We start from the raw sequence: 57,671 nt of genomic DNA, 5'->3' as shown, positions 1-57,671 counted from the left end.
ATTTAAAAATGGTTGAAGCCGGTGACGGTGGCCGTCATGAGCATTACCTTAAAGAAGGTCAGGTTGAAAATATCCATAATATTTTATTCGCTTTTAATGCCCCAACAGAAGGTGCCATCAACATTACATTAAAAGATGGTAATTATACCATAAAAACACCTTTTGAGGGTGACTTTATGCGAATGGCAGATCAGTTTAAAGGAACAGTATCTAAAGATGCAGATCAACCTTTAATGTTCCGTTCATTATACAATGTTGCCAATGCGCGTTTTGTATTCCCTGAAGCGGCTATAAAAGGCAAGGTTGACTATGTTTCTAATAATGATTATAAGACTAAAGAAGATGCGGCACTTACTGTTGTAGTAAAGGCGGAAGGGGAAGAACATGAGGTAACTTTATTAGGAGGTAAAGGAAAAATGGGTGTACCACAATCGTTCAAGTTGGGTAATTTAGAATATACCCTTATTTATGGAAGCAGACAATATGATTTGCCATTCTCAATAAAAGTAAATGATTTTATAGCTAAGAAGTATCCTGGAACAGAATCAAGCTATGAATCTTTTGAAAGCAAAGTGACTGTTGAGGATAAGGAAAAAAATAACAGTTTTGACGCACGTATTTTCATGAATAATGTACTTGACTATAGAGGCTACAGGTTCTTCCAGGCCTCATTTGATCAGGACGAGAAAGGAACTGTACTTTCTGTCAACCATGACTTTTATGGTACTTGGACTTCTTACATTGGTTATTTCCTTCTGTATATAGGTTTAATGGCTATATTATTTGACAAAAACACTCGTTTTGGTGATTTAAAACAAAAGGTTGAAAAAATAAAAGCTAAAAAGGCTACGCTTTCTGTCATAGTTTTATTCTTCTGTGTTCTTAATGGTTATTCTCAAAACCATTTGCATGAAAAGCCTACTGAAAAACAGATGGATTCACTTATTATGAAATATAAAGTAAGTGAAGAACATGCTGCTAAATTTGGGCGCCTTGTTGTACAGGATGCTGGAGGGAGAATGAAGCCGATCAATACTTTTTCATCTGAGCTACTTCGTAAAGTAAGCAAAAGCGATACTTATAAAGGACTTAATGCCGATCAGGTATTCCTTTCTATGGCAATGATGGATCAGATGTGGTTCAGTATGCCAATTATCAAACTTGAAAGAGGTAATGATAGTTTAAGAATTGTTGCAGGTGTTGAAAAACAAGCCGAATTTGCTGCATTAGCAGATTTCTTTGACGCACAGGGCAATTATAAACTTTCAAAAATTTTGGAGCGTGCGCATAGAGACAAAGAACCTACAAAGTTTGAAAAAGACTATATAAATATAGATAAAAGAATAAACCTCTTATATTCGGCATTGACAGGACAGATATTAAAAGTATATCCTATTCCCGGAGACAAAAACAATAAATGGGTATCGTACCTGGAGATACCTGAAGTAAACAATGCAGAACTTAATAAAATTAAGAACATACTGCCATTTTATATGCAGGCATTAGCCGAAGCAACTCAAACTAATGATTACAAAGTAGCTAATAGCCTTATCGAAGGGCTAACAAAATATCAACATAAATTTGGAAGCAAAATAATGCCTTCTGACGATAAAGTAGATGCTGAAATACTGTATAACAAATATGATATCTTTAAAAAACTATTCTCTTGGTATTGCTATGCGGGAGTAATAATGTTTTTATTTGTTATCATTAAAATATTCAATTCCCGTAAATGGGTAAACTACACCGTTAAAACTTTCCACGGAATTATAATTATTTTATTTATTCTTCATACACTTGGCTTGATTTACCGTTGGTATATTTCTGGTCACGCACCGTGGAGTAATGCTTACGAATCCGTTATTTATGTTGGCTGGGCAACAATGTTTTTTGGTCTTGCCTTTGGTCGTAAATCTTCATTGACAGTAGCGTCTACTGCTTTTGTAGCTTCGATGGTGTTGATGGTCGCACATTGGAACTGGACAGATCCGGAAATTGGTAATCTTGTTCCTGTATTAAATTCGTATTGGTTAATGATCCACGTTGCTGTTATCGTAGGTAGTTATGGTCCGTTTACACTTGGAATGGTATTAGGTGTTGTAGTAATGATACTTATGCTGCTTACCAATGAAAAAAACAAGAAAAAAATGGATCTCAACATCAAAGAACTTACATATATTAACGAAATGGCACTTACAGTTGGCCTTGTAATGCTTACTATAGGTAATTTCCTTGGAGGGCAGTGGGCCAATGAGAGTTGGGGTCGTTACTGGGGATGGGATCCAAAAGAAACATGGGCACTAGTGAGCATCATGGTTTATGCTTTTGTTATTCACATGCGTTTTGTACCGGCATTAAGAGGTAAATGGATTTTTAACTTCTTTAGTGTTTTAGCATTTGCATCTATCCTTATGACCTATTTTGGTGTTAACTTCTATCTTACCGGACTGCATTCGTATGCCAGCGGTGAAGTAAGAACTCCAATGTATTTCTTCTGGATGGCTTTAGGAGTTTTTATTTTAGGGGGGCTTTCGTATATACAATACAAGAAACACTTTAAGAAATAATTTTTCGTAATTTTATAGAAATAAATCATCACGATGAAAAAACTTGCAATAGCAATAATGGGGTTAGCACTTTTATTCAGTTGCCAAAATCAGGCGCAGACTAAAAAAAGTAAAACCAATAAAGAAACAACTAAGACAATGTCAGCATCAAACATTTATCAGTTTAAAGTAACTGATCTTTCGGGCAACGAATTTGATTTTGCATCTCTGAAAGGTAAAAAAGTAATGATTGTTAATACTGCTTCTAAATGCGGATTAACACCTCAGTATAAAGATCTTGAAGCTTTATACAAAGAATACAAGGATAAAGGTTTTGTAATAGTTGGCTTTCCTGCAAATAACTTTGCAGCTCAGGAGCCTGGGACAAGTAAAGAGATTGCCGAATTCTGTCAGCTTAATTATGGGGTAACTTTCCCTATGATGGATAAAATATCTGTAAAAGGAGCTGATATGGCTCCGATTTACCATTTCCTTACTGAAAAAAGCAAAAACGGACTTCAGGATAGCGAGGTGGAGTGGAACTTCCAAAAGTACCTTATCAATGAAAAAGGCGAGCTTGTAAAAGTTATCAGTCCCCGTACATTGCCAACAGATCCTGAAATCGTAAGCTGGATCAAATCCTAAACAAAAAAAATATAATCCCGGTCTTATCCGGGATTTTTAAATTCCAAAAAATGATCTATCCTAAAATACCTTTGGCACAAAGCATTATAGAAATATGCCGTGCAAAAGGAGTGACTGATATAATTATATCTCCCGGTTCACGTAATGCCCCTTTAACAATTGGATTTGCTAATAACCCAAATTTTACCTGCTATAGTATTGCTGATGAACGTTGCGCAGCTTTTTTTGCGACAGGAATGTCGCAACAGCTTAAAAAGCCAACTGCAATTGTTTGCACATCAGGCTCTGCCTTACTGAACTATTATCCTGCAGTTGCAGAGGCATTTTACAGCCAAATTCCGCTAATCATAATATCTGCCGACAGACCTCATGATAAAATAGATATTGGGGATGGCCAGACCATTCGTCAGGAAAATGTATATGCAAATCATATTCTTTTTAGTGCAAATCTATTGGAAGAAGCTTCTTCAGATAATGACAAACTGATAAATGAAGCAATAAATACAGCTATTTTAAAAAAAGGCCCTGTACATATAAATGCACCTTTTGAAGAACCATTATATGAAACGGTAGAGGAGTTATCTGTAGCGCCAAATGTAAACCATAGTAGTCCACGTCATCCGTTTAATGAAGATTTATCTGCTTATGCTGAGAAGTGGAATTCTGCCAGGAAGAAACTTATTTTAGTTGGAGTAAACGATCCAGAATCAATTGACAAAGCGATTATTGAGCAACTGGCTAATGATCCATCGGTAGTGGTTATGACTGAAACTACATCTAATCTTCATCACCCAACATTTATTAATAACATTGATACTATTATAACTCCATTCATTAATGAAGATTTTGAAAACTGGAGTCCGGATATATTACTTACTTTCGGAGGAATGATAGTTTCTAAACGTGTAAAAGCCTGGCTTAGAAAATATAGTCCTTCTCAACACTGGCATATCGATACACTTAGGGCTTACAACACTTTTGGAGCACTTACAAAACATTTTGAAACAGATGCTAGTACTTTTCTTAGAGCATTCATGCCTCAAACTGTAGCTGTTGAAAGTAATTATAGTCAAACGGCTCAGCAGTTAAAAGCTTTCAGAAAAGTAAAACACGATGAGTATTTAGTAAAAATTCCTTTTACTGATTTTAAGGCTTTTGAAATAATATTACCTGTATTGAAAGATAATTCACAACTACAGATAAGTAACAGTTCTGCAATACGTTACATTCAATTACTTGATGTAAAAAATTCCATTGAGGTATTCTGTAATCGTGGCACGAGTGGCATTGACGGAAGCAGTTCTACTGCAATTGGTGCAGCTGTAGCAAGCAAAAAAGAAACAGTTCTAATAACAGGAGATATCAGTTTCTTGTATGACAGTAATGCCCTTTGGAATAATTACATCCCAAAAGATTTTAAAATAATTATCATCAATAATGGTGGAGGAGGTATCTTCAGGATATTACCGGGACATCAGGAAACCCCCGTATTCAACACATACTTTGAAACCGAGCATCATTTAACAGCGGAACACTTAGCAAAAATGTTTGGTTTCAGTTATGGAAGTGCTACTGACGAGGCTGAGTTAAAAACTCAACTGAAAACATTTATGCAAAATGGTGAACAACCTAAAATTCTAGAAGTATTCACACCAATGCAGGAGAACGATAAAATCCTGTTACAATATTTTAAAGAGTTAATATAAAGAAAAGCCGGTTAATGCCGGCTTTGTTGTTTTCCAAGCTTTCCCTTTATATTGTTCAATTCTTTGTACCTTTACAGCTGAAATTTACCGTAATGATCGAAATAGGAAAATACAATACGCTTAAGATTGCAAGAGATACTCAAATAGGACTTTATCTTACTGATGGCAATCAGGATATATTATTACCCAATAAATATGTACCAAGAGAGTTTGAAATAGGAGAGGAGATTATTGTCTTTGTATATCTGGATCAGGAGGAACGCCCTGTTGCTACTACGCTTGAGCCTTATATTTACCTGAATGAGTTTGCCTTATTACGTGTAAATTTCATCAATAAATTTGGTGCTTTCCTGGATATGGGGCTTGAAAAAGATTTGTTTGTTCCTTTTAGGGAACAGGCCCGTGAAATGGAAAAGGGTAAGCGCTACCTTGTATTCATGTACCTTGACGAAAAATCAAACCGATTAGTCGGAACCAGCAAAATCAACCAATTCCTGAGTAACGATGAGATAACTGTAGAAAAAGGGGAGGAGGTTGATCTTATTATCTCCCATATTACCGATATGGGGATCAATGTTATCATTAATGAGCAACACAAAGGTTTACTTTACAAAGATGAAGTATACGAAGATGTTCGTACAGGTGACAGAATGAAAGGATATATCAAAAATATCCGTCCTGACAAAAAAATAGACGTTACACTCCAACAAACAGGATTTGCCGGTATAGAGCCTAATGCTGAAAAAGTACTTGATGAGCTTCGTGCGAGCCGTGGTTTTCTTCGTTTAAATGATGATAGCCACCCAGAGGACATCAAGACTGTACTTAAAATGAGTAAAAAGACTTTTAAAAAAGCAATAGGAACGCTTTACAAACAAAAACTTATCGAAATAAAAGAAGACGGAATTTATCTTGTCAAGGAATGATCTATTTGGTCTGTAAGACATACTTCTGATACCATTTACTTAACGAAAATACATTTTCGATTACAATAAGTAAGTATACGGTCATTAAAACCAATTCGGGGTATCCTTCACTATAAAATAAATAGGCTAACAGTATTGCAAGACGTGCGTATTCGAGGTAATATATCCATTTACGTTGTTCCAGCAATGCACCGCAATTTACAAGTGTGATAAGTATAAAGCTCAAATAGAATAGTTTGTCAACTATAGTTTGAGTATTATAAAAAAACGTAAACCAACTAAGAAGCGCAACCGATATAACTATTTGGAATGTGAGATAATTTTTGAATCTAAGTTCTCTCAAACGAAATCTTCTGTCCTGTAAAAAACGCTTTTCAAGCTCAGGGCGTATATCTTGATCCATAACTGCCGGGCTTCCGAAAACAGCATTGAATTTTCCTTTTAAAGTATTGGCACGTTTGTAAGATTCATATATTTCAAAATAATAATGAAAATGCATCCAAAGGAAACTATAACTTTTAAGCGGATGCGTTAGCCCATAGGTTGGCTGCTCTTCCTCTTCCTGAAATGTACCAAATATCTTATCCCAGAAAACAAACATATCTCCATAGTTCTTATCCAGATATTTTTCATCCGATGCATGGTGAACTCCGTGCAACGATGGAGTTATGAATACATATTCAAGCCATTTTACTCTTTTTAAAACCTGAGTGTGAGTAAAAAAGGAATATGCCCCATGAACAAGCAACATTGTTATAACCATAGTGGGGTGGAAGCCTATCAATGGCAATATGCACCAAAAAACTGTGCGTATCAGTGCCTGAATAGTTGTAATTCTCGCTGAGGCGGTTAAATTAAATTCTTCGCTTTGATGGTGTACAATATGCGCTGCCCAAAAAAGATTTACTTCATGCCCAAGCCTATGATACCAATACCATACAAAATCAGTTGCTAAAATTAATACTATCCATAATACCCAGTTATTAGGAATATCGAATATTGCATAGTTATTATATACCCAATAATAGACCTGATAGAAGCTGGCCGAAACGAAAAGGTTTATTAAACGTTCAGCTATACCAATACTTATATTAGAAACAGAACTTTCATATTTAAATAAGTGTCCTTTTTTTCTATACTGAGCAAGTTTATATTCCAGATACAAAAACAAAAAGAATGCTGGCATTGCAAACGCCAGATAATTTAGGTTTTCCATAATTGTGTCTTATTTTTGAACAAATATAACTATTAGTCTATAGGCTTAATAGACTATTTATTAACAGCTATGGTTAATAAATAACAAAACCCTTAAAATAAGGGCTTTGTATTATAATTCTAAATCTTCGTTTTTATCCGGTTTGATAGGGTATTTACCAAAAGCAGGGGATAATTTCCAAATTTTGTATGGTTTATACGAAAACTTATTTGAAAGACAAATAAGTGTAACTGTATCTTTTTTAAGAGTTATATAAGAAGATGTATTACCGTGCCACCAACCGTTATGATAAAATAATTTTTCTCCGGTTTCCCATTCATGCATACGAATACCAAGTCCATAGTTTTTAGTTCCTTTATGCTCGTAACTATAACCTTGAAATACTTCATTATACAGCTTAGGATTCAGGAATTTTTTTGAATAAGTTGCTAAATCAAATTTAAGCAAATCACGAGGAGTTGAATAAATATTTTTGTCTCCATAAACATCATCCAGAAAATCCCATCCATATAAAACATTGTTTCCTTTATATGATCTGCTGGCAGTTTCACGATCTTTTTGATAATCGAACACATAAGTATTCTTCATCCCAAGCGGATCAAAAAGTATCTTTTTCATTGCATCACGATAATTCATGTGCGTAACCTTTTCAATGATCAGTGCCAGCATTGCATAATTAGTATTACAATACCCAAATTTTTTATCGGACTTAAAGTATAGGTCAAATTTGTGTTGTGCGAAGAGGTCTAATATGTCCTTATTAGTTAACATACTTCTATCCCAGATGGCACGATCGTCCAGCACGTAAGCATAATTAGGCAGCCCACTTCTATGGTTAAGCAGCATTCTTACAGTTATGTCCTCATAAGGAAATTCAGGAAGCAGCGTATTTACTTTCGCATCAAGATCCAGTTTATTTCTGTCAATCAACTTTAAAACAACAGCAGCCGTTAATACTTTACTCACAGACGCTATATGAACAGGTGTATTCGCAGAAATTTCTTCTTTTTCACTCCTGTTAGCATAGCCTCCATATTTTTCAAAAAGTATTTTACCATTCTTGGCTACCAGAAATCCACCACTTAAATCATTTCTGCTCCATAATTTATGATAAAAATGCTCTATAGTGGCTGTTTTCGAATTTATAAAAGCTTTACTAGGTTTGGTTAATTTTGTATTTAAAGGAGTAATGTGCAATACTGTATCTACAGTCTCTTCGTTAGTATTTTCGGCAAGAGTAGATTTTTCTTTTAAACAAGAAATACAGGTAAATGCAATTATATAGGGAAATATTCTTAAAAACTTCATTTGATGATCACGTAAACGACAAATATAACTAAACAATAATTTTATAAAAGCATTTTAAACAAGGTTAACATTTAAAAAAATGTTTTTTTTAAAGCAATTTGGATAAAGTTTTGAATATAAATAATTTATGATTAAAACTTTTTTAATTGATTTTTCATATAATAAATACCTTGTTAGTTCAATATCTATTTTTATTGATGAATGCAAAAAATGCTTTATTTTTACAGTAAATATTAAATATAAGCATGAGTAATATAAACTGGAAAACCGTAAAAGAATTTGAAGATATTACATATAAAAAATGTGATGGAGTTGCACGTATCGCGTTTAACAGACCTGATGTAAGAAATGCTTTCAGGCCAAAAACTACGGCCGAACTTTTTGAAGCTTTTCTGGATGCCAGGGAAGATACTTCGATTGGGGTAGTGTTATTATCTGCTGAAGGTCCATCTTCTAAAGACGGAGTATATTCATTTTGCAGTGGTGGTGATCAAAAAGCAAGAGGCCATCAGGGGTATGTGGGAGATGATGGTATGCACCGTTTGAATATTCTTGAAGTGCAACGACTTATCCGCTTTATGCCAAAAGTTGTTATTGCTGTTGTTCCCGGTTGGGCAGTAGGAGGAGGGCATAGCCTTCATGTTGTATGTGATCTTACGTTAGCCAGTAAAGAACACGCAATATTCAAGCAAACGGATGCCGACGTAACCAGTTTTGATGGTGGTTATGGATCTGCATATCTTGCAAAAATGGTAGGTCAGAAACGTGCACGTGAAATTTTCTTTTTAGGCCGTAATTATTCAGCTCAGGATGCTTATGAAATGGGAATGGTAAATGCTGTTATACCTCATGCTGAACTTGAAGATACAGCGTATGAATGGGCACAGGAAATATTAGATAAATCACCTACATCAATCAAAATGCTGAAGTTTGCCTTTAATCTTACTGATGATGGAATGGTGGGTCAACAGGTATTTGCCGGTGAGGCAACCCGTCTTACATATATGACAGAAGAAGCTAAAGAAGGCCGTGATGCATTCCTTGAAAAAAGAAAGCCGAACTTCAGGGATATCAAATGGATACCTTAATCTTAAAGTATTCCAATGGAACAATTTACTAACGAAAAAATAGATACGATTTCCTTACCTAAGTTTGAAGATACCGTACTTTCACCACTTAATATAAATTATAAGAAGATTATTTACTTTAATCTGGGACTTACATTTTTAATTTTGGCTACGATTATAGGTGTAGTCCTGTATTTTATTGAGGAGTCAAGAGCATATGTAATTCCGGCAATCCTGGCTTACGTCGTATTGTTGTTGTTTAGCATAGCTATAAATCTTATCAGTTTCAGAAACAGAGGATTTGCTTTTAGGGATCATGATGTTATTTACAAGAGTGGAGCTATCGTTTTAGAAACCACTATAATTCCTTATAACAGAGTGCAGCATGTAACACTGCACGAAGGTTTTATTTCTAGAAAATTGGGATTGGCAACCATAGAGATATTTACTGCCGGAGGGATTAATAGTGATATTAAGGTTCCAGGAGTAGAAAAGGAGCATGCGGAAAAGATAAAACAATTACTAGTTGGTAAAATTCTTAAACAGAATACTATTAATGAATAATGATTTCAGCAGTCCGCAGCGACAATCTCTCATAGGTGTTTTAATAATGTTTGCCGACACTTTACAAAGTGCAATAAGGGCATTATTTCCTATTTTGATCGTATGGATCATCAAGATAGATCAGATGAATAAGATCTACCTTACCATAGGTATAGTTGCTGTCTTTCTGTTAGTTGCTGTAATTGCCTATTTAAAATACATAAACTTCACCTTTTACCTTGACGAGGAAAATGAGGAGTTTGTTATTAAAAGAGGTATTATTAATAAAAGCAGGTTAGGTATTCCTTTAGATAAGATTCAACAGGTAAATATAAATCAGTCATTTTTACAAAAGATAATTGGTGTTCATGCTCTGGAAGTTGATACAGCTGGTACGGCTCAGAAAGAAGTTACTATAAAAGCAATTACTCATGATCTTGCTCAATCACTAAAATCAAGATTACTTGAAGGAATCAAAACAACATCTGATAACTCTGAGGTTGAAACTGAATCACACAACACAGCAGTAAAACATGCTTTTATTCAAATAAGCCTGTTAAGCCTTTTTAAAACAGGCATTACGTCAAACTATGTAAGGAGCTTTGGTATATTACTTGCGTTTTTTATTACAATGTTTCAATACATTGAAGACTTTATAAAGTATGCGGAAATAGAAGATGACCCTTTAGATAATTACCTAAGGACCGATGTCATTCTGAAATTCATAATGTTCATTATCCTGGCTATTATGGCTATGGTAATAGTGGTTAATCTGGGACGCACAATTTTAAAGTTCTTCAATTTCAGGATAACAAAACAAAATGACTCATTGCTGCTTTCACATGGTTTGCTTAACACTAAGAATACTATTATAAAACCTGAAAAAGTACAGATTGTGACTGTTGGGCGTAACTATTTTCAGAAAAAACTGGATATACTTGATATAAAGATTCGCCAGGCTTCCAGTCAGGATGCTAATAATCATGAAAACAAAAAATCAGCTATTGAGATACCGGGATGCAATACTGTAGAGAAAGATATGTTATTAAAATTTCTGCTGCATGAAATTCCTCAGGAAGGCATTGTTCTTAAGCCTAATATCAGAAAAATATTGATGCAGTCTATTAAGTTCCTGATAACCCCTTTAGCAGCTTACTTTTTATTGGCTAATTATACCTTTACAGAATTAAAAGAATACATACTGTTTTTACCAGTTTATATACTCTTTATAAGTCTCATAATCTATTTTGGTTTTAGAAACAGCAGGCTTTTTGTGAGTAATGAGTTTATTATTAAACAGGGAGGAGCATGGGATGTAGATAAAGATTACATTGCGCCTCATAAAATACATGCTATCTCGGTTCACCAATATTTTTGGCATAAAGGTTCTGATATTGGAATTTTAAATCTTTACACTGCAGGTGGAAAAATATCATTTGGGCTGGCTGATTATACTAAACTTAAACAGTTTGTAAATTATTGGCTGTATCAGGTTGAAACTACTAACAAAAACTGGATGTAAGCATCTTAATATATTTTGAAATTTAATGGCAAACGCTAAAGCTTGGCTTCAGGCCGCACGATTAAGAACACTACCTCTATCTGTATCGGGTATACTTGTTGGATGTTTTTATGCATTTTCACAAGGGTTTACCAATTATTCAATCCTGGGTTTTGCACTACTTACAACCTTAGGATTACAGATACTTTCCAATTTTGCCAATGATTACGGCGATGGAGTAAAAGGTACGGATAACGAAAACAGAATTGGTCCTCAAAGAGCAATACAAAGTGGGGCCATTACCGTTACTGAAATGAAAAAAGGCATAATAATTACCTCTGTACTTACTCTTGCAGCAGCAATAATATTGATTTACCTTTCATTTGGTAAAGATAACTTTGGGTATTCAGTATTCTTTTTTTTCCTTGGTTTAGCAGCTATAGCAGCAGCGATAAAATATACTGTTGGTAATTCTGCCTATGGATATAGAGGTCTTGGAGATTTGTTCGTGTTCATTTTCTTTGGGCTTGTTAGTGTTATTGGTTGTTATTTCCTATTTGCCAAACAGATTGATACGCTTGTTCTTTTACCGGCAATAACAATTGGATTACTAAGTGTGGCGGTTCTAAACTTAAATAATATGCGTGATCAGGTTTCAGATGCTTTATCCGGTAAAAACACTATTGTAGTTAAAATGGGAGCAAAAAATGCTAAAATATATCATTACACAGTAATCATGACAGCATTAGCTCTCACTCTTATTTTTGCAATACTGTCAGACTTTAAAGTCATTCAGTATATATTTTTAATAGCTTATGTTCCATTTATATTGCACATAAAAACAGTTGCAAAAAATACTGAACCACGTGCATTAGATCCGGAACTTAAAAAAGTAGCCTTAGGTACTTTTTTCCTTTCAGTATTGCTTTGTATAGCATTACAGTTATAATTTTATAATTCCAATAATAAAAACATTCTTATGAAAATTACATTTTACGGCCATGCCAGCTTAGGAATAGAAGTAGGAGGCAAGCACATAATAGTTGACCCGTTTATCTCCGCTAATGAACTTGCAAAAGATATTGACATCATGCAGTTAAAAGCAGATTATATACTGCTAACGCATGCTCACGGCGACCATATTCTTGATGCTGATGCTATAGCTAACAATACTGGTGCAGTAATAGTTTCTAATGCTGAAATCACAGGCTATTTTGAAAAAAAAGGGCATAAGGTACATCCTATGAATCATGGAGGTAGCTGGAATTTTGACTTTGGTAAAGTTAAATACGTTGTAGGTCATCACTCAAGTTCTTTCCCTGACGGCTCTTATGGTGGTAATCCCGGAGGTTTTGTGATCGAAGGTGAACATAAAAATATTTATATCGCCGGAGATACAGCAGTGACATTTGATATGAAACTGATTCCAATGCGTACAAAACTTGACCTTGCGGTTTTACCGGTTGGAAATAACTTCACTATGGATATTGAAGACGCTATCATAGCATCCGATTTCCTTGAATGCGATAAAGTACTTGGTTATCACTTTGATACTTTTGGATACATTAAAATTGACCATGACGATGCGATAAAAAAATTCTTCAATAAAGGAAAAGACCTAATGTTACTTGAAATAGGAGAATCGTTAGAGCTTTAATAATGAAAGCATCTTATAAAAAATATATACTTGATTTTAAACGCCCCAGCGGAACATCGCGGGGCGTTCTTACTCAAAAAGAAACCTGGTTCCTTATCCTTGAAGATAATGGAAAAACCGGAATAGGGGAGTGTGGTATACTTCGAACCCTAAGCATTGACGACAGGCCGGATTATGAAGAAAAGCTAAAATGGGTTTGTGAAAACATTCATTTAGGTGAGGAATACCTTTGGAATTCCCTTAACGAATTTCCATCAATTCAATTTGGACTTGAAATGGCATTTCAATCTCTGAAATCAAATAACCCATATCTTTTATTTCCATCAGCTTTTACTGATGGAACGAAAGGTATTGATATCAATGGCCTTGTCTGGATGGGAGAGGAGAGCTACATGAAACAACAAATTGAAGAAAAATTAGAACAGGGTTTTGATTGTATTAAACTAAAAATCGGAGCCATTGATTTTGATAAGGAGCTCAATTTACTGCGTTTTATAAGGTCAAATTTTAGTGCAGAAGATATTGAAATTCGTGTAGATGCTAATGGTGCATTTTCTTCAACAGATGCATTATATAAATTAACACAACTTAATTCATTTCAGCTACATAGCATTGAACAACCTGTAAAACAAGGTCAGTTTGATCTTATGGCTGATCTTTGTCAAAAAACACCCTTTCCTATCGCTTTGGATGAAGAGCTTATCGGTGTATTTGGATATAAAAATAAAGAGGCCTTACTTCAAAAAATAAAGCCTCAGTATATAATTTTAAAACCAAGTCTCATAGGTGGTTTCCGTGGTTCCCGAGAGTGGATTGATATAGCAGAAAAAATGAATATTGGCTGGTGGATAACTTCTGCGCTTGAGAGCAATATTGGCCTCAATGCAATTGCACAATGGACATTTCTTCAAAACAACCCAATGCCACAGGGATTAGGCACCGGGGGACTATATACAAATAATTTTGACTCGCCGTTGGAGGTTGTCAATGGAAAATTAATTTATAATCCTGATATTATGTGGCAGGTTAATCTTTAAGCCTCTGCAGCTTTGTTGGTTACTATAGCACCAAGGCAACTTTCGGGTATATTAAATGCATCTGTAAGAGGAACTGCATCCTGCCTGATTTCCCAGCATAACTGACTTACAAGCTTGCGAACAGCTTTAGTTTTAACACCTTCCATGTAACCCTGTTCAAGATACCAGGCTTTATGTTCTTCAATTTTGTTTAATGCAAACAGATTATACAATCGTTCCATTACTTCCTTAATTCCTTCATCGGTAATAGTAGATAACTTATACTGAAACTGCTCCAGAAAAACACGGTCAAGATAACTGTCAGCAATCTGAATCATATGAGGATGCATTACATTTGCTGCATCAAAAGCATCTAAACCATTATCTACAAGCCTTTTAAATCTTTTTGCAGCTGAACTCACAATTTCATTCTCTCTATAGCGAAAAGCATGAATGTGAAACTCTTTGTCTTTAAGATGTTTCTCATCAGTATTCCTCGTCGCAAATGGGTTCTTTTCCGTAATTGACGTTTTTGCCTGATCTATAACATAGTTAAAAATACCTGAAACATTCATTTGGCCAAACTGTTTGCGGAATTCTCCTAAACGGTTTTTGGCTGTTAGCTGCATTAGTACAGTATTATCACCTTCAAAAGTGGTATATATTTCCGTATCGTTTTTAAGATCATCTATCCTGTTTTCTGAAAGATATCCTTTACCCCCACAAGCTTCACGGCATTCCTGAAGGGTATTCCTTGTATTCCATGTAGAATATGACTTCATACCAGCCGCCAAGGCTTCAATTTCCTGCATTTCTTCTTCTTTTCTATTTACAAAGCGCTTGGTTAGATATTGCAAACCAAAATGAATGGCATATGCATTTGCTAAATAAGGCATTAATCTCTTCTGATGCATTCTGTAATTAAGAATGGGAACTTCAAGGCCTCCATCGGGGCCAAACTGTCTGCGTTTATCACCATATTTTATAGCAATTGTCAATCCTGTCTTAGCAGCTGCCAAGGCTGAACGTGGAATTCCAATCCTTCCTCCAACAAGTGTTCCTAACATTGTAAAGAAACGTCTGTTATCACTCGGTATAGGGCTTTCAAATTCTCCGTTTTCATTAACCTGTGAAAAACGATCAAGCATATTATCATAAGGTATAATGACATTCTTAAAAGTCAAAATCCCATTATCAACCCCATTTAGCCCCATTTTATGTCCACAATCTTCAATAGTCACCCCTTCAAGCACGTTTTTATTCTTATCACGGATTGGAACTATAAAGGCATTAACACCATAATCTTTTTCATCAATAATCAGCTTAGCAAAAACAGTAACCATCTCACCGTGATTAGCTGTATTGCCAATATATTCTTTACGATCATATTTTTCAGGAGTATTAATTGTAAATGTCCTGTCTCTATGATTATATACAGCTGTAGTCTGTACACCTTTTACATTAGAACCGTGATGTGTTTCTGTCATGGCAAAACCTCCGGGCAACTCTAAGGTACCTACATCTTTCAGGTATTTTTTATAATGCTTTTCGGTTCCTAAAGAGAGAATACTCATTCCCCAAAGCCCAAACTGAACACCAAACTTGATCACAAGACTTAAATCATGATAGCTTAATGTTTCCATTATTGAAAAATAGCCTTCTATATCGGCTTTGCCTCCATATTCTTTGGGATAGGCATAATTCCCCATTCCCTCTTTAGCCAGTATTTTACACCAATCAAGTACTTTTTCACGATACTCGGCTGTATCTGAGATTGTTTCCAGTTTGAATTCAGGCGAAGAAATGATTTTTTTTACCTTATCAATATGAACTGACTGATCTCCATCAAGCAATTCCGTTAATTTGTTTACATCAAAGCTTTTAACAGTACCATATTTATTAGTTACAGTATCTGTTTTCGATTTAAATCCGGCAATAATTTCCTGTCCCATAATTCCCAGTTCAGATTCCATCTTTGCAAAAACAGGAGCAATTTTAAGGATATCATCCTCTGAGAGTGCAGGTCTTTCCGAATTAGCAATAAGAATGCCTAATTCTGTAAGATTAGCAGGATTGGATTTATTAATTAAAGTATCAATTTTTTCTTTCCATTTAAAGAATTCTGAACGGCTAGGAGGGGAGCTATAATCTATTTTTGTTTTAAGAAAGTCTTTTTCAGCTTTTGTGAGCCATTCCTGATTATTTATAAATCCTGCCAACGCTGAAAATTCTTGTTTAGTAAGGAAATCATCCTGCCATGCTACGTAAAAAACAGGAATTAATATACTAAGTTTAGGATTGTTATTGAATGTAATGTCCATACGAATGGTTTTTATTATAAAAATAAGCAATTACTTACAGTCGCTAATAAAAATAGTGTTAAACTAAATCATGAATTTTAGCATACTGAAGAAGCATTATTGTTTTAGCATCCTTAATTTCTCCGGTTTCTATCATCCTTAATGAATCATTAAAATCAAATTCAAGGACTTCAATATTTTCCTGCTCATTATCTAGTCCACCGCCAGTTCCGGTTTTCATATCATCTGAGTAAGCACCAACAAAAAAGTAGAGAATTTCTGTCACAGATCCCGGAGACATATACACTTCCATAATTTTTCTTATGTCAGATAAATTATAGCCGGTTTCTTCTTCAGTTTCTCTTTTAATACAATCTTCAGGATCCATTTCGTCAAGCATACCTGCACAGGCTTCGATCATTTGCCCGTCTGCATTTCCATTAAACCATGTAGGTAATCTAAACTGTCTGGTTAAAATAACAGTTCCTTTATTTTTGTTATATAGTAAAATTACAGCGCCATTGCCGCGATTATAAACTTCACGTTCCTGAGTTTGCCAAAATCCGTCTTTAAGCTGATATTTATATGTAACTTTATTAAGTTTTCCCCAGTTGTCAGATAACAGTACTGTGGATTCAATTTTTACTTTTTCAGACATTATGTTAAATATTGATTTAATGATTTACCATTACAAACGCTACAAGCGTTTGTATAGTACGATTTATTTCGTAGATAAAACTACACATTTATATAGAACTTAATTTTTAAAGGATTTATAAAAATTTTATATTTACTGAAAATAAAATCTAATAAACCAAAATGAAAAAACTATTAATCTGTTTACTGTTGGCTTTGGCCTTTAACATGAATGCCCAGGAAAAATCTGTGCCGTTATCTATTAAAAATTATGAGCTGTATTCAATTCTAAAAAAAGGAATTTCTTTTAAAGATTTCCCTGCGTTGCCGGAAACTGTAACAGAACATTATGTTGGTGGAGAACTTCAATATACAGTTGCAGAAACTGAAAAATTTACGCTTAAAATTATGGCCGACGGTGAATTCAGATTTAAAATGAAAAAACCGGCAACAACATTTGTTGAGCAATTATATTATATAAGATTTCCAAACAACACAGTATTTGGTTACGCCATGCAAACAAGAAAAGATGGTGTAGTACAAGTAACAGCTTATCAGGGTGATAAATTCGTTTATACCGGAGAAGTAAAAAAATAAAGACATTTTAGCGGGTATAGCCCGCTATTCTTACCACCCATATTGACTTATAATATATATTATGTAAAATAATAATTAGATATATTAAAATAAAAACGGCACTGAATACTCAATGCCGTTCTAAACTCTATAAACACTATTATTTAACAGACACCGGTATATCTATGTTTTCCCAACTTAACGTTATATTATTTTTGTTTATGGTATAAACAAGACTTTCATTCATTTTAGAAGATTTTTTTGTTTTTACCTGAACTCTTAAAGCATCTTTAGCTTCATCGTAGTTGTAAGCACTCATTTTAGGATCTTTTCCAAAAATTACTGTAGCCGATCCATTTTCAGGAATTACATAAATTGAATATTTTCCTGCAGCTAATTCTTTACCTTCAATTTTAAGGTTTTTATCAGTTTCAATTGTTGTTGGTGCATTAGCACCGGCACGCCAAACTTTTCCGTAAGGAACTAATTCTCCCCAAATTGTTCTTCCTTTTACAAACGGACTGCTGTATTCTATCGTAATATTGGCACCGCTAATATTACCTTTTGCTGTAGCAGCAGGACTTGCTGGCTTTTTATCCTGCGCGAATGCACCAATTGTAAAAAAGACAGAGAAAATCAGAATCGTAAACTTTGTAGTAAATTTCATTTTAAAAAATTGATTATAGTTATTTTGTAAATTTAAGCAGATTATCAACTAATTTAAAATTTTAACAAAGCTTTGAGATTTTTACTGTAGCTATTTTCTTTTATAGATTCGCAAAAAACATTACTTTTAAATCTCATTTGATCTATATATGAAAAACCCTGTCGCCCAAAGTATTGCTGATTTTCTGAAACACTTCCCTCCTTTCGAAATACTCGAAAATGCTGAACTTGTAAATATAGCTGAACAATCAAGAATTATTTATCTTGATAAGAATCAGATATTATTTAAAGGAGGAGATTCAGTTCACAATGATTTTTATATTATTAAAAATGGGGCTATTGGTCTTTCAATAACTTCTGATGCTGAAGAAACATTAATTGATAAATGTGATGAAGGTGATATATTAGGGTTAAGACCTTATTTTGCAAAAGAAGACTACTTAATGTCTGCAAAATCCAGAGAAGAGTCTATCATCATTGCAATCCCTATAGCTTTTTTTGAACCTTATATAGTCTCAAACCAAAACATTCTTTCTTTTTTCCTGGAGAGTTTCGCTTCTCAAACACGCAATCCATACGATAAAGAACGTAAAGGTAAGCTTATATCGGAAAATATGATTGTTAGCGATCAGGTTGCCGACTTACAATACTATCAGCCTATTAAATACACAAAAAATCCTATTACTGCCAATCCCGATGACGTTTTGAGATTTATTGCTAAAACAATGGCTAACAGTGCTATTGGAAGTGTAATTATAGAAGAAAACCAATTACCAATAGGTATAATTACAGACAGGGATTTGAGAGCAAAAATTGCAACTGGACAATATCCTATTGATATAGATGCCCGAACAATAATGAAAAGTCCTGTAATAACCGTACCGGAAAATATTTCTGTAGCGGAAGCGCAAATGGTAATGCTCAAACATGGCGTTGGTCATTTATGTGTAACAAAAGACGGTAGTAATAAATCTGTCATAACAGGTATAATTAGTGAACACGATGTTATTGCTGCCCAATCAAATACTCCCGGAGTGCTTTTAAAACAAACACGCCGGGCCGGTAATGCTAAAGAACTGAAATATGTCCGCGAAAAACTTACCGACCTTATCCAGAATTCAATCGATACTAATATTCCTATTTCACACATATCAAATATTGTAGCAGAAATAAATATTGAACTAACGCGAAGGGCAATAGAATTGTCAGTGGAAAAAATGGGAACCCCTCCTCCTGCTCTCTTTACCTGGGTAAATATTGGTAGCCAGGGTAGAAAAGAACAATTATTAAAAACGGATCAGGGTAACGCTTTAATTTTTGAAGATGTTGAGCCTGAAATCTATGATAATGTAAAATCATATTTTCTTGAATTGGCAGAAAGTGTAAATGAATTTCTTGAAAAGGTTGGCTACGAACCATCTCCAAAGGGATTACTTGCAAGCAATTCACTTTGGTGTAAATCTTTGTCAGGCTGGATAAAACAATACAACAGCTGGATTAATACCCCAGCTGAAAAAGGAGTTGAAGTTAGTACAGCTTTTTTTGATTTTGACTTTATTTATGGCGCTCCGGATATTGAAGATGCATTAATGGAAAATATCCGAAATAATATGGGGCATAATAAAAAGTTCTTCGGATTTCTTGCGGCTGATACTCTTCGAAATCCTCCTGCTCTGGGTTTTTTCAGACAGTTTTTACTTGAAGGTGATGGTGATCATAAAGACAAGTTTGATATTAAATCCCGTGCTCTCGAGCCCTTAATAGATTCTGCAAGAGCATTAGCATTAAGCCATAATTTACTTGAAGTAACAAATACTTATCATCGTTTTAAACAACTTGCGGAGCTTGAACCAAAAAACGCAGAGCTTTACGAAGAATGCGCTGAAGCCTTTAACACACTTATGCGCTTTAGGACCGAAGAAGGTTTGACTAATGATTCTGACGGCAGATACATCGATATAAATGAACTATCTAAAACCGATAAAGGAAAACTTAAAAATTTTATTGAGCCAATTAATGAAATTCAGGATATTATTAAAAACAGATTCTCTATAACTTATATCAATTAATCATGGCATTTGACTGGCTTACTGGAAATAATCTCCCGCAATTCTGGAAAAATTATGTTTCCCTTTTCGATAATGATGAAGGAAACATTGAAAAGCGTTATGTAGTTTTTGATATGGAAACAACCGGTCAGGACTGGAAAGAAGATGTAATATTATCTATTGGAGCAATTGGATTAAGTAATAATTCTATTGCTGTAGGTGATTTTTTTGAAGTTGTATTATTCCAGGAAAAATTCACTACACAACCTACCTCTCAAAAAACAGTAATAAAAGAAAGTGCAGAAAAAGTTGTAGAAGCAGAAGCAATGATTCGCTTTCTAAATTTTATAAAAGACTCTACATTGGTTGGACATAATATAAATCTTGATATTGAGATGCTTAATCTCGCCCTAAAACGTCTGGATTTAGGCAGGGTTAGGAATCAATTTATGGATACAAACGTTTTGTATCAAAGATGGAAGAATTTACCGGAAGATTCTCAATCAAGCCTTGATGAAGTTTGTGATATGCTTAAGGTTAAAAAAAATGAAATGCATACAGCATCCGGAAACGCATATATAACATCACTTATTTTTTTAAAACTAAGAAATAAATTGGGTATCAGAGACTAAATTTCCAATCTTTTATAAAAAATATAATCTGTCACTAAAGGCGTTATATCATTATTTTTAAAATCTGAAGCGATTTGTCCCCTGTGGTATGTGGAATGATTTATTACATGGAATAAAATATCCTGTATACTATTAATATAAGTTTGTCCTTTAGTATTAGTATATGTAATTTGTTTATCAAAATCTAAATTACCAATTATGGCAAGAGAATTATAATAATTCACTTCGTTAATTGCTTTCAAATCCTGAAGAGGGCTTATTCCCCAAACATCAACATTGTAATTTTTATCTTCAATCCTTGAATTCCATATCTCATGCGAGTTAACAATATGATTAATCAGTTTTACTGATTTTACAGGCGGGTTATTGATTTCAGTTAAAGCATCAATAACTTTATTATTGAAATGAAATGTGTATTCCAGGCCTTGTACAAAAAATAGTTTCATAATTTTGCGTTTAAAAAACAAAAAAGCAGCCATAAGACTGCTTTCTTTTATAATTTACCATTTTTAATTTCGTCTACAATTTCAGGATTAAGCAATGTTGTTGTATCCCCAAAATTAGAAAAATCACCCTCAGCTATTTTTCTAAGAATCCTTCTCATAATTTTACCAGAACGCGTTTTAGGCAAACCTGATACAAACTGAATTTTATCCAGTTTTGCAATTGGGCCAATATGGCTGGAAATATGCTCATTAATTTCTTTACTAAGATTTTCCCTGTCACGTCCGGCCCCGGATTCTTTCAGGATAATAAATCCATAAAGTGCATTCCCTTTCACATCATGTGGGAAGCCAACAATCGCCGACTCAGCTACTGCAGGATGCTCATTTATAGCGTCTTCAATTGGTGCTGTACCAAGATTATGTCCGGAAACTATTACCACATCATCTACACGTCCTGTTATTCTGTAATACCCTACTTCATCTCTTAATGCACCATCTCCTGTAAAATATTTACCCGGGAAAGTAGAAAAATAAGTTTCTTTAAAACGCTGATGATCTCCCCATATTGTTCTGGCCATTCCAGGCCAAGGGAATTTAATACATAAACTTCCAACTACCTGATTTCCCTCAATCTCATTTCTAAGCTCATCCATTAGAACAGGCTGGATACCAGGTAATGGTAATGTTGCATAAGTAGGTTTTGTAGGTGTTACAAACGGGATTGGTGATATCATTATCCCTCCGGTTTCTGTTTGCCACCATGTATCAACAATTGGTGATTTCTTTTTACCAACATGGTCATTATACCAGTGCCAAGCTTCTTCATTTATTGGTTCTCCTACTGAACCAATAACTTTTAGAGTGCTTAGATCATGCTTGTTAACCCATTCCCAGTTCTCTTTAGCAAGAGAACGGATTGCCGTAGGCGCAGTATAAAACTGTGTTACTTTATGTTTATCAATTACTTCCCAAAAACGACCGAAATCAGGATATGATGGAATGCCTTCAAAAAGTACCGTTGTAGCACCATTAAGCAATGGGCCATATAATATATATGAATGTCCTGTTATCCATCCAATGTCAGCAGTACACCAATAGACATCATTTTCCTCATAAGCAAAGATATTTTTAAAAGTATAAGCGGTATGGACCATATAGCCGGCTGTAGTATGTAGCATTCCTTTAGGCTTACCGGTAGATCCAGACGTATACAGAATAAAAAGAGGATCTTCAGCATCCATAATTTCCGCTACATTGTTCGGTATTGCAGCATCAATCAAAGGCTGAAGCCATTTATCACGGCCTTCCTGCATTTTTATATCAGAATTGGTTCTTTTTACGACCAATACATTCTCAACACACTGGCATTTTTGAAGAGCTTCATCAACAATACTTTTCAATTCGATTGTTTTACTGCCTCTATATCCACCGTCAGAAGTTATTACCATTTTACATCCCGAATCATTAATCCTGCTTGTAACAGCTGATGCAGAGAAACCAGCAAAAATAACAGAATGTATTGCACCTATTCTGGCGCAAGCTAATACAGAAATTGCAAGTTCCGGTATCATTGGAAGATAAATACAAACTCTGTCTCCCTTTTTTATTCCCTGATCTCTTAACACATTAGCCATCCTCGAAACACGATCATACAATTCATTGTATGTAATATGTTTTGCCTCTTCATTTGGGTTATTGGGTTCAAAAATAATTGCCGTCTTCCCTCCTCTTTTTGCCAAATGCCTGTCAATACAATTTTTAGTAATATTTACCTTTGCATTAACAAACCACTTTACATCGGCTTCCTGCATATCAAACTCAACTACTTTATCCCACTTTTGATACCATGTGAAATTTTCATCGGCTATTTTATCCCAAAACTTCCTAGGCTCTCGGATGGATTTATTATAATGCTTAAAATATTGCTCTAAGCTTTTTATCTGATAATAACTCATTATTGTATTAATGTTTAAATTGGAAAGAATCTATGTTTAGTAAATATACACATCTTAAAATTATTCCTTAATTCTTTTTAAGAAATATCGTACCCTCAGTCTATTTTCGAAATATTATCTGCAAATTTTATTTATTTCATCTTCTTTCATCGGGTAATTTCTCTCTTTAGCAAGCTTAAAATATTCACAAGCTTTTTCTAGATTATTCAACTTCATGTAACTGACTGCTGTATAGTACTCCGTATGACCATCATATAACCCGGGTTTCTTTAATGCATTCTGAAAATAATCAATTGCTTTTGCTATTTGTCCATTATTAAAATAATGAAAGCCAATGTTTTGAATCGCATATATATTTCCCGGATCTATCTGAAGTGCTTTTTTATAGCATGCTAACGATTTTTCAGGATTTCCGATAGAGGCATATTTCTGACCTTCCACAAGTTGGTCTGTTACCATGAAATCCTTTTGCTGTCGGATTAAAATGGAATCATTAGGCATTACTTTAAGTCCGCTATTTATGAATTTATGTAACCCATTTCGACTATATCCGGCACTTTGCAATGCCTGGCCTGTTTGTTTCCATGCTAAAGCAGAGTTAGTATATTTAGCAAACAAATCATGTTCTTTCAATATTTCAAGGGTATCTCTTTTTGATGCGGCAACATTAATTGATTTATTATAATAGCTGGCATTTTTTGGACGCCAATAAAAAGCTCTTTTTACACAATAATATGAACTGTCCGCATTTCCCTTTTCTTCAAAAACTAAATGTTTATAAAAATCGACTCTTCCCAGATAAGGATTTATTTTGTCGGCCTTATTTAAACACTCAATTGCCTTATCATATTTTTTTTCTCTGAAATAATAAATCCCTGCATATTCTAAAAATGATTCCGAAGATCCAAAAACATTAGGATATAGAGGCAGGCGCCTAATTACTTCATCCCCATTTAAAACACCACTTGCTTTTACATTAATGTCATCTGTTTTAATAAGATATTCGAGATTAGAAGCTTTAAAAACAATATATGCTGAGAAAGTACTTACTAAAGAAATTACTATGATAAGAGCTGAAGGATTTAAACTTTTAACACTTACTGAATTATCAGATAGCTGATGACTATTTATAACAGTAAATGCAAACAATAAACTCATAAAGATTTGCATAGTTGGTCTATACATTGGAAAGTTGAACATTGAATCAACACCATAGACTATAACTAAAAGTAAGGTTATTAAAGCTATTATTCTATTTAATTCATTTTTCGATTTTATGACTCTAGTAAGGTTTATAAAAAATATTGAGACAAAAAGCGATAAATATATAATACCATTAATCAACCCTGTTTCAGACAATATTTCCAGAAAATCATTATGGGCATGCAGACTAACTATGCTACTGTCTATGGACTTGCTTTCGTGAGGGATAGATTCAATACGGTAATTACCCAAACCTATTCCTAACACAGGACTGCTTTGCCATAATTTTAAAGCATCATCCCACATCGTTAGCCTCATTTTTGCAGAAGCATCATTAGTCTTTATCTGTTCTATTCTTTTAGTAACTGAGCTATATCTTTCACTCACATTTCTAGTTTTCGCAAAAACCAAATTTGAAACGACAATAGAAAAAACCAATGGCAAAAGCAATGTAGTTAGCTTCAAAAACACTGTTTTAGAAACCGGATTAGTTTTGAACAGATAAATAATATAAATAGAGAACACTAAAAAAAGATTTATCAAACCTGATCTTGCTCCGGTTAACAGTATAGTTAAAATAGCCAAAAATAAAGTTGCTGTTACAAACCATTTTTTATAACCTGAAAATTGAGTAATACCAAGCAATAAAAAAGGAATTTTTATGCTCATACTTGCGGCAAGTATGTTAATATTACCTGTTTTCCATTTTAATTGTCCAAGCCCTTCAATAACAGAGGTTTTATTGGCGTGTACAAATGCATCATAGAGTTCATTGAAAGATTGCAGAAATGTACTTACACAAATAACAAAAACTATTTTATAAAAAACATTGAGTTTGTCTTTTAATAAAATGCTGAGATTTACAAATAATACAAATACAATGAATATCTCAGTAAGATTGGTAAACACCAGAGAAACATTTTTAGCAGCAAAAACAGACACACCACACATGACTACAAAAACGAGATAAAAAAGAGCTAACCTACTTTTCTTTACTGCAGCGAAACTATTATTAATAATATCCTTTGGGCTAAAATAAAAATACAGTCCCATAAGTACATTTATAACAGAAAGATATAAAAATTGAGGATGTATTATTTCAATTGTTTTGAAGTAAGGCAAAAAATCAGTTGCCAAAATTAAGACAATGAAAAAAAGAACTGTAAAGTCAGAGATAACTAGGGGTTTCTTATCTGTTAATGACATAAAATTGTTTTGATTTTGCTTAAACAAATATAAATAGTTTTACAGATATTATTATCGTTTTGGTTAACATTCTAATCATAGTAACTAAACATTGTTCTTCAAGATAAGACCAATACATAACTAGTTAACATTAAAAATCTAAAACAGTACAAATACCCATAAATAATCAATAATTATATATTTATATTGAATTATTATTATTTTTCATATTCTTACAATACATCTGAAAATCAATTAGTATTTATATAAATTTTAAATATTAATTACGTAGACTATATTTTATAACAAAAATCTTTAAAATAAGACCACATATTTTCTTTTATTTGCAGTATTCATTTTTTTGATCATGAAAATAGATCCGGCACAAACTAGCCAAAAAGACGTTTACAAAATACTGACAGGTTCAGTTATACCACGCCCTATAGGATGGATCTCATCTATAAGTAAAGATGGTAATTTAAACCTGGCTCCCTTTTCTTTTTTTAATGCTGTAGGCGAAGATCCTCCACACGTAATGTTTTCTACTGTCCGAAGTGGCAACACTAACAAAGACACGCTAAACAATGTTTTAGAAACAAAGCAATTTGTGGTAAACATGGCGACAGAAGAATTAGTGGAAGCAATGAATGCAACGTCGGTAAACCTTCCTCCTGATGGTAATGAATTTGAATTTGCCGGACTTACACCAATAGCATCAGACCTGATAAACCCTCCAAGAGTAAAAGAAAGTCCAATATCATTTGAGTGTGAACTCGTACACCATTATAATCTTGAAGACCATAAAGATGGTGGTGCAACTATCATGATCGGACGCATTGTAATGTTTCATGTTGATGAATCAGTTTTATTACCGGACTACAAGATAAACATGGAAACTTATCGTCCTATAGCCCGCCTGGCAGGCTATAATTACGCTAAGCTGGGAGAAATTTTTGCAATTAAAAGACCTTTTATATAAAATGAAAATAACAGTTATAGGCGGTGGACCGGGCGGATTGTACTTTTCAATCCTGCTAAAGAAAGCAATGCCTGATTGTAGCATAGATATTTACGAGCGCAATAAAGCCGATGATTCTTTTGGCTTTGGCGTGGTTTTCTCAGATGAAACACTGAGTGAATTCCTTACACGTGACCCTCAATCATATGAACTAATACGCACTAAATTCGCATATTGGGATGAACTTGATGTTGCTCGTGATGGTGAAAAAGTCCGCATCACAGGAAATGGTTTTTGTGGTTGCTCACGAAAAACATTACTTCAATTGTTACAGCAGCGTTGCCGTGAAGAAGGTGTAAATCTTCATTTTGAGGCTAATGTTGATGATTTAAGCCAATTTGCAGATTCAGACATAATAGTTGCTGCAGATGGTATAAATAGCGGTGTACGTGAAAAATTTGCTTCTGATTTTGGAACTATAACCGAGATGAAAAATAATCGTTTCGTATGGATGGGTTCTACCCGACCACTTGATGCGTTTACCTATTTCTTCAGAACCACACCTTACGGCACTTTCGTAGCTCATACCTATCAATATGAGGAAGGAATGAGTACATGGATTTTTGAAACTACAGACGAAACCTGGCAAAAAGCCGGTTTTAGTGTTACAGATGAGGAAGACACTATTAAAAAGCTTTCAGAGCTATTTAAAGAAGAACTTGATGGGCATGGACTGATTTCCAACCGTTCGCACTGGAGACAATTCCCTGCCATTACTAATAAAAACTGGAGTAAAGACAATATTGTCCTATTGGGTGATGCCAAGGCTACCGCCCACTACTCTATCGGTTCCGGAACAAAGCTGGCAATGGAATGTGCTATAGCACTTGCAGATTCAGTCATAAAATTCAAAACTGACATCCCATCAGTATTTGCTAATTATGAAAAGTTACGCCGTAACCGTGTTGAAATGATTCAGCATGCTGCAAATGTATCTCTTGACTGGTTTGAACATATGGACAGGCATATCCAACATCCTTTCCAGCAATTTGCTTTTAGTGTAATGACAAGAGCCAAGAAAGTAACTTTTGAGAATCTTGCGCTGCGAGATCCTTCTTTTCCTCAGAAAGTACAAGCGGAATTTAATACCGCAATCAATACACCTGAAAATACCTCACCGGCATTCACTCCTTTCACATTACGTGGAATGACTGTAGAGAACCGTATTGTTATGAGTCCGATGGAACAATACTCTGCTAAAGACGGGCTTGTATCGGACTGGCACCTTATGCATTATGGATCAAGAGCCACAGGAGGTTTAGGGTTAATTCTTACTGAAGCAACAGCTATAGCAACTGATGGGAGAATAACTTTAGGTTGTCCGGGTATTTATTCTGAAGAACAAATAGTTGCATGGAAAAGAATAACTGATTTTATTCATAACAACAGTACTTCCAAAATAGGTATACAATTAGGACATTCTGGCCGTAAAGGAGCTGTACAGTTTCCTTGGGAAGATGCCGGAAGTCCTGTAGAAAATATGTGGGAACTAATATCTGCCTCTCCTATTCCATTTAATAGTAAAATGGCAACTCCACGAGAAATGACTATTGCTGATATGGATGCCATAAAAGCAGAATTTGTCAATGCCACTAAGAATGCTGAAAAAGCAGGATTTGATATGATTGAGCTACAGGCGCATCATGGATTCCTATTAGCTTCTTTCCTTTCTCCCCTAACCAACATCCGAACAGATGAATTTGGAGGAAACGTACATAACAGACTTAAATTCCCGATAAGAGTATTTAAGGCAATGCGCGAAGCATTTCCACAAAATAAACCAATGAGTGTTCGTATTTCGGCATCTGACTGGGCTGAAGGCGGAATAACAGAAGAAGACATTTTGATCATTGCACAGGCATTTAAAGATGCAGGAGCGGATATCATAAATGTATCAACAGGATTAACTGTTGAAAATCAAAAACCGGCTGTTGGAAGAATGTGGCAGACACCTTTCTCTGATATGGTGCGTAACGAAGTACATATACCAACAATTACTGCGGGGTATATTCAGGATATTGACCAGATAAACACCATATTGCTAAACGGGCGTGCTGATTTGGTAGCGCTTGGTAAAACACTATTGCTTGACACTTCTTTTGTACGAAATGCCCAGGCGTATGAGCATTACAGAGCTAATGACTTGCAATCAGTGGGTATACCAAAACAATATATGTCGGCAGCGTCGCACCACTATCCATATAAAGCTGGTGAACGTAAAGCTGTTGAAGGAATGAAAAAAGCACTTAAACCGGTAACTCATAAAAAGTAATAACACGCTATAGTGATGAAACATTACGAAGATAATTTTGCACACAACCATCTGCCTCATGCTTCTTTACAGGCAGAGTGCTTTACAGGTCATCCGGATTTTGAGTTTCCGGAAGATCTTAACTGTGTGGAAAAGCTTTTAGACAGACATATTACAGAGGGGAACGGCGACAGGATTGCTATTCGTACCTTTGATATAACATGGACATTTAACGACTTGTATGAAAAAGCAAATCAAATTGCCCATGTACTAACTGAAAACCTTGATTTTAAACCAGGCAATAGAGTACTGATACGTTCGGCAAATAATCCCATGTATGTTGCCTGTTGGTTTGGTATACTAAAAGCCGGAGGAATCGTGGTGGCCACTATGCCTTTACTACGTGAAAAAGAACTTACCGTAATGGTGGATAGTGCCGAAATATCACATGCTTTTTGTGATTACAGGCTTGAAGATGCTATGATGGAAGTAAAATCGCCATTCCTGAAACATGTAATAACATTTGATGGTTCAGGTGAAGGTTTTTCAAAACTTGAAACCCTGATGGGTAACAAACCAAAGGTGTTCAAAAATTATCCAACAAAATCAGATTCGCTTTCTATAATAGGTTTTACATCAGGAACGACAGGAAAACCTAAAATGACTTCGCATTATCATAAAGACATATTATTGATATGTGAAGCTTTCCCAAAATATTCACTTCAGCCTACACCTGATGATGTTTTTACAGGTAGTCCTCCGCTTGGGTTTACTTTTGGTCTTGGAGGCTTGGTATTGTTCCCTTTTTATTATGGAGCATCAACATTCCTGATAGAAAAACCTTCACCGGAACTGTTATTACAAGCTATACAAGATTTTAAGGTAACTATTTGCTTTACTGCACCTACCGCATGGAGAGTATTGACTACCAAAGTAAATGAATTTGATATTTCATCACTACGCAAATGTGTATCGGCAGGAGAAACTTTGCCACTAAAAGTATGGGAAGACTGGTACGAAGCTACAGGCCTGAAAATAATTGATGGTATTGGCTCAACTGAAATACTACATATCTTTATATCCTCTAATGAGGAAAATATGCGTAAAGGTGCAACAGGATTACCTGTGCGAGGTTATGAAGCCAGGATTGTTGACAAAAAAGGAAATGAGCTCCCTGTTGGCACACCGGGAAGACTTGCAGTTCGTGGTATTACAGGTTGTAAATACCTGAACAGCCCTGAAAAACAAAAGGAATATGTAGAAAACGGCTGGAATATTACCGGAGACATCTTCCGTCAGGACGAAGATGGTTACTTTTGGTTTGTAGCCCGTGGAGATGATATGATCATTTCATCAGGCTACAACATTGCAGCAATTGAGGTTGAAAGCGTACTGCTTACCCACGAAGATATCGCCGAATGTGCCGTTGTGGGACTTCCTGACGAAAACCGAGGTATGCTGGTATGCGCTTACATAGTATTAAAAGATAAAGAAAAAGCCTGCGATGCTTTAACCAAAACCATACAGGATTGGTTTAAGCAGGTTGCAGCACCCTATAAATACCCAAGAGAAATTCGCTATATGGATTCCCTGCCAAAAACGGAAACAGGAAAAATACAGCGATTTAAACTTAAAACAACATTACAATCCTAATGGAGAACGCATTTATAAAGAAAGAAAAAGTTCGCTTTCAGCATGTAGATTATGCAGGAATAGTATTCTATCCACGATTTCTGGAAATGCTGAACTGCCTTGTAGAAGATTTTTATGAGGAAGCATTAAATATGCCTTTCAAAAACATTCATAAAACCGGTGGAATACCTACGGTTGATCTAAAAGTACAGTTTAAAAAAGCAGCACGCTTAGGTGATGAGCTGACAAAATATTTTTGGATCAAAAATCTGGGGGGATCTTCAATGAACTGCGGGTTCAAATTTGAGCACGAAGACGGCTCTGTTTGCCTTGAAGGAGAGGTAACGCTTGTAAAAGTAGATTTCCTGAATGACAGAGGCGATATAAAATCGAGTCCTTTCACGGAAGAAATGAGAGCGATCCTTGAAAAATACAGAATTCAAAATTAAAAGCATGTTGAATTTATCAAAATTTAAAGCAGCTGCAGTACAGGCCTCCCCTGTTTTCTTAAACGTTGATGCTACTGTAGACAAGTCAATTTCGATTATTAAAGAAGCCGCCGGAAACGGTGCCTCTTTAGTTGCTTTTCCTGAAGTATTTGTTGCCGGTTATCCGTATTGGAACTGGATAATGACACCTGTTCAGGGCAGTAAATGGTACGAGCAGCTATATATAAACTCTATAGCGGTTCCTGGACCTGAAGTTGACCGTATTTGCGAAGCTGCTAAAGAGAATAATATTCATATAGTGATTGGTGTAAACGAACGCGGACAAAGTTTTGGCGAACTATACAACACCAACCTAATTATTGATAATAATGGAAATCTTGTAGGCAAACACCGTAAACTGGTTCCAACCTGGGCTGAAAAGCTCACGTGGACAGGTGGTGATGGTTCATCACTTAAAGTATACAATACTGAAATCGGGCCTATTGGTACATTAGCCTGTGGCGAGAACACCAATACACTGGCTCGTTTTACCCTACTGTCACAAGGAGAACTGATACACATTGCCAATTATATTTCGTTACCTGTAGCGCCACCGGATTATAACATGGCCGAGGCAATTAAGATCAGGGCAGCGGCACATTCATTTGAAGGAAAGCTATTTACCATAGTATCATGCTCAACAATCACTAAAGAGATTATTGATGCTATGAAAGATGATGTACCTAACGCTGAAGAACTGCTTACCCGTAAGAACAGCGCATTCTCAGGTGTTATTGGACCAAATGGTGCCGTTATCGGTGAACCACTTATTGATGAAGAAGGCATTGTGTATGCTGATATCGATTTATCTAAATGCATCCAGCCAAAGCAGATGCATGATATACTGGGGCATTACAACCGTTTTGACATCTTCGATCTTAGGGTAAATACTGCCCCAAGAAAAAATATTACTTTTACAGGAAATGAAGAAATATAACACATTAATTATCAACATATAATATATGCGATTATTACTGTTTTTCTTATTTTGCACGTTACATTCGATTGCTCAGGATCAGGAAGCTAAACTATTCTTTAAAGATGGCACCACAGTTATAGGCTATGGAGAAATTAAAACAAAAGGATTTTTAAACACAGAAGTAGAACCCAAAATCCTGTTTCGATTCTCTAAAGACGAAAAAGCAGATGAATGGGACTACGAAATGGTTGATAAAATTGAACTTCAGGGATTTGAAGGATACAAAACTTTTGCTTTTGTAAAAATTGGTAATGAGAACAATATCAAATATCGTTTGTTAGAACTTATTACTGAAGGAAAAGTAAATTTATATGTTGAAGAAAAAACAAATACAGCTTCTAATGTATTCGGACCCGGATCACAACAATGGGATACAACAATCTATATGGTAAAAAAAGAAAGTGAATCTAAATTAACTGTATTAGGAGCCAACAAGAAAAAAATTGCCGAATACTTTAAGATTGTTCAGGCATAAAAAAGAAACTGGACAGGAACGAATTCAGCATTAAGAATATTAAAGATATTGTCGAATACTATAATGATTATTGTTCAGACGGTAATTACATAGATACAGAAGAATAAAAACAAAACCATTTTGATATGGAAGAAAAATATGACGATAGCGTATTAGGCCGTGCCCGTGTTCAGGATACCCCTGAACTGGAAGCCTATTATAAAGAACTTGAAGGCCTTGGTGCGGGAGCACTCTGGACTGTAGCTAACGATATTGAGCCATGGGAACCACGTTCTTCATCAGTACCTATGCTTTGGAAGTATGAGAACCTACGAGAACTTGTTCTTAAATCATCCGAACTGGTTACTCCTGAACAGGCAGGACGCCGTGTTGTTTACCTTGTAAACGACAAACGTAAAGACGTTAGCGCTGCTGTAGGATGGTTATATACCGGAATTCAGGTTACACGCCCGGGTGAAAGCACATCTGCACACAGGCATAAAGCCTCAGCCCTACGTTTTATTATGGAAGGAGAAGGTGGTTACACTGTTGTTGATGGTAATAAGATCATGCTTGAGGTTAATGACTTTGTTATTACCCCAAACAGTACCTGGCATGAACATGGCGTAGAAGAAGGCGGTAAAACCTGTATTTGGCAGGATGGACTTGATATTCCACTTGTAAATGCGCTGGAAGCCAACGATTATGCTGTTTATGATGGTAAACAACCATTGGTTGCACCTGTAAATCATTTACCGATGACTTATGGTAGCAGTGCAGGTATAGTTCCGGCTGATATTGTCTGGAATAAACCCTACTCTCCTCTTTTTAAATATTCATGGAAAAAAGTATACCCTGCATTATTAGAGGCTGCAAAAGTAAATGATGGTTCTCCTTTTGACGGTATTCTAATGCATTATACCAATCCAGTAACCGGAGGTCATGTAATGCAGACCATGGGAGCATCTATACAACTGCTAAGAGCCGGTGAACATACCAAAGCCCATAAACATACCGGATCTTTTGTATACCAGTGCGCCAAAGGCCATGGTTACTCAATTATCAACGGTAAACGATTTGACTGGAAAGAACGTGATATTTTCTGCGTGCCTTCATGGGCATATCATGAGCACGTAAATCTTTCTGAAACTGAAGATGCCTGTCTTTTCTCTTTTAATGATCTGCCTGTTATTCAGTCGTTAGGATTATACCAGGAGAAGGAACATCCTGATGGTTACCAAAAAATAGATTAATACAGAATAAATACAACAAACGTAAATAATGAAATTAGTTACTTACAGAATAAACCATACCCCTGCCCGTTTAGGCTTTATTGAAGAGCAGATGATTATTGATGCGGAGAAATTAGGGCACATCAAACAAAGTTTGCTTCCTGACAATATGCTAGACTTTATCGACTTAGGTATTGATGGGATTAACCATGCCGTTCGCCTTATCAATACAGCGACAAAAGAAGAACTGGAAGAATGTTCTATCCCATTAGCCAACGCTACATTATTAGCACCAATACCAAGACCTCGTAAGAATATCTTCGGAATTGGGCTTAATTATACAGAACATGTTGCAGAATCAGCCCGTACGCTTGACACTTCAAAGGAATTACCACAGGAGCCTGTAATCTTCTCTAAGCCGACTACTGCGGTTACCGGACCTGAAACTAATATCATCCACAACCAAAAGATTACCAAACAACTTGACTGGGAAGTGGAGCTTGCAGTAATCATTGGTAAAGGCGGAAAAAATATTTCCAGAGAAAATGCGATGGATCACGTATATGGATACACAGTTATAAATGACATCAGTGCCCGTGACTGTCGTCGTGCAGGACAATGGATTGTTTCTAAAGGTCAGGATACCTTTGCACCTATGGGACCAATACTTGTTACACGTGATGAAATTGCAGATCCACACAACCTTAACCTTCGACTTACTGTAAATGGTGTTGAGAAACAAAATTCAAACACTAAATTCATGTTATTCAACATAAACGACCTTGTACATGATTTAAGCACAGTATTCACTCTTGATGCAGCCGATATCATTGCTACAGGTACTCCTGCCGGTGTTGGTGCAGGTCGCAGTCCACAGGAATTTATGTGGCCCGGCGACGTAGTTGAGGCTACTGTTGAAGGAATAGGAACATTAAGAAATACCGTTGTAGACTCTGAAGAGGTTTAATAAATAATAAAATGACTAAGAAAACATATAGAATCGGCCAGATAGTACCTAGTTCAAACGTTACTATGGAAACCGAAATACCTGCATTACTACGCTCGCGTGAAACCATTTCTCCTGAACGTTTTACATTCCATTCAAGCCGAATGAGGATGAAAAAAGTAACTAAGGAAGAATTAGAGGCGATGGATGCACAAAGCCTTAAATGTGCTCAGGAACTTTCCGATGCTCGTGTAGACGTTATGGGGTATGCCTGTCTTGTAGCTATTATGAGTATGGGACGTGGCTACCACTGTGTATCTGAAACCAATCTTTACGAAGAAACAGTAAAGAACGATGCCCCTGCTCCTATTGTTACCAGTGCCGGTGCCCTGATTAATGGGCTTAACGTGTTAGGAGCTAAAAAGGTAGCTGTTATTACACCATACATGAAACCACTCACTCAGCTTGTGGTTGATTATATAGAACATCAAGGATTTGAAGTAGTTGACTCAATAGCACTTGAAATTGCTGATAATCTTGAAGTTGCTGCTCAGAATCCAATGAACCTGCTTGATATCTACAAGCGTCTTAATCTTGAAGGTGTAGATGTACTTGTAGTTTCGGCCTGTGTACAAATGCCTTCACTTGAAGCAATCGACGCAATCGAAAAAGAAATAGGTATACCTGTTACATCCGCTGCAGTATGTACTACATATGAAATGCTAAAGAAACTAGGTCTTGATACTAAAGTTCCAATGGGTGGGGCACTCTTAAGCGGAAAATATTAATATCTCAATCCCCTCAAATGAGGGGATTTTTACTTCGCACATTTATAATTATCTGTAAATTCCCAGCGAAAAAATATATGAATCTATTACCTATAAAATATTTTTAAAAAAAAGCAGCTGCAATAAATGCAGCTGCAATAATCAAATATAATAATAGGTATTCGGGGGCGTGCCTAAACTATTTTAACAAATCAGTTATTGTAAAATTGTTATACAAACTTAGCCCTGAAAGCCTGAAAAACGAAATATTTAGCATAGACAAGTAATAGACAAAAACACAAAATGTTAATATTTTTCTTGATACAACCATGCAATGCCACTAAAATATCAACTCAAATAAAAAAATCCCCAATATAAATATATTGGGGATCTAAAAAATATATCATTAATAGCGTTCATTTGTCTCTTCAAAATCCTCATCATCACTTGATATGGATTTATTTTGATCTTCATCAAGATCTATATTGTCATCAAGCAAATAATCATCCTGGTTAAACGCTTCAGAATTTCTACTGTTGCCTCCGAGATCATTCCATTTTCTTTTTCTGCTTTCTGAAGTAAAATCCATCTGGTCTGAATTTATTGTGGGATCACCTTCATGAGTATAGGTTACTCCTTGTTGCTCCATAGCAAGATATTTGTCGGTTTCCTCAATTCCATCAACCGGATGATTTTTTTTAAGATCATTCCTTTCAGAACCTAATGATAAATTTCCAATCTCTTTTTTATTATCTCTATTTTCCTGATGATTTCCCATGATATTTCATTTAAAGTAATAATATAGTACTTATCTCATTGAACTTTAAGAGCATCAGATTGTTCCTTAAAAGGTTCGTAAGCAGTAAGCTACATGATACTTCCTGATTCTCTTCTTTTTCAGCCATAAATTGAGCAGCCGCTTTTTCATAAGAAAGCGCATTATATTCGTTTGCATTTTCAGTATGTATAATAATACGTTCCATATATATAATGTTTTAATGTGGTGTAGCTCTTTTGGATATTCTAAAGTTACTTACTAAAAATGTAATAACAGTATAAGATTGTATTAAATTAAAGCCAATTTCTTTATGCTGCAAGTTTTTTCGGCGAATCGGTATTTTACTGCTGTCAATAACAGATTTACGATAAAATTCACCTGAGGATAACTTTTTCCTTATTCATCAGAATGGTATTTATAAAACATACTGCCTATCATTACACCCAGCCTGTTTTTGTAATCTTCTATCAGCCACTCTCTGTAATTTTTTGTTGTCTTTGCTAATAGTTTGGCATATTGCTTCACACGGTATTCAATATCCGGGTCTAAAAGCCGGGCAAGTTTTCTGGCCTCAGGGACTGAATCAGCATTCTCAATACACATTACTGCATGTTGCTGTATCGATTTATCAATAACAGCCTTAGGTTTATGCCTTTGTTCAGCAGCAAGACGGAATTCTTCTTCAACATCAAAAGATATATCCGTGCTTTTGGCAAACTTTTCTCTTACTTCGTCAGGCATACTATACGTATGATAACTCTCTATCTCAGCATCTGTTCTTATGTTTTCAAGGAATTGTTCGGGATGCCTGAATATATATTGCCAGTCAACCGGATCACTCCATAAGCCAAAACGCTGCGCATTATTTCCAAGGTCAATTACCGTGAATATATCTTTATGAGGCAGTTTACGTGAACCGCGACCGATCATCTGAAAATACAGCGTTAAAGATCTGGTCGCCCTGTTTAATATAATTGCTTCTACTGTAGGCTCGTCAAATCCAGTAGTAAGGATTGAAACAGAAGTAAGAATGGCATCCGGAGTTTTTTTAAACCACGAAAGTATCTTTTTACGTTCCATTTCCGGTGTTTTATTATCAAGGTGTTTAATAGGTAAACCGGCAGCTCTGAAGGTTTCATAAACATAGAGCGAAGTGTTTATACCATTATTAAATATCAATGTCTTTTTTCCCTGGGCACGCGATACGTAAGATTGTAATAGCAAATCCTGCATAGCCGTACGCGAATACAGCTCATCAGAAGAACTAACTGTATAGTCTCCGTTTATTCCGAGCTTAAGCGAGGTAAGCTCAACATCATAACCAAACATTTGAGCATTAGCCAAAAATCCTTTGTTGATTAGTGACTGAATTGGCTCGCCAACAATTAATTCACTATACGTCTCATACATTGGAAGTTCTATATTAGAACTCAAAGGAGTAGCTGTTACCCCCAAAAAAAGTGAATTCTTAAAGTAAGTGAATAGTTTTCGAAATGAGTTATAATGCGCTTCGTCTACAATTACCAATCCCACATAATCCATGTGGAATTTTTTATCCTTAAGACGATTATTAAGGGTTTCAACCATCGCCACATAACAGGAATAATCATTGTTTTCGGGCAGGTCCTTTACATTACTATCAATAATGGTATTCTTAACCCCAAAGCTTTTAAGCATTTGTGAAGTTTGCTTACTTAACTCTATCCTGTGTGTAAGCACAAGCACCTTACGCTGGTATTTTTCAATATAGCGACGGGCGATTTCAGAAAATATGACGGTTTTGCCACCTCCCGTAGGAAGCTGGTATAAAAGGTGGAAGTTATTCGGTTTGCCCTCAAACTTCTCAAATATAGCATCTATATCGTCTTTCTGATAGTGGTACAGCTCTTTCCTGTCCTCAACATTTTCTTCTCTTTCCATGTAGGTATGATAATTCCCAAAAATATGGTATTTACACACATTTATCTGCATAGAAAATCATAATTCTGAGAACTTAAACAAAATTTAATGAAACATTATGAATAGCTATCACGAAATCAATGCTTTAATAAGTAAATTTGATTTGAAGGAAAATAATTATGTACAACTACGATTCCACTTCAATAACCGAAGCCACCGAGATACAGAATTACTTAAGAAACAAGGTTTCTTTGGTAACTGATATCGAAAATATCACAACGATAGCCGCTGGTGATATTTCTCATAATAAAGACACTGATATAGTTTATGCCGGCATTGTAGTTTTGAGTTACCCTGAAATGAAGTTACTGTCCTATTCGCTTGTTTTGGCTAAAACCACTTTCCCTTATGTACCGGGTTATCTTGGTTTTCGGGAAGTTCCAGCCCTATTACAGGCATGGGAACAATTGCCTGAAAAGCCTGACCTTATGATACTGGACGGACAGGGTGTTACACATCCAAGGCGTATAGGTATTGCTTCACACTTTGGGGTTTTAACCAATCATCCCGCGATTGGCTGTGCAAAAAATATGCTATATGGAAACTATAGCCCTTTGGGACTAGAGAAATTTAGCACCAGCCCTATTATTAGCCAAAATGAACATTTAGGCTATGCCGTACGCACAAAAGACAATGTAAAACCTGTTTATATTTCTCCCGGACATAAAGTATCCGTGGAAGACAGTTTAAAATTTATGAAACCCTGCATACTAAAACACAGAATACCAGAACCTACACGTCTCGCTCATGAAAAAGTAAACCTCTTCAGGGTTGGTAAACTAAAAGAGGGCTTTCATACAAATGATATACAGCCCGATTTATTTTCAGGGGTTTAATTATTCAAAGTTATCCCAGACTCTTTCAAACTCCTTACGATTTTCCCAACGTTGCCTGAAAACTTCATCCAGAATCTTTTTGATGCGACCTGTAAAATTATCGTTCATACCATTAGCTGCCACAAATTCAACAGCCTGCTTGTATGAATTAAACATACTCTTATAAAATGTGGAAGAACTGAATTCTTTCCTTTCAGAATATGTTTGCGCAATTTCGATATTGTAAAGCATTACATCGGCTACAACATAAGGGTCTACCCCTATTGTCAAAAAATGCTTTATATATTTTTGTGCTGTAGAGCGGCGTAACTTAGGGCGCTTTCCTTTTACCGGAAAGTATTCATTAGCAATCTTGACCTTAGCTTCCTGTTCGAGCTTATCTTCTTTAGGGTTGAATATAAAATCGTAATACGTTTTTACTTCACTAAACTTTTCATACAATGAAAGCATTTGATCTTCCAATTCTTCTTTTGGCAATGATGCCAGGTACTTTTTTAGGTCGCGTTTACTCATGGTTCTCAAAAATAAGCCTTAATTTTGCTACAAGCAATAAAATCTGAAAAAGAGTATTGAAAAACTAGATAAAGTAGTATTTTTGCAATCCTTTTAAACAAAGTCAAAACTAAATAACTTTTACTGTGGAAAATCCGAGTGCACAAAAACTGATCAACAAAATACAGTTGGACCTTTTTAAGAAAGGCTTCGATGCAGAAACATTAATTGCCGATCTGAAAAAATTACGCGAATATTCCCTTGAAGAGCAAAACCCGGTACTTACTAAGGCACTACGTCTTACTTATGAGCACCTTGAGGCTAACGGAGCTTTTCTTATCCCTATTCCTGATGATGAGCCTGTAGACGAGGAAACAGAATTGGTAACTGATGCTGTAAACGGCAACGAAAACAACCTTGAAAGCCTTGAATACCTTATCTCACTTTTCAGTGATTTGACTAAAAAGAATAATCTTCTGGATCTTAGAGAATACAACAAAGCGTTCCTTGCGTTTTAATCTCTATTAATCGGTTATATAATTTAAAGCTGTTTGTTTTCAAACAGCTTTTTTTTATGTTTTAACAATATTTCGCCTGTTATTTGTTTTTTTGACTAAAGTCTATATCCTACATTTGCACTTTTACTATTAATCTCCCAAGTATGACTCGCTTATTTAAAATCGTTGCCACCCTGGAGGGTGTTTCTCTTTTAGCCTTATTGTTTATTGCCATGCCATTAAAATATGTATGGGACATGCCCGAGTATGTTCGCGTTGTAGGTATGGCTCATGGACTTTTATTTATTGTATACATCATCATTGCCAGTATGCTTAAATCCGAGCTGAAGTGGCCTTTTTCAAAATATTTAATTATTTGCCTGGCTTCAGTTATACCCTTCGGAACATTTTATATTGAATATAAGTATTTCAAAAATATAGAGAACTAAAAATTCATATACAATAAATGGAGCTATTTAATTGGGCAAATAATTTATTGAAAAGTATAGGCTTAGGACATGTTACAGCCATATACATTAATCTGGTAGTTAATCTTATTATCATTGGCATTATAGCCTATGTTATCGACAAGATTGCCAAAAGAGTATTTATTCTTGGCTTTATTATTCTTGCCAGAAGTACAAAAACCTCTTTTGATGATTTTTTGGTACGTAATAAAACCTCAAAATTTATTGCCCACTTAATTCCATTATATTTTATTTATAAAACCGTTCCGGTTGCTTTAAAAGATTTTACCTACTGGGAATACATCTTCTCAAAGGGTATAACCACTTTCATTATTCTCATCAGCCTTTGGACTGCAAGGAGTATCTTCAATGCTTTTGGTGACTATCTTAAGCAGAAACCGGATTACAACGACAAACCTATTGATAGCTACGTACAGGTAGTAATGCTAATACTTTGGATTTTTGGTATAACATCAATCATCCTTATGCTTTTCGATATTAAAATGGAAAGCTTACTGGCTACCTTTGGAGCCATTTCAGCCATTGTTATTATCGTATTCAAAGATACCATCCTTGGAGTTGTAGCAAGTATTCAGGTTACAGTAAACGACATTGTGCGCATAGGTGATTGGATTACGATTGAAAAATTCGGAGCCGATGGCGACGTTATCGAAATCAACCTTGCAACGGTTAAGGTTAAGAACTTCGACAATACCACTACCACAATACCAACTTACAGCCTTATTTCCGATTCATTTAAAAACTGGAGAGGAATGCAAAGCTCGCCGGGAAGAAGGATTAAAAGACACATACTAATTAAGGCTAACAGCGTGCGCTTCCTGCATAAGGAAGAACTGGCCGACCTGAAGAAAATACACCTTGTATCTGCTTATATCGACCAGAGACAACATGATATTGACCGATATAACGAACAAAACGGTATCGATAAATCTCTTTCCATCAACGGACGTAACCTGACTAACCTTGGTATCTTCAGGAAATACATCAACAATTACATTGAAACACATCCCGGAGCTAATAAAGAGATGACCATTATGTGCCGTCACTTGCAGCCAACCGAGAAAGGCATTCCTATCGAAATTTACCTATTTACCTCTGATAAGCGCTGGATAAACCACGAATATATTATGGCCGATATTTTTGACCATATCATTGCTTCAGTGGCCTATTTCGACCTTGAGATATTCGAACTACCTTCAGGCAAAGGGTATATCGACGCCTAAGGTTTAGATATCCTATCCTTAACGTATTCTATTTTTGTTTTTCCGTGAGCAGAAGGACGTCCAAAACTATCCAGATTAACCATAGTGATATTATCAACGGTAATAATCTTTTCGTGTGTCATTTTGTTACGCACTTCTGATTTCAAAACCAGTGAAGTAGTACCAAAACGTACCACATCAATACCAATCTCTACAATATCACCCTGTTTGGCAGAACTCATAAAATTGATCTCCGACATATGTTTTGTTACCACACGCTGATTTTCAAGCTGTATGATAGAATATAGTGCTGCTTCTTCGTCAATCCAGGCCAGCAATTTACCTCCAAATAAAGTTCCGTTAGGGTTAAGATCTTCGGGTTTTACCCATTTTCTTGTGTGAAATCTCATAAGTGATGTTTTTCAAGAGCTAATTGTATGATATCTGCATGGTCAAACGCAAGTTCAGGTAAAGCTGAAACAGCAAACCATTCCGCCTCATCGGCATCATCAGCACCTACTGCCTGAGCATCTGCCTCTGCAAATCCTGAATAGGCTATAGAAACCGTATGACTTCTTGGATCACGCCCGGGTTTACCAAAGGCACCAAGCTGCTCAAGGCTACCCACAACAAGACCAGTTTCTTCAAGCAATTCACGTTTGGCTGCAACAGCCAAATCTTCTCCCTCATCAACAAAACCACCAGGTAAAGCCCATTTCCCTTTAAAAGGCTCATTCTTTCTTTTGATAAGAAGCAACTCGTTTCCTGCATTAGATTTCCTGAATACAACAGCATCAACCGTTACAAATATCTTTGATGTTCTCATACCCCAAAGTTAAGAAAAACCCGACCTCCTTTATGGCAATTTTTAAGTGATTTTATCTATGATTCCATAACAAAACACCCCACTTTTTTTTGCAAAGCAGGGTGTTATATAATTTTTATGGATTTTGTTAGTATGCCAATAGTTCTTGCAACGCCGTTTCAAAACGTTGCTTAGGCAGGTATTGGTCTTCCAGTGCCTTTGTAAACGGAATAGCACTCTCAAGGCTACCCACGCGTTTTACAGGCCCATCAAGGTATTCAAAACAATCTTCCATGATCATGGCTGAGATGTCGCTCGCCACACCACCAAATAAAGTATCTTCCTGAAGTACGATCACCTTACCTGTTTTCTTAACCGATTTGTATATCGTTTCGGTATCAAGTGGCTGAAGCGTTCTTAAATCAATAAGATCTGCTTTTATATGTGGATTCTTATCAAGCGTTTCAAGTGCCCAATGAACACCCGCACCAAAAGTTATAATAGTCACTTCCTCACCTTCTTTAAGCAATGCTGCCTGACCGAAAGGAATTGTGTAGTAATCTTTTGGAACATCCTGATAAATGCTTCTGTATAATGCTTTGTGCTCAAAGAACATTACCGGGTTCGGGTCATTGATAGCAGTAGCCAAAAGACCTTTTGCATCATAAGGGAATGCAGGATAAACCACTTTAAGTCCAGGGGTTTTGGTAAACCATGCCTCATTGGTCTGTGAGTGGAAAGGCCCTGCCTGTACTCCTGCCCCACAAGGCATACGCACTACTACATCGGCGTTTTCCTGCCAACGGTAGTGTACTTTAGCCAAATAATTTACAATCGGGTTAAAGCCAGTTGATACGAAATCGGCAAACTGCATCTCAATAACCGATTTATATCCGTTGATGGAAAGCCCCATACCGGCCGATACAACAGCCGATTCACAGATAGGTGTATTGCGCACACGGTCTTTGCCGAACTCAGCCACAAATCCATCTGTTATCTTAAAGGCACCTCCATATTCGGCAATATCCTGTCCCATTATCACAAGATTCTCATGACGCTCCATTGATTGTTTCAGTCCCTGCGAAATAGCATCAATCATACGAACGTTTTCCTTATCATCTTTTGAAGTAACTTCTTCAAATTGATAGGGTTTATATACATCATTTAATTCTTCACTTAAACTTGCTTCGATAGAAGGTTCGGCAGAAGCTTTTTGATAATTCTCGTCAATTTCTTTCTTCAGTTCCGCTCTTAAAGCTTCGTCATGTTCTTCGGTAAGTACACCTTCTTCTTTAAGATATTTTCTATAATTATCTACCGGATCTTTGATAGCCCACATATCCATCAATTCCTGAGGAACGTATTTGGTGCCACTCGCCTCTTCGTGACCACGCATCCTGAAGGTTTTGAACTCCAGTAATACCGGACGTGGATTTTCACGTAGTGAAGCTACAATATCAGTCAGTTTAGTAAATACTTCAAGAATATTGTTACCATCAATAATATGCGATTCCATTCCGAAACCTACCCCTTTATCGGCAATGTTTTCGCAACGGTATTGCTCGTTCGTAGGAGTCGAAAGTCCATAACCATTATTCTCAACGATAAACAATACCGGTAGCTCCCACACAGCTGCAATATTAAGCGCCTCATGGAAATCACCTTCAGAAGTAGCTCCTTCACCGGTAAATACGGCAGTAACTTTCTTCTCATCCCTTAGCTTATGCGCTAAAGCAATACCATCAGCCACACCCAATTGCGGACCAAGGTGCGATATCATACCAATAATCTTATATTCCTGCGTACCAAAGTGGAAAGAACGGTCACGGCCCTTGGTAAAACCATTAGCTTTACCCTGCCATTGCGAGAACAGTCTGTACAAGGGAATATCACGACCTGTAAACACACCAAGGTTACGGTGCATAGGCAGGATGTATTCGTCTTTATCCAGAACAGCGGTAACACCTACAGAGATAGCCTCCTGCCCGATACCGGAAAACCATTTGGATACTTTGCCCTGACGGATAAGAATGAGCATTTTCTCTTCGATCAGTCTTGGCTTTATTAATTTCTTATATAAATCGAGTAATTGTTCGTTGGTTAATTGTTTTCTATCGAAATTCATTGTGATTTTTGAATAATCATTAAACGCACCCAAATGTAATAAAATAACAGGATGTAAATAAAATGTTAGGAAAATTTATTTAAAAAGCCTTCTGAATAATTTAGTAAACCAAATAATAATTGTTAATAATTTTGTTAACAAAAAACATAAACAACTAATATTCAAAAAAATATCGTTCGTAATTTAGTGTTTCACCCCCATATAAATGTTATTTGACTTATGAAAGAGATTAAAAAGACTACTGTCAGACCTAAAAAAGTTCACGAAAATCCAAGATTTTCAGTAAATAAATTAGGTGAATACTTAACTGCTACACCTGCGAGGAGAAAAAGACTTATTGAAGATCAAAAGTATCCAAACACATTTATTACTTCTGTGTATAAAATAGCAAGAGAGGCTATAATTCGCTACATCATTAAAGATTATGATGAATCAATATTAGATAAGGCTGTAGCTGAAATTAAAGCTTCTGTTTCTATCACCGACCAGGATAGAGACAATTCTCTGTTAATTCTTAAACTAATTCGAAAGCATTCTTTACCTGATTTGAGTTCCTATAAAAAAACAAAATATCAGCTTAAAAATGGAAATCTAAGTATAAAAGGATTAAAAGTCAGTATTTCTCCTGATATAATCTTAAGAAAAGGAAACAAAGTCGGATGCATTAAGATACATATTATCAAAACGGAAAGCCAACGCTTAGATACTGAAGCTGGTTTAGCTGTAAGCACACTTCTTCATCAATATATAGGATCTAATATTATTGATGAAGATGAAAAAGTGGATCCAAAAACTTGTATTTCATTCGACTGCTTTAATAATTCGTATGAAACCGCTCCTTCTGCAATCAAGCGACGAATGGGAAATATTGAAGCAGCCTGTGAAGAAATTGTATTAAGATGGGATTCAGTGTAAGTCTTACTATCATGACAATCCTTACACAATGTTTGAAAATTATTCAGATCACACGCTCCACCTCCTAAATGAATTGGAAGTATGTGATCTGCTTCCCAGTTCTGTGTAAGTACACCGCAGATTCGACAATAACCTTGATCTCTTTCATACAGCAATTGTCTTATTGTAAAATTATCACCTTTAATAATCAAAAAAGTCCTCAAGGCATATTCCTGACAACTTACAGATGCCCACCTTTTTTTTCTTCCAGTTAAGACAACTTGACAACCACACGCACATAGACTATCTTTTCTTTCTGGAAAAAGATCTATAAGCCTAAGCCCTACTTGGTACCTTTTTTTGTTATTTATCTTACTCAAAACTTAATACTTTCATTGTAAAACTACAATACAATATGTAAACCACAAAATTCTTGATTCGCTAAGTTTTCAAAAATTAATATTGAGTTTTCCCTACCTTTGAATTTTGCAACAAAATTCAAAGTCATGAATATTGAGAACAAAACTCTTGAGGATTTCTATAAAGAGGCAGCCATTTTTACCGGAAGGGAAATTGACACACTGCTACCTCCGGGCATAACCAAAGAGATAGGCCACTTCAACATATTTGATATTGCAGACACCATTCGTGAAGTAAAGCGTAAGAACCAAATGCCGTATAACCGTAGGGCGTATTACAAGATAAGCCTTATCCGAGGCAGGAACCGTGCTGAATATGCCGATAAGGTAATTGATGTTCAAAAGAATGCATTATTATTTGCAACCCCTAAAGTCCCGTACCATTGGGTACCTCAGGACGATAATCAGTCGGGATCGTTTATTGTATTCACCGATGATTTCATGATAAAGAACAAAAGCGGCGTAATGCTGGATGAACTTCCTATCTTCAGATCGGGAGGCTATCCTGTATTTGAAATTTCCGATGAAGAAGCTGATGAGATTGAACTTACCTTCAAAAAAATGAAGAAAGAGATTGCTTCGGATTACGAATTCAAATATGACCTGCTACGCAATTACGTACTGGAACTCATTCATTACGGACAAAAACTACAACCGGCAACTACCATACAGTCAACACATAATGCCTCTCAACGTATTATAGCGTTGTTTATAGAATTACTCGAACGTCAGTTCCCTATTGAGTCTACTTCCCAAAAGCTGATACTGCGTTCGGCTAAAGAGTATGCCGACAGGTTGGCGGTACACGTTAACCACCTTAATAAGGTACTTAAAGAAAACACAGGCAAGACTACTACCGAGATCATAACAGGACGTATGATACAAGAAGCCAAGATATTACTCAAACAAACCGACTGGAATGTCTCTGAAATCGCCTATAGTCTGGGCTTTGACGAAGTAGCACATTTCTCTAACTTCTTTAAAAAACAGACAGAAATGGCTCCGTTAGCCTACCGGATATAATTGAGATTTGAATTTTGCAAATCAGGGATTGTAATTTGCAAACACCCGCCTCCCCTTCTTACCGAACTTTGTACCATCAATTAATAACAAGAATTATATAAAAATGGAAACAAGAAAAAATAAGATTGCATTAGTAACCGGCGGAAGCCGCGGACTAGGTAGGGATATGGCTATTTCCCTTGCTAAAAAAGGCCTTGACGTAATATTTACCTATAACAGCAACAAAGCTGCAGCTGACGAAGTGGTTGCCGAAATTCAGTCATTAGGGCAAAAAGCCATTGCTTATCAGCTTGACACTTCTAAACCTGCTGAATTTGACAGCTTTTTAAGCGAGGTTGGTTCACATCTTAAGGAACATACCGGAAGTTCAAACTTTGACTTCCTTATCAACAATGCAGGTACAGCGCTTTATGCTCCATTTGCCGAAACTACCGAAGAACAACTGGACGATATGATAAACATCCATTATAAAGGTGTTTACATGCTTACCCAAAAAGCATTAAACTATTTGAATGATGGCGGTGGTATAGTAAACATTTCTTCAGGTCTTGCTCGTTTCACACAACCGGGATCATCTGCCTATGGCGCAATGAAATCGGCCGTTGAATCACTTACCCGTTACCTTGCAAGAGAACTTGGCCCAAGAGGTATCAGGGCTAATGTAGTGGCTCCGGGACCTATCGCAACAGACTTTGGCGGTGGCCGTGTGAGAGACACAAAAGAAATCAACGACTTCCTGTCAAGCATCACTCCATTGGGCCGTGTTGGCCTTGCCGACGATATTGGAGGTGTAGTAGCCTTTTTATGTACTGATGACGCCAAATGGGTTAACGGACAACGTATTGAAGCATCAGGAGGTATTTTTATATAATCCCCCAACAAAAGGCTCTGAATACTCAGGGCCTTTTTTATAGCATTCAACATAACATTCTCTTAACCGCGAATAAAAATTAATGGCTACTTTTGCTGTCATAAAATGACCATTTATCCATGCAAAATATACCAAGCGTAGATTTACGCGATTTTCTGTCAGGAGACGAACAACGCAAACAAAAATTTGTAAATGAGATTGGTAAAGCCTATGAAGAAATTGGCTTTGTAGCACTAAAAGGCCACTTTCTTGATGATGCTCTTGTAGATTCGCTTTACAGCGAAGTACAGCAGTTTTTCAGCTTACCATCGGAAGTTAAAGACAAATACGAGATTCCGGGAATTGGCGGGCAACGTGGATATGTTTCTTTCGGTAAAGAAAAAGCAAAAGGACATACAGCAGGCGACCTAAAGGAGTTCTGGCATTTCGGGCAATACCTGTCTGAGGATTCAACCTATAACGGGCATCCGCATTACCATGATAATGTAGAGGTTACCGAACTCCCTAATTTCAACCCTACAGGGAAAGAAGCCTACAAAATGCTTGAAAAGACCGGTGTTTACGTATTAAGGGCTTTGGCAATATATCTTGGACTTGACGAATATTATTTTGATAACTATGTAGGAGAAGGCAATAGCATTCTTCGCCCTATCCATTACCCTCCTATCACTCAGGAACCAAAAGATGCTGTACGTGCAGCAGCTCATGGTGACATCAACCTTATTACATTACTAATGGGTGCTCAGGGACGTGGTTTACAGGTACAGAACCATGACGGAGAATGGATCGACGCTATCGCAGAACCTGATGAACTGGTTATTAATGTTGGCGATATGCTGTCACGTCATACCAACAATAAACTAAAATCGACAATCCACAGGGTTGTAAACCCACCAAGGGATCTATGGGGTACGTCACGCTACTCTATCCCGTTCTTTATGCACCCGGTAGCAGAAATGAAACTGAACTGCCTTGAAAACTGTATCAGCGAAGAGCAACCGAAGCTTTACGAAGATATTACCGCCGGTGATTTCCTTTACGAACGACTGGTAGAATTAGGGCTTATCAAAAAATAAAATAATTTGATCCATATTAAGAGCATCAGGCAATAGTCTGATGCTTTTTTATTTTTACTTTTGGGATATGAAAAAACTCCTTTTTGCGACAGTTTTACTATCAATACTTCTAACATCCTGCGGTACTGAAAAAGAATTTATCATAGACCGTTTTAAAGATTTTCCTGAAGAGATTGACGGTTGTGCCTGTTATTTTTCAGCCAACAAAGAGGATTTCATTAAAGGCGAATATATTTATGCAGATACTTATCACAACCATGCATACATCAGCATCAATGGAAAAATGATGCAGTTCAAGTTAAAAAGCTACACTGATGCTGCAGAAGGATATTGGGTAAAGATATATACTAACGACGATTATGAAGTGACAGTTGACAGTGAAGAAGTATTACAAAAGAACAATACATGGCTTCAAAAAGGACGAATAGCTGTTAAATCGAAGGGGAAAACAATAATTAAAGAAACAATTTACGGCGAATGCGGATGTTAATGCATTTGTTTACATAAATACTATTATGGCAAAGAAATTAAGCAGTTTAGACGATTTAGGTGGGTTTGTTTTTTCTACCAATAAAGACTTTGAATTCGAATCAAATGATGAGCAGCAGGAAAAAATTCCAAACAACCAGCAAAAACTCGAGGCTCATCTGGATAAAAAGAACCGAGGCGGAAAAGTAGCAACCATCATAAAAGGGTTTGAAGGTAATGACGACGACCTGAAAGCTTTAGCTAAACAACTAAAAACGCTTTGCGGCGTAGGTGGCGCAGCCAAAGATGGCGAAATCATAATTCAGGGGAATTTTCGAGATAAGATCATGGATTTCCTGACGAAAGAAGGCTACAAAGTAAAAAGAGTTGGCGGATAAGCTACTCCGATAATATATTACGCCCGTTGGCATACTCTGATGGGCGTTGTCCTAACATCTTATAAAAGATATTACTAAAGGTAGGTAAGCTATTATAGCCTACAGCCAAAGCCACCTCGCTTACCGGCATAGATTTATCCTGAAGTAGCTCTACAGCTCTCAGCATTCTCGAAATAGTAAAGAATTGCATAAAAGACATACCTAAATCCTTTACAAACAGACGATGCAGTGTACGGGTACTCAAACCAAATCTTTTCGCTAAATCCTCAAAAGAAATAGCATCGCCAATATGTGAAGCTATATAATCAGTTATTTTTATAAGCCTTGCATCTTTCGCCAAAGGCAACGAAAGTGAAAGGTTTTTACCCGAAATATCGGGCAGCAAAACCTTTAAAGCCTTTGCTACTATATAATTCCTGCTCCCTTTGTACAGATCTCCCTTCCAGCGATTAGTAAACAACAGAAGATTCAAGAGAAGATCATTAACCGGATAAATACCCTCTTCCTCATAAAAAGCAACATCCTTTTTTTCAACAGGAAAATATAAATTCCGCATCATTACATCCTCAGAATTGGGATGAATACTATGCTTTACCCCCGGCGGAATCCACATATAATGCCTGGCAGGAAGAAAATAGGTGCTTATATCTGTCTTTACATAAGCTATACCACCTTCAACATACAGAAACTGAGCCTTGTTATGATAGTGCTGCGGAATGAGAAGCTCACCCATCAAATCATGATGACAATAAATACTATCTGAATGCTTATCAACCTCCGTTAAGTAATATCTGTCCGTAGCCATACACCCTAATGTCTTAAATGAATAAACAATTGTCTTTTACAAATATACAGCCATTAAAACCTTTTTGTAACATTGCCTTGACAATTTGCAAAAATTAAATTATAGATATATTTTTTTAAACTATAATCAATTTTTTCAGTAAAAATAATGAATTATGGAAATTGAAAGAATAAAATTTGAAGGCTATAAAAATAGTATAATAACAGCAGATGAGGCCGCTTTATTATTTGAAAACGGCATGACTGTTGGTTCTAGCGGATTCACTAAGGCCGGTGACAGTAAAGCGGTTTTACCAGCTTTTGCAGCCCGGGCAGCAAATGAAGAAATAGCCATCACCTTAATAACAGGAGCTTCTTTAGGCCATACTACCGACAGTGATCTTGCCGATGCAAATGCACTATATAAAAGAATGCCATTTCAGGTAGACCCTGTATTGAGAAAAAAAATAAATGACGGGTCAATCTTATTTATTGACCAACACCTAAGTGAAACCGCTGAGCTCTTAAATAATAAGCATCTTCCTAAAATAGATCTTGCAATTATTGAAGCTTCATCCATAGACGAAAATGGCAATATCATCCCCACTACTTCAATTGGAAACTCAGCTACATTTGCAAAACTTGCCGGCAAAGTAATAATAGAGATAAACACTTCTATTCCTAATAATTTCAATGGGATACACGATATATTTATTCCTGAAAATTATCCAGAAAGAGACATTATCCCGATTACCAAACCAGATTCAAGAATTGGTAAAGGATATATAGAGGTCGATCCGGAAAAGGTAGTTGGAATTGTATTTACAGAACTTCCTGACAGTCCAGCTCAGGTTACTTCAATAGATGAAAAAACCGCCGCTATAGCAAATCATCTTATTCACTTTTTTGAAGTAGAAGTAGCTTCAGGACGTCTGACAGACTCACTTCTACCGCTTCAGGCAGGTATAGGAAAAGTAGCCAATGCTGTTTTGTCCGGTTTTTCAAAAGGCAACTTTAAGAACCTTACAATGTACTCCGAAGTACTACAGGATAGCACATTTGAACTTATAGACTCAGGAAAAATGGATTTTGCTTCAGCATCATCAATTACAGTATCAAAAGCATGTTATGAACATTTGATGCAAAACTTTGAGAACTATAAAGACAAAATCATTCTCCGCCCTCAAAACATCAGTAATGCCCCTGAAGTTATCCGAAGATTAGGAATTATAGCTATCAATACAGCCATAGAATTTGATATCTACGGTAACGTAAACTCTACGCACATTAGTGGCTCAAAAATGATGAATGGCATTGGAGGGTCGGGTGATTTTGCAAGAAATGCCTATTTGAGCATATTTGTTACCCCTTCTGTTTCAAAAGAAAACAATGCCATTTCGCACATCCTGCCTATGGTTTCACATGTTGATCATACAGAACACGATGTGGATATACTGGTTACAGAAAACGGCCTTGCCGATTTAAGAGGACTTGCCCCAAGAGAAAGAGCAATTCAGATAATTCAGAATTGCGTTCATCCTGACTACAAAGAACAGCTTCAAAGTTATTATGAGCGGGCTCGCCTAAGAGGCGGACACACTCCTCATTTACTTGAAGAGGCTTTTTCATGGCATATAAACTACAGCAATAGCGGAACAATGAAAAATCCTGTTTCTGTAGAACACCGATAAGTTTCCCCATTTGTATTGTTGCAAAGATCCCTAAGCTGTTACTATAGTTTAGGGATTTTTTATGATGGTAAAAGTTTTGAGGCGACTAATTCTATTATTACCTTTATCCCTTAAAGCTTTGACAAATGACAAAACTCAAAATAGCCGGTGTTCCTGAACATTTTAACCTACCCTGGCATCTATCTATAGAAAATGGTGATTTCTCTAAAAAAGGTATTGATTTGCAGTGGACAGATGTACCTGAGGGGACAGGCAAACTTTGCCAGATGCTTCGGGATGGCAGTACTGATATTGCAGTCATTCTTACAGAAGGCATAATAAAAGATATTACTGCCGGTAACGACTCCAAAATCGTGCAGGTTTTTGTTGATTCTCCATTGATATGGGGAATTCACGTAGCATCAGGCTCAAAACATGAAAAACTTTCCGATGTTGAACACGGAAAAGTAGCTATTAGCCGTTTGGGATCGGGATCACATTTAATGGCTATTGTAAATGCTAAAAATGAAGGCTGGGACACAAAAAGTTTGCAATATGAAATCATAAACACGCTTAATGGTGCCATCGAAGGTCTTACTGAAGGACGTGCCGACTATTTTATGTGGGAACATTTCATGACCAAACCCATCGTAGACAAAGGTATCTTCAGAAGAATTGGCGACTGTCCTACTCCATGGCCATGCTTTGTAATTGCCGTACGCAATGAGGTCCTGAATAATAATCCGGAAGCCATTGTGCAGTTATTACAGGTAATAAACAATAAAACTACTAGCTTTAAAGAGATTCCAAATATTGACCAGACGCTTGCTGAGCGCTATCATCAAAAAATTGAAGATATCAGGGAGTGGCTAAAAATAACTGAATGGTCTCAAAAGAAACTTGAAGAAAATACGTTTGACAAAGTACAAAACCAACTTTTTGAACTAGACATCATAAACAACAAAATTGCATTTGAAACCGCTGTACAATAAAGCTTTATGTTTTATTTACCATAAATGATAAAACTGGATCCCGCCAAGATAAAAGATATAAAATCCAGGCTTCAAATTAAGGAGCCCTGGGCATCTATTATCATTTTTGCGCTAAACATCCTTATTGCAATACCTTTGTTTATAATAATCCATCAGAATCTTAAAGATCCTGAATGGCCTTTTCATATAGACCGAATTCTTATTGGCATAGTACTTTTGGTGAGTATCCAGCTGGTCTTAAGGCTAATGAAAAACATCCTGATCGTGTCGATCATTTTTTACTTCATAGCTTTAATTTACGGTTCATTATTTGGAGGATATGGCTTCAATGCCGTTTTTGAAGACTATCGTTCAATGGTTTATACTATGGCAGATGATGCTAACCCGCAAGACATCATTATATCTAAACTATTACCATTCCCTAATAAGTCAAAGATTATTGATGCTGTAGACTACACTAATCCTAAAGTAAGGAATTTTGCCCTTATGGCTACAACCAAGTATTTTCGGGATGTGAAAGGATACAGGAAACAAAGACGTATGATACAGTGTTTTGCTGTATTTAAAGAGATTCGAAACAGATGGAACTATGTAGACGATCCGAAAGGAAAGGAATACATTGCTTTTGCTTCAGAATCTATCCAGCACTTTTCCGGAGATTGTGACGATCATGCTATATTAATGTCAGCAGCTATCAGAGCTGTAGGCGGAACACCGCGAATAATTCATACAGGAGGGCATTTATATCCCGAAATGCTTATTGGCAACAAGGCCGACCTTGAAACAGCCAACTATCTGATAAAAGAGGTTCTTTTTGTTGAAGAAAGCCGCGGCAAAGAGATACATTACCACATTGATGAACGAGGCCAAATATGGCTAAATCTTGATTATACAGCTACTTATCCGGGTGGTAGATTTATGAGTGAGGAAATTTTAGGAGCACTAACTTTTAACTAATTACCAAACTATTTCCTGCTTCCCTTTTTGAGACAAAAACTCATTAGCTTTACTAAAATGTTTATTCCAAAACCAATGCCCTTTGTTAGCACTTAAGGGTGATGGGTGACCTGTCTCCAACACTAAATGCTTTAGTTTATCTACACGTGCTCCTTTTTTCTTAGCAAAACCTCCCCATAGCATAAATACTACATCACTTTTTTCATCAGAAACTTTTTGAATCACAGCGTCCGTAAACGCTTCCCAGCCTTTTCCCTGATGACTATTTGCTTCACCCTGACGTACCGTAAGTACAGCATTAAGTAATAACACACCTTGGTCAGCCCAACGCTCCAAATTGCCGGTAGCAGGAAAAGGCTTTCCTAAATCATCTTGGATTTCCCTAAAGATATTTTGCAATGAAGGGGGAAATGGGATTCCATCACTTACAGAAAAACACAATCCATTAGCCTGTCCGGGGCCATGATACGGATCTTGCCCGATAATAACAACTTTAACCTTACCAAAAGGACAATGATCGAATGCAGAAAATATCTTTTTCCCGGGAGGATAACATGTATTTTGTGAATACTCGTTCTTTACAAAATCAGTCAGATTCTTAAAATATGGTTTTTCAAATTCATCTTTTAAAACTGCATTCCAGGAAGGCTCAATATTTACCTGCATATATATTATTTTTAGCAAATATAGTCAATGCTAACTAAAGGTATAGTTACAATATTAAACTTTAAAAGACATATACAACCCTGACGAATATGTAGTATTTTTGTATAAATTACGTCTACATCAATAATGATCAGCATAAACGAAAAAACTTTAAAAGATTTAGAATTTCATACTGTATTAGAAGCTGTTGCTTCAGGTTGCACGACAGAACCCGGTCATGAAAAAGCGCTGTTAATTTCTCCTTTCAAAAATAAAGAAGAATTAATGGATTCGCTTTTAGAGACTTCTGAATACGTATCATCATTCGACAACAATAATGCGCTTCCAAATCACGGTTTTGAACCCATAACCAACGAAGTGAAATTTCTTGCCATAGAAGACAGCTATCTGGAAGCGACAGCATTTAGAAAGATTGCAGTAGTTTCTGAAACGGTAAATACGCTTATAAAATTCCTTGAAAAATTCGAAGACTACTACCCTACGCTTAATAAAAAAGCCATAAGTATCGAATACACTAAAGAAATACTTAAGAACATCGAAAAAGTAGTTGATAAATATGGTGAAGTTAAAGATGATGCCTCGCCTGAATTACAAAACATCAGAAGAGAAATAAACCAGGTTAAAACCAAAATTAACCAAAGCTTTGCTTCTGCCCTGACACAATACAACGGCCAGGGGTATCTTGATGATATTAAAGAAAGCGTGGTAGAGAACCGTAGAGTTCTTGCAGTACTTGCCATGTACAGACGAAAAGTAAAAGGTTCAATTTTAGGCAGTTCAAAAACAGGAAGCATTGCCTATATAGAACCGGAAGCAACAGTAAAATATTCGCGCGAGCTTAATAATTTTGAATATGAAGAAAAAGAAGAAATAAAACGTATCCTATTGCAGTTGAGCAATACTATTCGTCCGTTTGTTCCTTTATTATTTGAATACCAGGAGTTCCTTACCGATATTGATGTGATTTCCGGTAAAGCCAAATATGCCAGAAGAATAAATGCATTGTTGCCAAATATTACTCAAGAGAAGCGCCTTTATTTCAGAGATGCCTTTCACCCTATTCTTTATTCGAATAACAAACGTAAAGGAGAAGTTACTTACCCACAAACCATTGAGCTAACAGATGACAACAGAATTATTGTTATCTCCGGGCCTAATGCAGGCGGAAAAAGTATTACTCTAAAAACAATAGGTTTATTACAACTGATGCTTCAGAGCGGATTACTTATTCCGGTTCATGAACGAAGTGAGACATTCCTTTTTGATAGAATACTAACAGACATTGGGGATAATCAATCTATTGAAAATCATTTAAGTACATACAGTTATCGTCTTAAAAACATGAACTACTTCTTAAAGAAGTGCAATGATAAAAGTTTATTCCTTATTGACGAATTTGGTACCGGATCGGATCCTGAATTAGGAGGTGCTCTTGCAGAAGTTTTCCTTGAAGAGTTTTATCATCGTGAAGCTTTTGGAATCATAACTACGCATTATACAAATCTTAAAATGCTGGCCAATGAACTTCCTTATGCTACAAATGCAAATATGCTTTTTGATGAAAAATCACTTGAACCAATGTATAAACTAATACTTGGACAAGCCGGTAGTTCTTTCACATTTGAAGTAGCTCAAAAAAATGGTATCCCTTATGGATTAATCAACAGAGCGAAGAAAAAGATCGAAGGAAGCAAAGTACGTTTTGATAAAACTATTGCCACATTGCAAAAAGAACGATCTAAACTAGAAAAAACTTCTCAAATTCTTAAAGAGGAAGAAAGCAAAGCCCGGGAAGAAGGTAAAAAGATGGAAAACATCAATACTAAAATTCAACAAAAACTGGAAAGCTATCAGGAACTTTTTGACGCAAACCAACGTCTTATCTATATTGGCCAAAAACTTGATGATATAAGTGAGAAATATTTCAACACCAAAAACAAGAAAGAACTGATAGGAGAGTTTTTAAAAATAGTTGAGATTGAAAATTCAAAACGTAAAAAAGCTACCCCGAAAGAAAAGAAACAAAAAGAAATTGTTCAAAAACAAATTATTGCTGAAGTAAAAGAAAAGGTTGAAGAAATTCGCCAGGAGAAAAAAGAAAAGAAAATAAAAGCCCAGAAAGAGGAAGCGGAAAAACCAAAAGTAGCTTTAAAAATTGGTGACCGTGTAAGAATGATTGACGGTAAAGCTGTAGGAACACTTGATGCAATTGAAAAGAAGAAGGCTACCGTAAATTACGGACTCTTTACTTCAAAAGTAGATTTAGAATCTCTTGAGTTTGTAGAAAGAAAAAAATAAAAAGTAATGAATAATTTACCTGAAAATAAAAAGATAATTCTGTTTGATGGTATATGTAACTTATGCGACAACACCGTGCAGTTTATCATAAAACATGATAAAGAAGATATTTTTCGTTTTGTCGCATTACAGTCGGATTTAGGAAAAGAAATAATAAACCATATCGGACTTGATATATCAAAAACCGACTCTATAGTTTTATATGAACCCGGCCATGCGTATTATTATAAATCACAGGCAGCTTTCGAAATTTCTAAAGAATTAAGCGGAATATATCAATTTTTACGTGTTTTCTCCATTTTACCAAAATGGCTAACTGATAAAGTGTATGATTACATAGCGAGAAACAGATATAAATGGTACGGCAAAAAAGATGAATGTATGCTGCCCACCCCTCAGTTAAAAGCTAAATTTTTATAAATCTTCATT

The 57,671-nt window shown here is 36.0% G+C and carries 54 protein-coding genes and 1 pseudogene (1 of these 55 only partly in view); 37 read left to right on the top strand and 18 right to left on the bottom strand.

The window, feature by feature from the left end:
* The 4 genes from ccsA to ACFSR3_RS12425 form a co-directional block, all read left to right on the top strand.
* Positions 1-2,567, top strand: the 3' portion of a protein-coding gene (gene ccsA / locus ACFSR3_RS12440; protein WP_379821351.1) for a cytochrome c biogenesis protein CcsA. It extends 562 nt beyond the left edge of the window; the window shows 2,567 of its 3,129 coding nt (coding positions 563-3,129); its start codon lies off the left edge, out of view; it ends in the stop codon at positions 2,565-2,567.
* A gap of 33 nt (positions 2,568-2,600) precedes the next feature.
* Complete coding sequence (locus tag ACFSR3_RS12435; RefSeq protein ID WP_379821349.1) at positions 2,601-3,191, top strand: glutathione peroxidase; 591 nt, start codon at positions 2,601-2,603, stop codon at positions 3,189-3,191.
* Between the two features lie 50 nt (positions 3,192-3,241).
* Complete coding sequence (menD, locus tag ACFSR3_RS12430) at positions 3,242-4,897, top strand: 2-succinyl-5-enolpyruvyl-6-hydroxy-3-cyclohexene-1-carboxylic-acid synthase (protein ID WP_379821347.1); 1,656 nt, start codon at positions 3,242-3,244, stop codon at positions 4,895-4,897.
* Positions 4,898-4,989: 92 nt separating this feature from the next.
* Positions 4,990-5,823, top strand: coding sequence for a CvfB family protein (locus tag ACFSR3_RS12425; RefSeq protein ID WP_379821345.1), 834 nt, complete (start codon positions 4,990-4,992; stop codon positions 5,821-5,823).
* Between the two features lies 1 nt (position 5,824).
* Here the strand turns inward: ACFSR3_RS12425 and ACFSR3_RS12420 are convergent, their stop codons facing one another.
* Both ACFSR3_RS12420 and ACFSR3_RS12415 read right to left on the bottom strand, forming a co-directional pair.
* Positions 5,825-7,039, bottom strand: a complete 1,215-nt coding sequence (locus ACFSR3_RS12420; RefSeq protein ID WP_379821344.1) for a sterol desaturase family protein — start codon at positions 7,037-7,039, stop codon at positions 5,825-5,827.
* Between the two features lie 111 nt (positions 7,040-7,150).
* Complete coding sequence (locus ACFSR3_RS12415) at positions 7,151-8,347, bottom strand: serine hydrolase domain-containing protein (RefSeq protein WP_379821343.1); 1,197 nt, start codon at positions 8,345-8,347, stop codon at positions 7,151-7,153.
* A gap of 245 nt (positions 8,348-8,592) precedes the next feature.
* Here ACFSR3_RS12415 and ACFSR3_RS12410 point away from each other — a divergent pair, with 245 nt between their 5' ends.
* The 6 genes from ACFSR3_RS12410 to ACFSR3_RS12385 are packed head-to-tail and all read left to right on the top strand — an operon-like array spanning position 8,593 to position 14,152.
* Positions 8,593-9,435 (top strand): 1,4-dihydroxy-2-naphthoyl-CoA synthase, encoded by an 843-nt coding sequence (locus tag ACFSR3_RS12410; RefSeq protein ID WP_199509034.1) that lies wholly within the window; start codon positions 8,593-8,595, stop codon positions 9,433-9,435.
* Positions 9,436-9,450: 15 nt separating this feature from the next.
* Complete coding sequence (locus tag ACFSR3_RS12405; RefSeq protein WP_379821341.1) at positions 9,451-9,978, top strand: PH domain-containing protein; 528 nt, start codon at positions 9,451-9,453, stop codon at positions 9,976-9,978.
* Positions 9,971-11,479, top strand: a complete 1,509-nt coding sequence (locus ACFSR3_RS12400) for a PH domain-containing protein (protein ID WP_379821339.1) — start codon at positions 9,971-9,973, stop codon at positions 11,477-11,479. Before ACFSR3_RS12405 ends, ACFSR3_RS12400 begins: the two co-directional genes overlap by 8 nt.
* Before the next feature lie 25 nt (positions 11,480-11,504).
* Positions 11,505-12,407, top strand: coding sequence for a 1,4-dihydroxy-2-naphthoate octaprenyltransferase (menA, locus tag ACFSR3_RS12395; RefSeq protein WP_379821337.1), 903 nt, complete (start codon positions 11,505-11,507; stop codon positions 12,405-12,407).
* A 30-nt stretch (positions 12,408-12,437) separates the two neighbouring features.
* Complete coding sequence (locus ACFSR3_RS12390) at positions 12,438-13,115, top strand: metal-dependent hydrolase (protein WP_379821334.1); 678 nt, start codon at positions 12,438-12,440, stop codon at positions 13,113-13,115.
* A 2-nt stretch (positions 13,116-13,117) separates the two neighbouring features.
* Complete coding sequence (locus ACFSR3_RS12385; RefSeq protein WP_379821333.1) at positions 13,118-14,152, top strand: o-succinylbenzoate synthase; 1,035 nt, start codon at positions 13,118-13,120, stop codon at positions 14,150-14,152.
* Here ACFSR3_RS12385 and ACFSR3_RS12380 read toward each other — a convergent pair.
* Both ACFSR3_RS12380 and ACFSR3_RS12375 read right to left on the bottom strand, forming a co-directional pair.
* A complete protein-coding gene (locus ACFSR3_RS12380) occupies positions 14,149-16,452 on the bottom strand; it encodes an acyl-CoA dehydrogenase family protein (RefSeq protein WP_379821331.1) in 2,304 nt (767 codons plus the stop codon). The two genes, ACFSR3_RS12385 and ACFSR3_RS12380, sit on opposite strands and share 4 nt — an antisense overlap.
* Before the next feature lie 58 nt (positions 16,453-16,510).
* Positions 16,511-17,089 carry an NUDIX domain-containing protein gene (locus ACFSR3_RS12375; RefSeq protein ID WP_379821329.1) on the bottom strand — a complete coding sequence of 193 codons (579 nt, stop codon included), beginning with the start codon at positions 17,087-17,089 and terminating at the stop codon, positions 16,511-16,513.
* Between the two features lie 161 nt (positions 17,090-17,250).
* Between ACFSR3_RS12375 and ACFSR3_RS12370 the strand changes: the two genes are divergently transcribed.
* Entirely contained in the window at positions 17,251-17,664 is a 414-nt protein-coding gene (locus ACFSR3_RS12370) for a hypothetical protein (protein WP_379821328.1), read from the top strand.
* Between the two features lie 139 nt (positions 17,665-17,803).
* Here the strand turns inward: ACFSR3_RS12370 and ACFSR3_RS12365 are convergent, their stop codons facing one another.
* The gene (locus tag ACFSR3_RS12365; protein ID WP_379821326.1) at positions 17,804-18,310 is read right to left on the bottom strand and encodes a DUF2911 domain-containing protein; all 507 of its coding nucleotides are present in this window, start codon (positions 18,308-18,310) and stop codon (positions 17,804-17,806) included.
* 148 nt (positions 18,311-18,458) lie between these two features.
* Between ACFSR3_RS12365 and ACFSR3_RS12360 the strand changes: the two genes are divergently transcribed.
* Both ACFSR3_RS12360 and ACFSR3_RS12355 read left to right on the top strand, forming a co-directional pair.
* Complete coding sequence (locus tag ACFSR3_RS12360; RefSeq protein ID WP_379821324.1) at positions 18,459-20,378, top strand: DUF294 nucleotidyltransferase-like domain-containing protein; 1,920 nt, start codon at positions 18,459-18,461, stop codon at positions 20,376-20,378.
* A gap of 2 nt (positions 20,379-20,380) precedes the next feature.
* A complete protein-coding gene (locus tag ACFSR3_RS12355) occupies positions 20,381-20,989 on the top strand; it encodes a 3'-5' exonuclease (RefSeq protein WP_379821322.1) in 609 nt (202 codons plus the stop codon).
* Here the strand turns inward: ACFSR3_RS12355 and ACFSR3_RS12350 are convergent.
* The 3 genes from ACFSR3_RS12350 to ACFSR3_RS12340 all read right to left on the bottom strand — a co-directional run bounded on the left by ACFSR3_RS12350 (position 20,986) and on the right by ACFSR3_RS12340 (position 25,799).
* The gene (locus tag ACFSR3_RS12350; protein ID WP_379821320.1) at positions 20,986-21,435 is read right to left on the bottom strand and encodes a DinB family protein; all 450 of its coding nucleotides are present in this window, start codon (positions 21,433-21,435) and stop codon (positions 20,986-20,988) included. The two genes, ACFSR3_RS12355 and ACFSR3_RS12350, sit on opposite strands and share 4 nt — an antisense overlap.
* Positions 21,436-21,482: 47 nt before the next feature.
* Positions 21,483-23,390, bottom strand: coding sequence for an acetate--CoA ligase (acs, locus tag ACFSR3_RS12345; protein ID WP_379821318.1), 1,908 nt, complete (start codon positions 23,388-23,390; stop codon positions 21,483-21,485).
* 114 nt (positions 23,391-23,504) lie between these two features.
* Positions 23,505-25,799, bottom strand: a complete 2,295-nt coding sequence (locus tag ACFSR3_RS12340; RefSeq protein ID WP_379821316.1) for an O-antigen ligase family protein — start codon at positions 25,797-25,799, stop codon at positions 23,505-23,507.
* Between the two features lie 346 nt (positions 25,800-26,145).
* Here ACFSR3_RS12340 and ACFSR3_RS12335 point away from each other — a divergent pair, with 346 nt between their 5' ends.
* The 9 genes from ACFSR3_RS12335 (at position 26,146) to ACFSR3_RS12295 (ending at position 35,566) form a co-directional block, all read left to right on the top strand.
* Positions 26,146-26,757: a flavin reductase family protein gene (locus ACFSR3_RS12335; protein ID WP_379821314.1), complete on the top strand. Its 612-nt coding sequence runs from the start codon at positions 26,146-26,148 to the stop codon at positions 26,755-26,757.
* A 1-nt stretch (position 26,758) separates the two neighbouring features.
* On the top strand, positions 26,759-29,068 hold the full coding sequence (locus ACFSR3_RS12330; protein WP_379821312.1) for an oxidoreductase: 2,310 nt from the start codon (positions 26,759-26,761) through the stop codon (positions 29,066-29,068).
* Between the two features lie 15 nt (positions 29,069-29,083).
* Positions 29,084-30,700 carry an AMP-binding protein gene (locus ACFSR3_RS12325; protein ID WP_379821310.1) on the top strand — a complete coding sequence of 539 codons (1,617 nt, stop codon included), beginning with the start codon at positions 29,084-29,086 and terminating at the stop codon, positions 30,698-30,700.
* Positions 30,700-31,128 carry an acyl-CoA thioesterase gene (locus tag ACFSR3_RS12320; protein WP_379821308.1) on the top strand — a complete coding sequence of 143 codons (429 nt, stop codon included), beginning with the start codon at positions 30,700-30,702 and terminating at the stop codon, positions 31,126-31,128. Before ACFSR3_RS12325 ends, ACFSR3_RS12320 begins: the two co-directional genes overlap by 1 nt.
* Before the next feature lie 4 nt (positions 31,129-31,132).
* Entirely contained in the window at positions 31,133-32,104 is a 972-nt protein-coding gene (locus tag ACFSR3_RS12315; protein ID WP_379821306.1) for a carbon-nitrogen hydrolase family protein, read from the top strand.
* Between the two features lie 25 nt (positions 32,105-32,129).
* Entirely contained in the window at positions 32,130-32,621 is a 492-nt protein-coding gene (locus ACFSR3_RS12310) for a hypothetical protein (protein ID WP_379821305.1), read from the top strand.
* Positions 32,622-32,746: 125 nt separating this feature from the next.
* Positions 32,747-33,853, top strand: a complete 1,107-nt coding sequence (locus ACFSR3_RS12305) for a cupin domain-containing protein (protein ID WP_379821303.1) — start codon at positions 32,747-32,749, stop codon at positions 33,851-33,853.
* Positions 33,854-33,881: 28 nt separating this feature from the next.
* Positions 33,882-34,799 (top strand): fumarylacetoacetate hydrolase family protein, encoded by a 918-nt coding sequence (locus ACFSR3_RS12300; RefSeq protein WP_379821301.1) that lies wholly within the window; start codon positions 33,882-33,884, stop codon positions 34,797-34,799.
* 11 nt (positions 34,800-34,810) lie between these two features.
* On the top strand, positions 34,811-35,566 hold the full coding sequence (locus ACFSR3_RS12295; RefSeq protein WP_379821299.1) for a maleate cis-trans isomerase family protein: 756 nt from the start codon (positions 34,811-34,813) through the stop codon (positions 35,564-35,566).
* 385 nt (positions 35,567-35,951) lie between these two features.
* Here ACFSR3_RS12295 and ACFSR3_RS12290 read toward each other — a convergent pair whose 3' ends face one another.
* From ACFSR3_RS12290 to ACFSR3_RS12280, 3 genes are all read right to left on the bottom strand, one after another.
* Positions 35,952-36,323, bottom strand: coding sequence for a hypothetical protein (locus ACFSR3_RS12290; RefSeq protein ID WP_379821297.1), 372 nt, complete (start codon positions 36,321-36,323; stop codon positions 35,952-35,954).
* A gap of 10 nt (positions 36,324-36,333) precedes the next feature.
* Positions 36,334-36,528, bottom strand: coding sequence for a hypothetical protein (locus ACFSR3_RS12285; protein ID WP_379821296.1), 195 nt, complete (start codon positions 36,526-36,528; stop codon positions 36,334-36,336).
* Between the two features lie 191 nt (positions 36,529-36,719).
* Positions 36,720-38,243 (bottom strand): DEAD/DEAH box helicase, encoded by a 1,524-nt coding sequence (locus ACFSR3_RS12280; RefSeq protein ID WP_379821294.1) that lies wholly within the window; start codon positions 38,241-38,243, stop codon positions 36,720-36,722.
* A 158-nt stretch (positions 38,244-38,401) separates the two neighbouring features.
* On the opposite strand from ACFSR3_RS12280, the gene nfi reads away from it, so the two are divergent.
* Entirely contained in the window at positions 38,402-39,118 is a 717-nt protein-coding gene (nfi, locus tag ACFSR3_RS12275; protein ID WP_379821292.1) for a deoxyribonuclease V, read from the top strand.
* Here the strand turns inward: nfi and ACFSR3_RS12270 are convergent, their stop codons facing one another.
* Positions 39,119-39,631 carry a DUF6155 family protein gene (locus tag ACFSR3_RS12270; RefSeq protein ID WP_379821291.1) on the bottom strand — a complete coding sequence of 171 codons (513 nt, stop codon included), beginning with the start codon at positions 39,629-39,631 and terminating at the stop codon, positions 39,119-39,121. It abuts the gene before it with no gap.
* A gap of 125 nt (positions 39,632-39,756) precedes the next feature.
* On the opposite strand from ACFSR3_RS12270, the gene ACFSR3_RS12265 reads away from it, so the two are divergent.
* The 3 genes from ACFSR3_RS12265 to ACFSR3_RS12255 all read left to right on the top strand — a co-directional run bounded on the left by ACFSR3_RS12265 (position 39,757) and on the right by ACFSR3_RS12255 (position 41,818).
* Positions 39,757-40,128: a hypothetical protein gene (locus ACFSR3_RS12265; RefSeq protein WP_114756621.1), complete on the top strand. Its 372-nt coding sequence runs from the start codon at positions 39,757-39,759 to the stop codon at positions 40,126-40,128.
* Between the two features lie 143 nt (positions 40,129-40,271).
* A complete protein-coding gene (locus ACFSR3_RS12260; RefSeq protein ID WP_379821289.1) occupies positions 40,272-40,556 on the top strand; it encodes a DUF3817 domain-containing protein in 285 nt (94 codons plus the stop codon).
* A 17-nt stretch (positions 40,557-40,573) separates the two neighbouring features.
* Positions 40,574-41,818: a mechanosensitive ion channel family protein gene (locus ACFSR3_RS12255; protein WP_379821286.1), complete on the top strand. Its 1,245-nt coding sequence runs from the start codon at positions 40,574-40,576 to the stop codon at positions 41,816-41,818.
* On the opposite strand, the gene ACFSR3_RS12250 is transcribed toward ACFSR3_RS12255, so the two are convergent.
* The 3 genes from ACFSR3_RS12250 to ACFSR3_RS12240 form a co-directional block, all read right to left on the bottom strand.
* On the bottom strand, positions 41,815-42,207 hold the full coding sequence (locus ACFSR3_RS12250) for an acyl-CoA thioesterase (RefSeq protein WP_114756618.1): 393 nt from the start codon (positions 42,205-42,207) through the stop codon (positions 41,815-41,817). The two genes, ACFSR3_RS12255 and ACFSR3_RS12250, sit on opposite strands and share 4 nt — an antisense overlap.
* Positions 42,204-42,623 (bottom strand): NUDIX domain-containing protein, encoded by a 420-nt coding sequence (locus ACFSR3_RS12245; protein ID WP_379821284.1) that lies wholly within the window; start codon positions 42,621-42,623, stop codon positions 42,204-42,206. The genes ACFSR3_RS12250 and ACFSR3_RS12245 overlap by 4 nt, the downstream gene beginning before the upstream one ends.
* A gap of 127 nt (positions 42,624-42,750) precedes the next feature.
* Positions 42,751-44,727, bottom strand: a complete 1,977-nt coding sequence (locus ACFSR3_RS12240) for an alpha-ketoacid dehydrogenase subunit alpha/beta (protein ID WP_379821282.1) — start codon at positions 44,725-44,727, stop codon at positions 42,751-42,753.
* Positions 44,728-44,946: 219 nt separating this feature from the next.
* Here ACFSR3_RS12240 and ACFSR3_RS12235 point away from each other — a divergent pair, with 219 nt between their 5' ends.
* Positions 44,947-45,642 (top strand): hypothetical protein, encoded by a 696-nt coding sequence (locus ACFSR3_RS12235; RefSeq protein WP_379821608.1) that lies wholly within the window; start codon positions 44,947-44,949, stop codon positions 45,640-45,642.
* An 11-nt stretch (positions 45,643-45,653) separates the two neighbouring features.
* Here the strand turns inward: ACFSR3_RS12235 and ACFSR3_RS12230 are convergent.
* Positions 45,654-45,797: pseudogene (locus ACFSR3_RS12230) on the bottom strand (HNH endonuclease); the annotation flags it as partial.
* A 330-nt stretch (positions 45,798-46,127) separates the two neighbouring features.
* Here ACFSR3_RS12230 and ACFSR3_RS12225 point away from each other — a divergent pair.
* From ACFSR3_RS12225 to ACFSR3_RS12205, 5 genes are all read left to right on the top strand, one after another.
* Positions 46,128-47,063 carry a helix-turn-helix domain-containing protein gene (locus ACFSR3_RS12225; protein WP_379821280.1) on the top strand — a complete coding sequence of 312 codons (936 nt, stop codon included), beginning with the start codon at positions 46,128-46,130 and terminating at the stop codon, positions 47,061-47,063.
* Positions 47,064-47,166: 103 nt separating this feature from the next.
* Positions 47,167-47,934 carry an SDR family oxidoreductase gene (locus ACFSR3_RS12220; RefSeq protein WP_169519160.1) on the top strand — a complete coding sequence of 256 codons (768 nt, stop codon included), beginning with the start codon at positions 47,167-47,169 and terminating at the stop codon, positions 47,932-47,934.
* 119 nt (positions 47,935-48,053) lie between these two features.
* The gene (locus ACFSR3_RS12215; protein ID WP_379821278.1) at positions 48,054-49,010 is read left to right on the top strand and encodes an isopenicillin N synthase family dioxygenase; all 957 of its coding nucleotides are present in this window, start codon (positions 48,054-48,056) and stop codon (positions 49,008-49,010) included.
* Positions 49,011-49,077: 67 nt separating this feature from the next.
* Complete coding sequence (locus ACFSR3_RS12210) at positions 49,078-49,500, top strand: hypothetical protein (RefSeq protein ID WP_379821275.1); 423 nt, start codon at positions 49,078-49,080, stop codon at positions 49,498-49,500.
* Between the two features lie 25 nt (positions 49,501-49,525).
* Positions 49,526-49,876 (top strand): translation initiation factor, encoded by a 351-nt coding sequence (locus ACFSR3_RS12205; RefSeq protein ID WP_379821273.1) that lies wholly within the window; start codon positions 49,526-49,528, stop codon positions 49,874-49,876.
* A 1-nt stretch (position 49,877) separates the two neighbouring features.
* Here the strand turns inward: ACFSR3_RS12205 and ACFSR3_RS12200 are convergent, their stop codons facing one another.
* Entirely contained in the window at positions 49,878-50,681 is an 804-nt protein-coding gene (locus ACFSR3_RS12200; protein WP_379821271.1) for a helix-turn-helix domain-containing protein, read from the bottom strand.
* Between the two features lie 154 nt (positions 50,682-50,835).
* Here ACFSR3_RS12200 and ACFSR3_RS12195 point away from each other — a divergent pair, with 154 nt between their 5' ends.
* The 3 genes from ACFSR3_RS12195 (at position 50,836) to ACFSR3_RS12185 (ending at position 54,278) form a co-directional block, all read left to right on the top strand.
* On the top strand, positions 50,836-52,350 hold the full coding sequence (locus ACFSR3_RS12195) for a succinate CoA transferase (protein WP_379821269.1): 1,515 nt from the start codon (positions 50,836-50,838) through the stop codon (positions 52,348-52,350).
* A gap of 125 nt (positions 52,351-52,475) precedes the next feature.
* Positions 52,476-53,321, top strand: coding sequence for a substrate-binding domain-containing protein (locus ACFSR3_RS12190; RefSeq protein ID WP_379821267.1), 846 nt, complete (start codon positions 52,476-52,478; stop codon positions 53,319-53,321).
* Positions 53,322-53,345: 24 nt separating this feature from the next.
* Positions 53,346-54,278, top strand: coding sequence for a transglutaminase domain-containing protein (locus tag ACFSR3_RS12185; protein ID WP_379821266.1), 933 nt, complete (start codon positions 53,346-53,348; stop codon positions 54,276-54,278).
* Here the strand turns inward: ACFSR3_RS12185 and ACFSR3_RS12180 are convergent, their stop codons facing one another.
* Entirely contained in the window at positions 54,279-54,944 is a 666-nt protein-coding gene (locus ACFSR3_RS12180) for a uracil-DNA glycosylase (protein ID WP_379821264.1), read from the bottom strand.
* A gap of 126 nt (positions 54,945-55,070) precedes the next feature.
* On the opposite strand from ACFSR3_RS12180, the gene ACFSR3_RS12175 reads away from it, so the two are divergent.
* Positions 55,071-57,242, top strand: coding sequence for an endonuclease MutS2 (locus ACFSR3_RS12175; protein WP_379821263.1), 2,172 nt, complete (start codon positions 55,071-55,073; stop codon positions 57,240-57,242).
* A 6-nt stretch (positions 57,243-57,248) separates the two neighbouring features.
* Positions 57,249-57,662 carry a thiol-disulfide oxidoreductase DCC family protein gene (locus tag ACFSR3_RS12170; RefSeq protein WP_379821261.1) on the top strand — a complete coding sequence of 138 codons (414 nt, stop codon included), beginning with the start codon at positions 57,249-57,251 and terminating at the stop codon, positions 57,660-57,662.
* The last annotated feature ends 9 nt before the right edge of the window (positions 57,663-57,671 follow it).

It is taken from the genome of Flavobacterium suzhouense (assembly GCF_042684765.1).
Taxonomy (GTDB): Bacteria; Bacteroidota; Bacteroidia; order Flavobacteriales; family Flavobacteriaceae; genus Flavobacterium; species Flavobacterium suzhouense.
Note: the sequence above shows the minus strand (reverse complement) of the source record. Positions and strands in the feature narration are given on the sequence as shown.

Excerpts from the sequence above, each read along its gene's own strand:
- ACFSR3_RS12215 (WP_379821278.1), top strand. The coding sequence starts at position 48,054 with ATGCAAAATATACCAAGCGTAGATTTACGCGATTTTCTGTCAGGAGAC.
- ACFSR3_RS12250 (WP_114756618.1), bottom strand. The coding sequence starts at position 42,207 with ATGAGATTTCACACAAGAAAATGGGTAAAACCCGAAGATCTTAACCCT.
- ACFSR3_RS12280 (WP_379821294.1), bottom strand. The coding sequence starts at position 38,243 with ATGGAAAGAGAAGAAAATGTTGAGGACAGGAAAGAGCTGTACCACTAT.
- ACFSR3_RS12400 (WP_379821339.1), top strand. The coding sequence starts at position 9,971 with ATGAATAATGATTTCAGCAGTCCGCAGCGACAATCTCTCATAGGTGTT.
- ACFSR3_RS12325 (WP_379821310.1), top strand. The coding sequence starts at position 29,084 with ATGAAACATTACGAAGATAATTTTGCACACAACCATCTGCCTCATGCT.
- ACFSR3_RS12425 (WP_379821345.1), top strand. The coding sequence starts at position 4,990 with ATGATCGAAATAGGAAAATACAATACGCTTAAGATTGCAAGAGATACT.
- ACFSR3_RS12270 (WP_379821291.1), bottom strand. The coding sequence starts at position 39,631 with ATGAGTAAACGCGACCTAAAAAAGTACCTGGCATCATTGCCAAAAGAA.
- ACFSR3_RS12175 (WP_379821263.1), top strand. The coding sequence starts at position 55,071 with ATGATCAGCATAAACGAAAAAACTTTAAAAGATTTAGAATTTCATACT.
- ACFSR3_RS12310 (WP_379821305.1), top strand. The coding sequence starts at position 32,130 with ATGCGATTATTACTGTTTTTCTTATTTTGCACGTTACATTCGATTGCT.
- menA (WP_379821337.1), top strand. The coding sequence starts at position 11,505 with ATGGCAAACGCTAAAGCTTGGCTTCAGGCCGCACGATTAAGAACACTA.
- ACFSR3_RS12415 (WP_379821343.1), bottom strand. The coding sequence starts at position 8,347 with ATGAAGTTTTTAAGAATATTTCCCTATATAATTGCATTTACCTGTATT.
- ACFSR3_RS12385 (WP_379821333.1), top strand. The coding sequence starts at position 13,118 with ATGAAAGCATCTTATAAAAAATATATACTTGATTTTAAACGCCCCAGC.
- ACFSR3_RS12220 (WP_169519160.1), top strand. The coding sequence starts at position 47,167 with ATGGAAACAAGAAAAAATAAGATTGCATTAGTAACCGGCGGAAGCCGC.
- ACFSR3_RS12190 (WP_379821267.1), top strand. The coding sequence starts at position 52,476 with ATGACAAAACTCAAAATAGCCGGTGTTCCTGAACATTTTAACCTACCC.
- ACFSR3_RS12255 (WP_379821286.1), top strand. The coding sequence starts at position 40,574 with ATGGAGCTATTTAATTGGGCAAATAATTTATTGAAAAGTATAGGCTTA.
- ACFSR3_RS12435 (WP_379821349.1), top strand. The coding sequence starts at position 2,601 with ATGAAAAAACTTGCAATAGCAATAATGGGGTTAGCACTTTTATTCAGT.
- ACFSR3_RS12180 (WP_379821264.1), bottom strand. The coding sequence starts at position 54,944 with ATGCAGGTAAATATTGAGCCTTCCTGGAATGCAGTTTTAAAAGATGAA.
- ACFSR3_RS12240 (WP_379821282.1), bottom strand. The coding sequence starts at position 44,727 with ATGAATTTCGATAGAAAACAATTAACCAACGAACAATTACTCGATTTA.
- ACFSR3_RS12410 (WP_199509034.1), top strand. The coding sequence starts at position 8,593 with ATGAGTAATATAAACTGGAAAACCGTAAAAGAATTTGAAGATATTACA.
- acs (WP_379821318.1), bottom strand. The coding sequence starts at position 23,390 with ATGAGTTATTATCAGATAAAAAGCTTAGAGCAATATTTTAAGCATTAT.
- ACFSR3_RS12405 (WP_379821341.1), top strand. The coding sequence starts at position 9,451 with ATGGAACAATTTACTAACGAAAAAATAGATACGATTTCCTTACCTAAG.
- ACFSR3_RS12365 (WP_379821326.1), bottom strand. The coding sequence starts at position 18,310 with ATGAAATTTACTACAAAGTTTACGATTCTGATTTTCTCTGTCTTTTTT.
- ACFSR3_RS12355 (WP_379821322.1), top strand. The coding sequence starts at position 20,381 with ATGGCATTTGACTGGCTTACTGGAAATAATCTCCCGCAATTCTGGAAA.
- ACFSR3_RS12315 (WP_379821306.1), top strand. The coding sequence starts at position 31,133 with ATGTTGAATTTATCAAAATTTAAAGCAGCTGCAGTACAGGCCTCCCCT.
- ACFSR3_RS12330 (WP_379821312.1), top strand. The coding sequence starts at position 26,759 with ATGAAAATAACAGTTATAGGCGGTGGACCGGGCGGATTGTACTTTTCA.
- ACFSR3_RS12195 (WP_379821269.1), top strand. The coding sequence starts at position 50,836 with ATGGAAATTGAAAGAATAAAATTTGAAGGCTATAAAAATAGTATAATA.
- ACFSR3_RS12370 (WP_379821328.1), top strand. The coding sequence starts at position 17,251 with ATGAAAAAACTATTAATCTGTTTACTGTTGGCTTTGGCCTTTAACATG.
- ACFSR3_RS12260 (WP_379821289.1), top strand. The coding sequence starts at position 40,272 with ATGACTCGCTTATTTAAAATCGTTGCCACCCTGGAGGGTGTTTCTCTT.
- menD (WP_379821347.1), top strand. The coding sequence starts at position 3,242 with ATGATCTATCCTAAAATACCTTTGGCACAAAGCATTATAGAAATATGC.
- ACFSR3_RS12300 (WP_379821301.1), top strand. The coding sequence starts at position 33,882 with ATGAAATTAGTTACTTACAGAATAAACCATACCCCTGCCCGTTTAGGC.
- ACFSR3_RS12420 (WP_379821344.1), bottom strand. The coding sequence starts at position 7,039 with ATGGAAAACCTAAATTATCTGGCGTTTGCAATGCCAGCATTCTTTTTG.
- ACFSR3_RS12360 (WP_379821324.1), top strand. The coding sequence starts at position 18,459 with ATGAAAAACCCTGTCGCCCAAAGTATTGCTGATTTTCTGAAACACTTC.
- ACFSR3_RS12295 (WP_379821299.1), top strand. The coding sequence starts at position 34,811 with ATGACTAAGAAAACATATAGAATCGGCCAGATAGTACCTAGTTCAAAC.
- ACFSR3_RS12350 (WP_379821320.1), bottom strand. The coding sequence starts at position 21,435 with ATGAAACTATTTTTTGTACAAGGCCTGGAATACACATTTCATTTCAAT.
- ACFSR3_RS12185 (WP_379821266.1), top strand. The coding sequence starts at position 53,346 with ATGATAAAACTGGATCCCGCCAAGATAAAAGATATAAAATCCAGGCTT.
- ACFSR3_RS12380 (WP_379821331.1), bottom strand. The coding sequence starts at position 16,452 with ATGGACATTACATTCAATAACAATCCTAAACTTAGTATATTAATTCCT.
- ACFSR3_RS12335 (WP_379821314.1), top strand. The coding sequence starts at position 26,146 with ATGAAAATAGATCCGGCACAAACTAGCCAAAAAGACGTTTACAAAATA.
- ACFSR3_RS12375 (WP_379821329.1), bottom strand. The coding sequence starts at position 17,089 with ATGTCTGAAAAAGTAAAAATTGAATCCACAGTACTGTTATCTGACAAC.
- ACFSR3_RS12285 (WP_379821296.1), bottom strand. The coding sequence starts at position 36,528 with ATGGAACGTATTATTATACATACTGAAAATGCAAACGAATATAATGCG.
- ACFSR3_RS12305 (WP_379821303.1), top strand. The coding sequence starts at position 32,747 with ATGGAAGAAAAATATGACGATAGCGTATTAGGCCGTGCCCGTGTTCAG.
- ACFSR3_RS12290 (WP_379821297.1), bottom strand. The coding sequence starts at position 36,323 with ATGGGAAATCATCAGGAAAATAGAGATAATAAAAAAGAGATTGGAAAT.
- ACFSR3_RS12245 (WP_379821284.1), bottom strand. The coding sequence starts at position 42,623 with ATGAGAACATCAAAGATATTTGTAACGGTTGATGCTGTTGTATTCAGG.
- ACFSR3_RS12235 (WP_379821608.1), top strand. The coding sequence starts at position 44,947 with ATGAAAGAGATTAAAAAGACTACTGTCAGACCTAAAAAAGTTCACGAA.
- ACFSR3_RS12170 (WP_379821261.1), top strand. The coding sequence starts at position 57,249 with ATGAATAATTTACCTGAAAATAAAAAGATAATTCTGTTTGATGGTATA.
- ACFSR3_RS12390 (WP_379821334.1), top strand. The coding sequence starts at position 12,438 with ATGAAAATTACATTTTACGGCCATGCCAGCTTAGGAATAGAAGTAGGA.
- ACFSR3_RS12205 (WP_379821273.1), top strand. The coding sequence starts at position 49,526 with ATGGCAAAGAAATTAAGCAGTTTAGACGATTTAGGTGGGTTTGTTTTT.
- ACFSR3_RS12210 (WP_379821275.1), top strand. The coding sequence starts at position 49,078 with ATGAAAAAACTCCTTTTTGCGACAGTTTTACTATCAATACTTCTAACA.
- nfi (WP_379821292.1), top strand. The coding sequence starts at position 38,402 with ATGTACAACTACGATTCCACTTCAATAACCGAAGCCACCGAGATACAG.
- ACFSR3_RS12200 (WP_379821271.1), bottom strand. The coding sequence starts at position 50,681 with ATGGCTACGGACAGATATTACTTAACGGAGGTTGATAAGCATTCAGAT.
- ACFSR3_RS12320 (WP_379821308.1), top strand. The coding sequence starts at position 30,700 with ATGGAGAACGCATTTATAAAGAAAGAAAAAGTTCGCTTTCAGCATGTA.
- ACFSR3_RS12340 (WP_379821316.1), bottom strand. The coding sequence starts at position 25,799 with ATGTCATTAACAGATAAGAAACCCCTAGTTATCTCTGACTTTACAGTT.
- ACFSR3_RS12225 (WP_379821280.1), top strand. The coding sequence starts at position 46,128 with ATGAATATTGAGAACAAAACTCTTGAGGATTTCTATAAAGAGGCAGCC.